General features: G+C 46.0%; 50 protein-coding genes and 2 pseudogenes. 31 read left to right on the forward strand and 21 right to left on the reverse strand.

Annotated elements, in window-relative coordinates; translation table 11 throughout:
• Both QUB25_RS07570 and galT read left to right on the forward strand, forming a co-directional pair.
• On the forward strand, positions 1-1,149 hold a 1,149-nt coding region (locus QUB25_RS07570), incomplete at its 5' end, for a WD40 repeat domain-containing protein (protein WP_333182591.1).
• Positions 1,150-1,395: 246 nt separating this feature from the next.
• Positions 1,396-2,418 (forward strand): galactose-1-phosphate uridylyltransferase, encoded by a 1,023-nt coding sequence (gene galT / locus QUB25_RS07575; protein WP_333182592.1) that lies wholly within the window; start codon positions 1,396-1,398, stop codon positions 2,416-2,418.
• A gap of 253 nt (positions 2,419-2,671) precedes the next feature.
• On the opposite strand, the gene QUB25_RS07580 is transcribed toward galT, so the two are convergent.
• Both QUB25_RS07580 and QUB25_RS07585 read right to left on the reverse strand, forming a co-directional pair.
• Positions 2,672-2,956 (reverse strand): hypothetical protein, encoded by a 285-nt coding sequence (locus QUB25_RS07580; protein WP_333041379.1) that lies wholly within the window; start codon positions 2,954-2,956, stop codon positions 2,672-2,674.
• A gap of 156 nt (positions 2,957-3,112) precedes the next feature.
• On the reverse strand, positions 3,113-4,090 hold the full coding sequence (locus QUB25_RS07585; RefSeq protein WP_333182593.1) for an acetamidase/formamidase family protein: 978 nt from the start codon (positions 4,088-4,090) through the stop codon (positions 3,113-3,115).
• Positions 4,091-4,386: 296 nt separating this feature from the next.
• Between QUB25_RS07585 and QUB25_RS07590 the strand changes: the two genes are divergently transcribed.
• The 3 genes and pseudogenes from QUB25_RS07590 to QUB25_RS07595 all read left to right on the forward strand — a co-directional run.
• Positions 4,387-6,183 carry a metallophosphoesterase family protein gene (locus QUB25_RS07590; RefSeq protein ID WP_333182594.1) on the forward strand — a complete coding sequence of 599 codons (1,797 nt, stop codon included), beginning with the start codon at positions 4,387-4,389 and terminating at the stop codon, positions 6,181-6,183.
• Positions 6,184-6,437: 254 nt separating this feature from the next.
• Positions 6,438-6,611, forward strand: coding sequence for a transposase family protein (locus QUB25_RS29750; RefSeq protein WP_445251936.1), 174 nt, complete (start codon positions 6,438-6,440; stop codon positions 6,609-6,611).
• A gap of 76 nt (positions 6,612-6,687) precedes the next feature.
• Positions 6,688-6,886 (forward strand): annotated as a pseudogene (locus tag QUB25_RS07595) (IS4-like element ISAva3 family transposase); the annotation flags it as partial.
• Here QUB25_RS07595 and QUB25_RS07600 read toward each other — a convergent pair.
• The 4 genes from QUB25_RS07600 to QUB25_RS07615 all read right to left on the reverse strand — a co-directional run bounded on the left by QUB25_RS07600 (position 6,852) and on the right by QUB25_RS07615 (position 10,056).
• The gene (locus QUB25_RS07600) at positions 6,852-7,049 is read right to left on the reverse strand and encodes a hypothetical protein (RefSeq protein ID WP_333182693.1); all 198 of its coding nucleotides are present in this window, start codon (positions 7,047-7,049) and stop codon (positions 6,852-6,854) included. The pseudogene QUB25_RS07595 and the gene QUB25_RS07600 overlap by 35 nt on opposite strands.
• 123 nt (positions 7,050-7,172) lie before the next feature.
• A complete protein-coding gene (locus QUB25_RS07605; protein WP_333182595.1) occupies positions 7,173-7,475 on the reverse strand; it encodes a hypothetical protein in 303 nt (100 codons plus the stop codon).
• Positions 7,476-7,744: 269 nt separating this feature from the next.
• Positions 7,745-9,481: a sulfatase-like hydrolase/transferase gene (locus QUB25_RS07610; protein WP_333182596.1), complete on the reverse strand. Its 1,737-nt coding sequence runs from the start codon at positions 9,479-9,481 to the stop codon at positions 7,745-7,747.
• Between the two features lie 98 nt (positions 9,482-9,579).
• The gene (locus QUB25_RS07615; protein ID WP_333182597.1) at positions 9,580-10,056 is read right to left on the reverse strand and encodes a peptidoglycan-binding protein; all 477 of its coding nucleotides are present in this window, start codon (positions 10,054-10,056) and stop codon (positions 9,580-9,582) included.
• 230 nt (positions 10,057-10,286) lie between these two features.
• Between QUB25_RS07615 and QUB25_RS07620 the strand changes: the two genes are divergently transcribed.
• Together QUB25_RS07620 and QUB25_RS07625 are read left to right on the forward strand one after the other, a co-directional pair.
• Positions 10,287-10,955 (forward strand): response regulator transcription factor, encoded by a 669-nt coding sequence (locus tag QUB25_RS07620; protein WP_333081645.1) that lies wholly within the window; start codon positions 10,287-10,289, stop codon positions 10,953-10,955.
• 7 nt (positions 10,956-10,962) lie between these two features.
• On the forward strand, positions 10,963-12,279 hold the full coding sequence (locus QUB25_RS07625; protein WP_333182598.1) for a hypothetical protein: 1,317 nt from the start codon (positions 10,963-10,965) through the stop codon (positions 12,277-12,279).
• Between the two features lie 84 nt (positions 12,280-12,363).
• On the opposite strand, the gene QUB25_RS07630 is transcribed toward QUB25_RS07625, so the two are convergent.
• Entirely contained in the window at positions 12,364-13,569 is a 1,206-nt protein-coding gene (locus tag QUB25_RS07630; protein WP_333182599.1) for a DUF4336 domain-containing protein, read from the reverse strand.
• 183 nt (positions 13,570-13,752) lie between these two features.
• Positions 13,753-14,574 (reverse strand): Uma2 family endonuclease, encoded by an 822-nt coding sequence (locus tag QUB25_RS07635; RefSeq protein WP_333182600.1) that lies wholly within the window; start codon positions 14,572-14,574, stop codon positions 13,753-13,755.
• Between the two features lie 119 nt (positions 14,575-14,693).
• On the opposite strand from QUB25_RS07635, the gene leuB reads away from it, so the two are divergent.
• Entirely contained in the window at positions 14,694-15,779 is a 1,086-nt protein-coding gene (leuB, locus tag QUB25_RS07640) for a 3-isopropylmalate dehydrogenase (protein ID WP_333182601.1), read from the forward strand.
• 154 nt (positions 15,780-15,933) lie between these two features.
• Here leuB and QUB25_RS07645 read toward each other — a convergent pair whose 3' ends face one another.
• A complete protein-coding gene (locus QUB25_RS07645; protein ID WP_333182602.1) occupies positions 15,934-17,412 on the reverse strand; it encodes a bifunctional orotidine-5'-phosphate decarboxylase/orotate phosphoribosyltransferase in 1,479 nt (492 codons plus the stop codon).
• A gap of 239 nt (positions 17,413-17,651) precedes the next feature.
• Here QUB25_RS07645 and QUB25_RS07650 point away from each other — a divergent pair, with 239 nt between their 5' ends.
• Positions 17,652-17,864 carry a pentapeptide repeat-containing protein gene (locus tag QUB25_RS07650; RefSeq protein WP_333182603.1) on the forward strand — a complete coding sequence of 71 codons (213 nt, stop codon included), beginning with the start codon at positions 17,652-17,654 and terminating at the stop codon, positions 17,862-17,864.
• Positions 17,865-17,961: 97 nt separating this feature from the next.
• Positions 17,962-18,672 carry a DUF547 domain-containing protein gene (locus QUB25_RS07655; RefSeq protein WP_333182604.1) on the forward strand — a complete coding sequence of 237 codons (711 nt, stop codon included), beginning with the start codon at positions 17,962-17,964 and terminating at the stop codon, positions 18,670-18,672.
• A gap of 881 nt (positions 18,673-19,553) precedes the next feature.
• On the opposite strand, the gene QUB25_RS07660 is transcribed toward QUB25_RS07655, so the two are convergent.
• Entirely contained in the window at positions 19,554-20,168 is a 615-nt protein-coding gene (locus QUB25_RS07660; protein ID WP_333182605.1) for a Uma2 family endonuclease, read from the reverse strand.
• Between the two features lie 191 nt (positions 20,169-20,359).
• Here QUB25_RS07660 and QUB25_RS07665 point away from each other — a divergent pair, with 191 nt between their 5' ends.
• The 3 genes from QUB25_RS07665 (at position 20,360) to QUB25_RS07675 (ending at position 23,916) form a co-directional block, all read left to right on the forward strand.
• Complete coding sequence (locus tag QUB25_RS07665; RefSeq protein ID WP_333182606.1) at positions 20,360-21,760, forward strand: DUF2157 domain-containing protein; 1,401 nt, start codon at positions 20,360-20,362, stop codon at positions 21,758-21,760.
• A gap of 98 nt (positions 21,761-21,858) precedes the next feature.
• The gene (locus tag QUB25_RS07670) at positions 21,859-22,557 is read left to right on the forward strand and encodes a GDYXXLXY domain-containing protein (RefSeq protein ID WP_333182607.1); all 699 of its coding nucleotides are present in this window, start codon (positions 21,859-21,861) and stop codon (positions 22,555-22,557) included.
• Positions 22,558-22,794: 237 nt separating this feature from the next.
• Entirely contained in the window at positions 22,795-23,916 is a 1,122-nt protein-coding gene (locus QUB25_RS07675) for a hypothetical protein (RefSeq protein ID WP_333182608.1), read from the forward strand.
• A gap of 358 nt (positions 23,917-24,274) precedes the next feature.
• Here the strand turns inward: QUB25_RS07675 and QUB25_RS07680 are convergent, their stop codons facing one another.
• On the reverse strand, positions 24,275-24,607 hold the full coding sequence (locus tag QUB25_RS07680) for a class I SAM-dependent methyltransferase (protein WP_333182609.1): 333 nt from the start codon (positions 24,605-24,607) through the stop codon (positions 24,275-24,277).
• Between the two features lie 254 nt (positions 24,608-24,861).
• Here QUB25_RS07680 and hemH point away from each other — a divergent pair, with 254 nt between their 5' ends.
• Positions 24,862-26,025, forward strand: coding sequence for a ferrochelatase (gene hemH, locus QUB25_RS07685; protein ID WP_333182610.1), 1,164 nt, complete (start codon positions 24,862-24,864; stop codon positions 26,023-26,025).
• Positions 26,026-26,219: 194 nt separating this feature from the next.
• Here hemH and QUB25_RS07690 read toward each other — a convergent pair whose 3' ends face one another.
• Positions 26,220-26,831, reverse strand: coding sequence for a DUF4126 domain-containing protein (locus QUB25_RS07690; protein WP_333182611.1), 612 nt, complete (start codon positions 26,829-26,831; stop codon positions 26,220-26,222).
• Between the two features lie 306 nt (positions 26,832-27,137).
• Between QUB25_RS07690 and QUB25_RS07695 the strand changes: the two genes are divergently transcribed.
• On the forward strand, positions 27,138-28,424 hold the full coding sequence (locus QUB25_RS07695) for a Glu/Leu/Phe/Val dehydrogenase (protein WP_333182612.1): 1,287 nt from the start codon (positions 27,138-27,140) through the stop codon (positions 28,422-28,424).
• Positions 28,425-28,609: 185 nt separating this feature from the next.
• On the opposite strand, the pseudogene QUB25_RS07700 reads toward QUB25_RS07695, so the two are convergent.
• Positions 28,610-28,774 (reverse strand): annotated as a pseudogene (locus tag QUB25_RS07700) (ImmA/IrrE family metallo-endopeptidase); the annotation flags it as partial.
• A 1,374-nt stretch (positions 28,775-30,148) separates the two neighbouring features.
• Here QUB25_RS07700 and QUB25_RS07705 point away from each other — a divergent pair.
• Positions 30,149-31,226, forward strand: a protein-coding gene (locus tag QUB25_RS07705) for an IS630 family transposase (RefSeq protein ID WP_333182613.1) whose coding sequence is annotated in 2 segments (ribosomal slippage) — positions 30,149-31,096 and positions 31,098-31,226 — 1,077 coding nt in all. Because the reading frame shifts where the segments join, the coding sequence is not laid out codon by codon here.
• Positions 31,227-31,364: 138 nt separating this feature from the next.
• Here the strand turns inward: QUB25_RS07705 and QUB25_RS07710 are convergent.
• Positions 31,365-31,805, reverse strand: coding sequence for an FxLYD domain-containing protein (locus QUB25_RS07710; RefSeq protein WP_333182614.1), 441 nt, complete (start codon positions 31,803-31,805; stop codon positions 31,365-31,367).
• 217 nt (positions 31,806-32,022) lie between these two features.
• Here QUB25_RS07710 and QUB25_RS07715 point away from each other — a divergent pair, with 217 nt between their 5' ends.
• The 4 genes from QUB25_RS07715 to QUB25_RS07730 all read left to right on the forward strand — a co-directional run bounded on the left by QUB25_RS07715 (position 32,023) and on the right by QUB25_RS07730 (position 35,190).
• Positions 32,023-32,154 carry a hypothetical protein gene (locus tag QUB25_RS07715; protein WP_333182615.1) on the forward strand — a complete coding sequence of 44 codons (132 nt, stop codon included), beginning with the start codon at positions 32,023-32,025 and terminating at the stop codon, positions 32,152-32,154.
• A gap of 35 nt (positions 32,155-32,189) precedes the next feature.
• Positions 32,190-32,300: a hypothetical protein gene (locus QUB25_RS07720; RefSeq protein ID WP_333182616.1), complete on the forward strand. Its 111-nt coding sequence runs from the start codon at positions 32,190-32,192 to the stop codon at positions 32,298-32,300.
• A gap of 429 nt (positions 32,301-32,729) precedes the next feature.
• A complete protein-coding gene (locus QUB25_RS07725) occupies positions 32,730-34,415 on the forward strand; it encodes a PQQ-dependent sugar dehydrogenase (protein WP_333182617.1) in 1,686 nt (561 codons plus the stop codon).
• Positions 34,384-35,190 carry a hypothetical protein gene (locus QUB25_RS07730; protein ID WP_333182618.1) on the forward strand — a complete coding sequence of 269 codons (807 nt, stop codon included), beginning with the start codon at positions 34,384-34,386 and terminating at the stop codon, positions 35,188-35,190. The genes QUB25_RS07725 and QUB25_RS07730 overlap by 32 nt, the downstream gene beginning before the upstream one ends.
• A 105-nt stretch (positions 35,191-35,295) precedes the next feature.
• Here the strand turns inward: QUB25_RS07730 and QUB25_RS07735 are convergent, their stop codons facing one another.
• Together QUB25_RS07735 and QUB25_RS07740 are read right to left on the reverse strand one after the other, a co-directional pair.
• Positions 35,296-37,005, reverse strand: coding sequence for an ABC transporter ATP-binding protein/permease (locus QUB25_RS07735; protein ID WP_333182619.1), 1,710 nt, complete (start codon positions 37,003-37,005; stop codon positions 35,296-35,298).
• A gap of 615 nt (positions 37,006-37,620) precedes the next feature.
• Complete coding sequence (locus QUB25_RS07740) at positions 37,621-39,324, reverse strand: NAD(P)/FAD-dependent oxidoreductase (protein ID WP_333182620.1); 1,704 nt, start codon at positions 39,322-39,324, stop codon at positions 37,621-37,623.
• A gap of 93 nt (positions 39,325-39,417) precedes the next feature.
• On the opposite strand from QUB25_RS07740, the gene QUB25_RS07745 reads away from it, so the two are divergent.
• Positions 39,418-40,332: a PPC domain-containing protein gene (locus tag QUB25_RS07745; RefSeq protein WP_333182621.1), complete on the forward strand. Its 915-nt coding sequence runs from the start codon at positions 39,418-39,420 to the stop codon at positions 40,330-40,332.
• Between the two features lie 183 nt (positions 40,333-40,515).
• On the opposite strand, the gene QUB25_RS07750 is transcribed toward QUB25_RS07745, so the two are convergent.
• Together QUB25_RS07750 and ribD are read right to left on the reverse strand one after the other, a co-directional pair.
• Positions 40,516-41,127: a hypothetical protein gene (locus QUB25_RS07750; RefSeq protein ID WP_333182622.1), complete on the reverse strand. Its 612-nt coding sequence runs from the start codon at positions 41,125-41,127 to the stop codon at positions 40,516-40,518.
• Positions 41,128-41,179: 52 nt separating this feature from the next.
• The gene (gene ribD, locus QUB25_RS07755; protein WP_333039336.1) at positions 41,180-42,355 is read right to left on the reverse strand and encodes a bifunctional diaminohydroxyphosphoribosylaminopyrimidine deaminase/5-amino-6-(5-phosphoribosylamino)uracil reductase RibD; all 1,176 of its coding nucleotides are present in this window, start codon (positions 42,353-42,355) and stop codon (positions 41,180-41,182) included.
• Positions 42,356-42,548: 193 nt separating this feature from the next.
• Between ribD and QUB25_RS07760 the strand changes: the two genes are divergently transcribed.
• Both QUB25_RS07760 and QUB25_RS07765 read left to right on the forward strand, forming a co-directional pair.
• On the forward strand, positions 42,549-43,409 hold the full coding sequence (locus tag QUB25_RS07760) for an FAD-binding domain-containing protein (RefSeq protein WP_333182623.1): 861 nt from the start codon (positions 42,549-42,551) through the stop codon (positions 43,407-43,409).
• 101 nt (positions 43,410-43,510) lie between these two features.
• Positions 43,511-43,924 carry a hypothetical protein gene (locus QUB25_RS07765; protein ID WP_333039342.1) on the forward strand — a complete coding sequence of 138 codons (414 nt, stop codon included), beginning with the start codon at positions 43,511-43,513 and terminating at the stop codon, positions 43,922-43,924.
• Positions 43,925-44,004: 80 nt separating this feature from the next.
• On the opposite strand, the gene QUB25_RS07770 is transcribed toward QUB25_RS07765, so the two are convergent.
• Entirely contained in the window at positions 44,005-44,544 is a 540-nt protein-coding gene (locus tag QUB25_RS07770; protein ID WP_333039344.1) for a cyclic nucleotide-binding domain-containing protein, read from the reverse strand.
• A gap of 148 nt (positions 44,545-44,692) precedes the next feature.
• Here QUB25_RS07770 and QUB25_RS07775 point away from each other — a divergent pair, with 148 nt between their 5' ends.
• From QUB25_RS07775 to QUB25_RS07805, 7 genes are all read left to right on the forward strand, one after another.
• Positions 44,693-44,989: a hypothetical protein gene (locus tag QUB25_RS07775; protein ID WP_333182624.1), complete on the forward strand. Its 297-nt coding sequence runs from the start codon at positions 44,693-44,695 to the stop codon at positions 44,987-44,989.
• 213 nt (positions 44,990-45,202) lie between these two features.
• Positions 45,203-46,312 carry a hypothetical protein gene (locus QUB25_RS07780; protein ID WP_333060329.1) on the forward strand — a complete coding sequence of 370 codons (1,110 nt, stop codon included), beginning with the start codon at positions 45,203-45,205 and terminating at the stop codon, positions 46,310-46,312.
• A 232-nt stretch (positions 46,313-46,544) separates the two neighbouring features.
• Positions 46,545-46,820, forward strand: coding sequence for a hypothetical protein (locus tag QUB25_RS07785; RefSeq protein ID WP_333182625.1), 276 nt, complete (start codon positions 46,545-46,547; stop codon positions 46,818-46,820).
• Positions 46,813-47,154 carry a type II toxin-antitoxin system PemK/MazF family toxin gene (locus tag QUB25_RS07790; RefSeq protein WP_333182626.1) on the forward strand — a complete coding sequence of 114 codons (342 nt, stop codon included), beginning with the start codon at positions 46,813-46,815 and terminating at the stop codon, positions 47,152-47,154. The genes QUB25_RS07785 and QUB25_RS07790 overlap by 8 nt, the downstream gene beginning before the upstream one ends.
• A 64-nt stretch (positions 47,155-47,218) precedes the next feature.
• Positions 47,219-50,338 (forward strand): AAA family ATPase, encoded by a 3,120-nt coding sequence (locus tag QUB25_RS07795; protein ID WP_333182627.1) that lies wholly within the window; start codon positions 47,219-47,221, stop codon positions 50,336-50,338.
• 377 nt (positions 50,339-50,715) lie between these two features.
• Positions 50,716-54,024, forward strand: a complete 3,309-nt coding sequence (locus QUB25_RS07800) for a PAS domain S-box protein (RefSeq protein ID WP_333182628.1) — start codon at positions 50,716-50,718, stop codon at positions 54,022-54,024.
• A gap of 159 nt (positions 54,025-54,183) precedes the next feature.
• Positions 54,184-56,058: an adenylate/guanylate cyclase domain-containing protein gene (locus QUB25_RS07805; protein ID WP_333060324.1), complete on the forward strand. Its 1,875-nt coding sequence runs from the start codon at positions 54,184-54,186 to the stop codon at positions 56,056-56,058.
• Position 56,059: 1 nt separating this feature from the next.
• Here the strand turns inward: QUB25_RS07805 and QUB25_RS07810 are convergent, their stop codons facing one another.
• Complete coding sequence (locus QUB25_RS07810; RefSeq protein WP_333182694.1) at positions 56,060-56,215, reverse strand: hypothetical protein; 156 nt, start codon at positions 56,213-56,215, stop codon at positions 56,060-56,062.
• On the opposite strand from QUB25_RS07810, the gene QUB25_RS07815 reads away from it, so the two are divergent.
• Entirely contained in the window at positions 56,179-56,781 is a 603-nt protein-coding gene (locus QUB25_RS07815; protein ID WP_333060323.1) for a Uma2 family endonuclease, read from the forward strand. The genes QUB25_RS07810 and QUB25_RS07815 overlap by 37 nt on opposite strands.
• Before the next feature lie 9 nt (positions 56,782-56,790).
• Here QUB25_RS07815 and QUB25_RS07820 read toward each other — a convergent pair whose 3' ends face one another.
• Complete coding sequence (locus tag QUB25_RS07820) at positions 56,791-57,558, reverse strand: YebC/PmpR family DNA-binding transcriptional regulator (protein ID WP_333182629.1); 768 nt, start codon at positions 57,556-57,558, stop codon at positions 56,791-56,793.
• Positions 57,559-57,671: the final 113 nt, after the last annotated feature.

Genomic DNA, 57,671 nt, shown 5'->3' on the forward strand with positions numbered 1-57,671 from the left:
TTTAGCCCCACAGGAGATGCGATCGCTACTGCCTCATATGACGGCACCGCCAAATTGTGGGACTTGCAGGGCAACAAATTGGTAACTTTCACCGGACATGATGACTGGGTATGGAGTGTCAGTTTTAGCCCCACAGGGGATGCGATCGCTACTGCCTCATATGACGGCACCGCCAAATTGTGGGACTTGCAGGGTAACTGCTTGGTAACATTCACCGGACATAACAACTTGGTAAAAAGTGTGAGTTTTAGCCCCACAGGAGATGCGATCGCTACTGCCTCATATGACGGCACCGCCAAATTGTGGGACTTGCAGGGCAACAACTTGGTAACTTTCACCGGACATAATAACTCGGTAACAAGTGTCAGTTTTAGCCCCATAGGAGATGCGATCGCTACTGCCTCACAAGACAAAACTGCCAAATTGTGGGACTTGCACGGCAAGTGGTTGAAAACTTTCGCCGCACATAATCACTCGGTTAATAGTGTTAGTTTTAGCCCCACAGCAGATACGATCGCTACTGCCTCATCTGACAAAACTGCCAAATTGTGGGACTTGCAGGGCAACTGCAAGGTAACATTCACCGGACATAATGACTGGGTAAGAAGTGTCAGTTTTAGCCCCACAGGAGAGGCGATCGCTACTGCCTCATCTGACAAAACTGCCAAATTGTGGGACTTGCAAGGCAACTGCAAGGTAACATTCACCGGACATAATGACTCGGTATGGAGTATCAGTTTTAGCCCCACAGGAGAGGCGATCGCTACTGCCTCAGATGATGGCACCGCCAAATTGTGGGACTTGCAAGGCAACTGCTTGGTAACATTTACCGGACATAATAAATCGGTAACAAGTGTCAGTTTTAGCCCCACAGGAGATACGATCGCCACTGCCTCATATAACGGCACCGCCAAATTGTGGGACTTGCAGGGGAATTTACTTGCAGACTTTAGCGGCTATAAAGGCAATTTGCTCAAAGGTGAAGTAGATTTTGTGGAGTTAACAAGTCCGATTTATAGTGTTTGTTTTAGTCGGGACGGGAAGTCTTTAATAACAGGTTCGGATGATGGAAAGGTGCGGTTTTGGCTGATCGACAGTTTGGATGACTTGTTGGCGACGGGGAGGAAATGGCTTGGTGAGCAATTTTAACGGCTGATGCACGCGGATGATTTGAATTTAGCAACGATTTTACGATTCTTTTTCACTTGTTCAAACTGCTATTAGCTTTACCCACTTTCGACACCAGAATTATTAAATAATTCTGGTATCTAGCAAACTACAAGACGGAAATTTAAAAGTCAAGATTTATTAAGATTTTACAGAAAAGCGATGACAAATCACAAATCATGTATCTAAAATAAGAGACAATTTGACCCGGAAACTGAAGGTAAGAAAATGTCTGAACTTAGACAAAATCTAATTACCAGAGATTGGGTAATCATCGCCACCGAACGGGCGACAAGACCGGATCAATTCGCTAACAAAAAAAAGTGGGCTGCCGCAGTGCCACCGCACCGCGCCGATTGCCCCTTTTGCGTGGGAAATGAGGAAGACGGAACCTTAGAAACTTGCCGTTTGGGCGATCGCACTGGCTGGAAAGTCAGGGCAATTTATAACAAATATCCCGCCCTCTCCCCGACAGCAGAATGGATGAGGATATCATCGGGAATTCACCGCACGATGGCGGGAATCGGCGTTCACGAGGTAATTGTCGAACACCCGCGGCACGATTTGACGACAGCTTTGTTGAGTGTTGAAGAAGTTGCAAACATACTTTTAGTATACCGCCAGCGCTATGTAGAAATTAGAAAAAATCCCCACATTGAAACAATTATTATCTTCAAAAATCACGGGGAAACTGCTGGAACTTCTCTCGAACACCCCCACTCGCAGATAGCAGCGACGCCTGTTGTACCCAGCCAATTTCGCAGTCGCATCGACGAAGCTATTAGATATTTTGATGACACGGGAGAATGTTTGTTTTGCCGGACTTTGGAAGATGAATTAGCGGCGAAGGAAAGAGTAATTTGTGAGAGTGAACATTTTGTGGCTTTTATCCCTTACGCTGCACTTTCACCGTTTCACACTTGGATTTTTCCGCGCCGCCATTCCTCTTCGTTTGATGAGATTACTGATGCGGAACTTACGGATCTTGCTTATACTTTGAAAACTGTACTGGCTAAGTTTTATTATGGATTGAACAATCCCGATTACAACTATAATATTCGATCGGTGCCGATCGCCCAACGGGCAACAAAATACTTTCACTGGTATATCGCAATTATTCCCAGAGTCACCAAGCAAGCTGGGTTTGAGTTGGGCAGCGGGATGTTTATCAATACTGCTTTGCCGGAAGAAAGTGCGGCGTTTTTGCGATCGATCGAATTTCCTAGCGACAGTAATTTCCCCCCCATCTAAAGTATCCTACATCACAACAGTCAAATTTACTTCAAATTGGGGTGGAAATGCACGCAGGCAGTCTGAATTGCCAGTCTGTCTTGGGGGAGGAAAGTGATATTATTTGAGATTTGATATTTGAGATTAAAAAATTGGGGATAACGAACGATCTAAGGGTTTAGATCACCCGGCTACAGTTGCATTCTTTTGTGAAAGTGGTATCATTTACGAGCTCAACTTATGAAAGTACAAATACTTAGACCTTGTACCAAACTCACAATAAACTTTCGACATACTGCCAGCCGTCGTCGCTAAAAGTAGCTCTCAACATATCTCTAATTTTGGCATCGATCGATAATATCCCCTCGCCCGACTCACCATTCTCGCCGATTTCGCAACTGTCTTCAGACATATGTTCTTGGATGTGGGCCAGAGTATGGGCGAAATTAGCCAGAAAATAATGTTCGTGCACCCACGCTGTCGGATCTGGTATTTCTGCACTCCCAAAAGCTCGATCGACTAAATCTTTTTTGGCAACATCGTCAGTCTGGTTTTTCATGTTGAGTTCGATTTAGGTAGAACTGGTAACTTATCCTATTTTAAGCTTAATTGTCAACAGCAGGGCGATCCCGATCGACCACAGCAGTGACAAATTTGTGTCATTTGTGCGATCGCGATCCTAATTTTTTTGGCGATCGCGTGTTATCATTTTACCTCAAACTCGGTGGTCAATAATGTTCACATCGAGCAGAATACACTTGGGAATCATTCCGTGAACTCCTTTTTGGGGATTGTTGACAGCCTGCGTAATCCGAAAATTTACCGCGATGGAACACAAAACATAAGCCTCTTCTTCTTTGAAACCTGCAAACTTTTGCAACCAATAAACCGTCTGTTTGACCGCCACCTCAAACGCTTCATCTAATGTTCTACCGAATCCCATAATTACAATATGAGTGGGCGTTTCTGCAAACGGAAACATCAAAATAAAATCCTTGCGTAAGATGATTTGAATAGTCCCGTTCATCGAAGTTTCTATAGCAGTACCGTCAACTTCACCGTCTCCTTGTGCCGAATGTCCGTCGCCGATGGACAGTAAACCGCCGCGCAGAAAAACAGGTAAAAATAACCGCGTTCCTGCTTGGAGTTCCTGATTGTCCATATTGCCGCCGTAGCGCTCTGGAGGAATAGAAGAACGGTTGATTTCGGCATTGGCGACGCCGATAATTCCAAAAAAAGGACGCAGGGGAATCCCAAGGCGGCTACCTGGGGGAAATTCCGCAGTTTTTTGCTGTAAATCTAGCGGAATAAACCGCAATTTAGGTTCGGAAAAATAGTCAGGTAATGCTCCCCATCCGGCACGAATTGCATTAAATCCTACTGGCCAACTTGGGTAAACATCCTCAATGTGAATTTCTAAAACGTCTCCCGGTTCGGCATTGTTAACATAAATCGGGCCTGTCAGCAAGTGGGGCCCGGGGCCAACTTTGCGGTGGGGAGGCAAATTCTGACAAATATCTAAAAATTCCGGCGTCAGAAATTCGGGCGGGGCCTTGTCAGCAACATAATATCCTGAATAGGTTTCGATATCTATGCGATCGCCCGAATCGACGATTAAAGCAGGTTCAATATTTGGAGAGAAACCGCCCAAGTGTACGGTGTTGCAGTTAGCTTTGAGGAGGTGGCGAGTCATGGGATTTTAGATTTTAGATTTTAGATTGAAGGAAGGGTGTTAAGAATGTTATATCGCAAGTCTCAAGCATTTTTGATAAAGATTTTTTTTTAATGAACCGCAGAGGGCGCAGAGGGCGCAGAGAAAGAGAATGGAGAGATAAGAAGATATCAAAAAAGGGTTGAGGTTTCTTATGTCTGAGATATTATACTAATTTCTTAACTTTTTGATAACCTTGGTAGTTTAAAATTTCGAGTCGAGAATCTAAAATCAATTGCTGTTTTTTCTGCTTACTAATGACTTATGGCTAATGAATTATGTTGACACCATTGCCAGATCAATTAGAAAATTCTAGAGATTTGCCCCGCAATCCCTGGTTTGTTGCCGTCCTCTTTCTGATTGTCCTATTGCTAGGTTTCATTATGCAATCTTACCTCAACCAACCTCAGCTTTTAACCGATCCGTTTCTGCAACTCCCAACAGCAAACTCGGTGCGAGTTGTCTGGTTTACCGAGTTTGCCGGTACTCGCAACACGGTTGCTTACGGCGAAAATTTGAGTTTAATTGCGGCTGCAAATACTACCAAGCTAAGCCGCACTCGCGAAGACAAAGACTCTCACATTTCCGAGGAAATCAAACAAAGCATAATTGACAGCAATCCAATTGTCCGCGACATCTGGCGGCACGAAGCAGAAGTCCCCAACTTAAGGCCCGGTGTTCGCATTCCTTATCGAGTCACTAGCGAAAGGAAAGACGGCGCATCTGTCAGCAGCAAAGTTTTCACTCTTTCTCCGACACCAGCAGCAGGAATTGCACTCAAAATTCTCCTCACTTCCGACCATCAATTGATGCCTATGACAGCAGCAAATCTCCAGAAAGTAGCCGAAACAATTGGGAGAGTTGACGCGGTTTTTATGGCAGGGGATTTAATTAATATACCCGATCGCGCTTCTGAATGGTTTGACGACTACCAAGGCCGCGCCTTCTTTCCCGCGCTGCAAGGTCGCGCATTTTCCGAACTCGACAAAAACGGCATCAAAACCGTTTACAGCGGCGGCGAACTGATCCAACACGCGCCTTTATTTCCCGCCATTGGCAATCACGAAATCATGGGTAGGTATTCAAATAGCAGCACACTCTACGAGCAGTTTCACGATCCTTTTCCCCGCGCCGCTGCCGAGAAAATATACGCTCAACGTGCTGCATCTTTGAATCCCAATAATGACCCTTCAGTGCGCGAAATATGGCTGAAAAACAATACTTTTAATAGCGATACCTATGACGAAATTTTTAATTTAAATGGTAACAAAAAATACTATGCGGTGACTTTTGGGGACGTGCGGTTAGTCACTTTGTATGTTACGAATATCTGGCGGACTCCGAATTTAGATCCGGGTGCCAGAGGCAGGTATCGCGAACGGGACGAAGATTTTAATAATCCCGAAAAGTGGGGATACGGACAGCATATTTTTGAGCCGATTGTCAAGGGCAGCGCTCAATATACTTGGCTGCAACAAGAGTTAAAGAGTGCGGAATTCCAGCAGGCAAAATATAAAATTGTGATGTTTCACCACCCGCCGCATTCTCTAGGCGACAATATTGTACCTGCTTATACTGACCCAGTGCAAATAGTCGATCGCGCTGAGAATGGCGAGATTAAAATGGTGCGTTACGAGTATCCGAAACAGCAAGATTATCTGATTCGAGATGTAGTGCCACTGCTAGAAACAGCGGGGGTGCAGTTGGTATTTTACGGACATTCCCACTTGTGGAATCGATTTGTCAGTTCCAGCGGAATGCACTTTTTGGAGACTTCTAATGTTGGCAACAGTTACGGTGCTTTTGCGGGGGAAAAGCGCCGATTTGTGCCGCCGGCATATCGGGAAGATTACAGCGCAATTGGAGATCCAAACGGATTGGAACCTGTGGTGCCGACTGTTGCGCCTTTGTTGGCAGAAGACGGGCGGCCGCTGCCGTATATTGATAGCAACGATATTACGGCTTTTACTATTTTTGATACGGGGGAGGGTACGGTTAGCAGTTACTATTTTGATACGCGGAAACCGGAATCGGAAGTGGTGAAGTTTGATGAGTTTAAGTTAAGAAATTCGTAAATTGATTTAGTAGGGACAGGGCAGTGTTCAAAGCGTCTCAACTTAAGACTAAAACCCTCTATTTCTCTCGTTTATATCCAAGTCTCGATCCCCCTGAATCCCTCTTAAGAAGGGGGACTTTGAAGACTCCAGTCCCCCCCTTGTTAAGGAGGGTTAGGCAGGGTGGATTAATTGTCACAGGATAAAGGTATCGTAGAAGAGGCGATCGGGTATTTGGAACTTGTAAGGCTATCAAGTCATGGAGTGCATCAACAATGAATTTAATTGAAGCAATTAAATCTGTTCCCGACCATCGACAACCGAGAGGAATCAGACATCCTTTATGGCTGATACTAACAATAATTTTATTAGGCAGTTGTACGGGATATTGGGGCTATAAGCCCTTGGTTGATTTTACCACAAATCATCGAGCCACCCAGAAGTGTTGAAAGTGAATAAATAAGTAATAAAAATTGCCCAAAATCTGTTAAAATTGGGCTAAAAATGAAAAAATATCTATTAATAATGATTGTAAATCACTTTCCCAAGATTGTTAAATATCTCCTCAAAGGGCTAGCAAAAAATAATTATCCAGTTTTGAATAGCCGCCTTTTTGTCGAGTGTTATTTAGCTTATGTCCTGGATAATAGCTTAACTCGTCAAGCGCGATTTGTTTAAACGAATAAACCCTACAGGATTTGAGGTTGATATTTCAACATTTTCCCTCTACTCGCCTTGAGTTTTTCTATTTCTTGTTCTAGCTCTAAAATTCTGGAGTTTAGTTTAATTGTGACGCTCGCCTGAAAGACAATGATTTCCACCAGTTGTTCCGGAGCCAACCGTATCAGGATTTCACGGTCTAGTTCAAGAGGGAGGTTTTTTTGCATTATTGTAATATTCCGCCGAGAATGTCACACTTGTCAATACCCTCTGACCTGAATCCTTACACCGAATGTCTATGAGCCAATCTACGCAATTCAACAGAGAATGGCTGTTAAAGGCATCTTAAATTAGTGGGATTTGTCAGCAGAAAGAGCAGCCTGAACATCTTGATAAACAGAGCGTAAATGCTGGAGTAACTCTTGTTGGGACAACTCATGAATCTGAAGCTCTCTGATCAAGAACGCCAGCCTTTGTAAGGCACCATTGTGAATTTCTGCCTCCAGCAGGTCTATTAACTGTTGCTGTGTTAGCAGTTGTTGTTCCAAACAACGCATTCGTCGCCACCAACAAAGTCCATGATAGACAACGCACGCAATTAATCCCGCTGTACCAAACATAATTAGGCTGGACACAAGAGTTATCTTATCCATTAGTCTTCCTCCTTCCCTGCTTCATCAAAAAAAAGGTGAAGTCTAACCAGACTTCACCTGGCTTAAATTAGGAATTGCTAAGTCAGCCTTATTAACTTTTCCGGAGTGCTTCTTCTAGAACTGACTAGGTATTATACCTAACAATTCCATCAGCGCTTAAAGCCAAAATTGATGGGGTTTAACAGTGGCTTCGGAATCAGGCATGGGGTTTTTATACCGCACCGCCGATTTCAGGTACCCCAAAAATTTTCGCTCTATGTGGCGCGAAGCTACAAATTAGCAATTGCAGCATTTAACGCCAGAAGTTGTTCATCTGTTTTATCCAGCCTGCTTCTTGTCCGGGTTGTCTGGTCGGCGAAGGACAAATAGTCTTTTAAGGCTTGTTGTTGCACGGCTTGCAGTTCGGGTGTAGGTAGAGGTTTACGCAATTCATTGGGAATAGCGTCGTTAAAGAGATGGCTCACCAGTTGAGAGTACAATCTAAGTTCAGAGTTCCTGACGTTATCTAATTCCTGCTTTCCTCTAGCTGTACTGTAGTTGTAAAGTTCTGCTTCCATACCTTTGGTTTGAATATCGATGGTGCCAGAACGCCAGAAGTTATAAGCTCCTAGTTTCGCTTTGTCTGTGCGATATCCAATCACATGATTTGGAGCATCGCCGGCGAGTAGCAAAGCGCCCAACAAATCTAAGATCAGTTCATCTGTCGTATGAAGAATGTAAGGGCGACCGGACGCATTTGGTTGGCGCAGGATTTGGGCAATATCCAAGCGCGTCTTTAAATGTGAAAATGCCCGTTGGGTACGCCATCTATTATCTCCACTAGCGAGGGTAAGTAACAAGGGAACAACATCTACGCTAGAGCAAAGTTGTGTCCGTTCTGTTCCTGGGGTGGAAACCCACTGTTTAGTTGGGTCTTTGATGTAAAGAGGAACGTTAATTGATTCTTCATAAACACCAGCACTTTTACCGCGCAACCCGTGAGAACCGCCATACTCGCCGTGGTCTGAGGTAAACACGACGATCGTATTTTGGGCAAATGGGGATTTTTCTAACATATCAAGTGCTTTCCCGATTTCAGCGTCCACAAATTGTTGGAATAGTAGGTATGAATCCAACAGTTTCAGCCAGGGTTCTCCGAATTTTGGCGGTAAGTAGCCAGCCCCTAAGTTTCCTGCTCGGCGGAATGCTTCTTGCAAGCGGGGCTTTTTCGCTAAGCCGATGGGGTTTTCAAAGTTGGGAATTCTATCTTTGAAGACACTTGGCGGGTTGCTTTCTGCGGGTATGTCCTTCGTCCCTTGGGGGTACCAAGAAATGTCATGGGGGTTGATTAAGCTGATGGTCGTACACCAAGGAGTATTTTTGGCATTGTTGGAATTGAGCCACTCGGCGAACTGTGCGGTGGCTTGAATCCCTTGAGGAGGCGTACCGCCTTTGACAATATAAGGGTCTACTTCTAAACCTTCTCCGGGATTACCATTGGGGGAAGGATAAGTTCCTCCACTAAATCCGTAGGGTTCCAGGGAATTTCCGGTGGATAAATGCCATTTACCGAACCACCACGTACTGTAACCAAAGTTGTCTCGCAATAGTTTTCCCCAGGTAGGAAAGCCAGGATTAAGACTTGGCGCTGGCGCTGGAAAGAGTATGCTACTACTCTCACCACCCTCATTCAAATGCGTATCCATCACAAATGTTTGCTGGGAGTATAAACCTGTCACCAATGTGCCGCGAGCCGCCGTGCAGGCTGTTGCTGCTGTATAGTACCGCGTGAAGTTGACTGAACTCTTTCGCAATTTCGCGATCGCGGGTAGATATTTGTCGAGAGTGGCTTGTGCTGGAAACCATTGGGGAGTGCGTAGTTGGTCTACGACAATCACAAGGATATTGGGCTTTTTATATCCCGATGTTTGTGCAATTGCCGGAGTGTCTGATTTATTCAGAAGCTGAGATCCAAGTAGCGCAGCTCCTGTCAAACCTGTTGCTGATAGAAATGTTCGTCTTTTCATCTTCTTGATTTAATTTTACAAAACATAAGAATTTTGTCCGGTGAAGTCTAATCAGACTTTACCCTGGCTAGGCATTAGTAATTGCTTTGTCAGCCGTGTTAGCTTTTTAAGAGCGCGTCTTCTAGAATTGTCCAGGTATTATTGCCAACAATGCCATCAGCACTTAAATAGAAATCGGATTGAAATTGTTTCACTCGCGTCGCGGTTGTATTGCCAAAGTTGCCATCTACAGCAATCGTTGTTGTCCCTGATTTCCCTTGTCTTTTGGCTTGATTGAGCCGCGCCTGTAGATATTTCACTTCCGAAGGATTGTTGCTAGAGCTTTGGCTCAAGGTGGAGTGCTGCTTCTGGGAATAAGGGACAATGGCGTCGAGGTAACTCCAAGTTGGTGACGCAACTATGCCATCAACTTTTAGGCAGCAATCGGCTTGAAATTTCTTGACGTATTCTTCAGTAATATCGCCGAAGTAGCCATCAACACTAATAGAGCTGTGGTAGAAAAGATTGAGTTGTTCTTGCAGGTATTTAACGTCACTATTGTTGCTACCTTTGCTTAAGGTGTTGTAAGCTTTCATCGTTTTATTTCCTGAAATCGATGTGTGTTTTCTTTGATGATTCCAGTATCGAAAAACTAGGCAGGCAAAAGCATTGGTAGTTTCAGACAAGTTGAGTTGGTATTTTCGGTCATCAGCATGGCACTTTTCGGTAATGAGCTGATAGGGCCTCGCCTTTCCAGGATTAATTGCTAGCGGCTGGAAGCGTCTCTCGCGGGCGTAAGATCGAATTGTTGCGTCAGGTATAGGTAATGTCCCATAACTCCACCCAAGAACAGCAAGTAGAGATTCTGATTGTTGATGACCATCGCCTGCTTCTCAATGGAACGATTAGTCTGGTTGGCGATCGCTTTCCTAGGGCACAAATCCGCTCTTGCCAAACCGTCCAGGACGCTCTAACCGAAGTGAGAAAGCATTTGCCTGACCTGGCGATCGTGGATTTGTCCCTTCCAGAGATATCAGGAACGGCTGCCAATGTTGAGCAGGGATTGGGGTTGCTCAAGGTCTTGATGCAGGATTATCCCCAGCTAAACCTGATGGTGCAAAGCAGTAACGTCAAGGCATTGGTTCGCATCATACCGGAAATTGACAATCATCAGGGAGGATTTACGATCGCAGACAAAAGCGTGCCAATAGATACCTTCCTGACCCGGATGGAGTGGGCTATGCAAGGGTTAACCCATACCAAAGACCTGCAAACCGACTTGGAAGTGAAACCCGAATGGTTGGAGGTAATGCGACTCGCTTTTGAGGAGGGACTTCAGGATAAAGCGATCGCCCAAACTATGCACAAGTCCGAACGGATGATTCGCCACTATTGGTCTAAGATTCAGGATGCACTGTCAATCTACCCGGAAGAAGGTAAAAATATGCGGGCACAAACCCAAATTCGTGCCCGTAAAATTGGATTAATTGATTAAACAAGCAATGTCTACGGTTAATGAGCCATACAATATTTTAATTTTAAAGCGCCGAGTCGTGCTGGCCATGTTGAGTTTGGCGACGATTGGCGCAACTATTGCTACATTTCTGCACCGACTGCAACCACACCCTCGTACCATTTATCTAATTACACCTCCGTTGTTGGCGATCGCCTGCCTGCTTTTACTGATTCGTCTCTACAAAAAACCAGAGAGCTTGCAACAAGTGATAAATCTGGCTTTATTAGCAGGGGTACTGTTCGTAGTGGTTCCCAGTTGGTTATATACCCTACAAGCGATCGTCTCATCGGACACCACCCTCGTAGGTAGTCTGCCCCCCGTAACACCAGCGTTGTTCGTGTTGACACTGGTGATGCTGATCGCCCTGCGTCGCCGCCAGCAATTGGTTATTGCAACTCTCATCGCTTGGATTGCGATCGCTGCCCCAATTCTCACCTATTTGCTGCTGCACCCGTCAGAACTTCGCACTTCGCGAGGATTGGATTTATTCATTTCCCTCGGCCCAACAATGGGGATACAAATTCTCCTCATTCTGTTTTATAACCGCGTCCAAGATATCGTCGAGGGCTTATATACCGAGCGTCTCCATTACTATGCTCAAATTGTCGAGCGACAGGCGATTCGTCAGCAGGCAATGGAACAAGCATTCACGCAAATCCACAATGGCCCTTTGCAAACCTTAGCTCTCCTCCTGCGGGATATGCAGCAAGAACAGATGCCATCTCAACAATTGTTCCAACGCTTGCATAGCCTGAATGCAGAGATCCGGGCAGTGGGGCGCAGTCTCACCGATGAAGCGGATTCAGAGCAACACTCCGCAGCCGTTTTAACCAGCCTAGAACCCCCTAATTCCGAACAAATTCTCCGTCTGGGGGAAGGCACTTGTATCGATCTCAACCGCCCCCTGCATAATTTATTGTATGAAGTTTATGCCATTACTTTGAAGCGCAATTTGCCTTATTTCCAGACCATTCAAGTCAAAGTGCGGAATTTCGCCCCCATCGAGCAAACTAACCTCACCTTGGAGAGAAAGCGGGATTTCTGTTTGTGGTTAGAGGAAGCTTTATGTAACGTGGGGAAACACGCTCTTGGAACAACTCGAATTGTCGTGACGGGAGAACATCAGCAGGGGCAATATGTTCTCAAGGTGCAAGACAATGGCCCTGGACTTAAACCCGAACAAGGACAACAGGGAACAAAACACTCTCAAATTTTGGCTCAACGATTGGGGGGACAGTTTCGACGAGAATCTTTGCCCAAGGGAGGGGTGATGTGCGAACTTTCTTGGTTAGTGAAGCCATAGCTATTGTTGAATTGGATTGGGTTTTACTTCTGGCCCAAGTTAGGGGAGACTGTCCTGTTCTTAACAATGGGGCAAGATGTAAGATTAAACCTTCTCTTTCGCAGGCGGAACCAAACCGGTTTTATTCAAACCCGCATCAATCTGCCTGAGCAATTTAAAATCGTCTTCGGGTAAGGAATTAACAGGCGAGTGTTTTTCCAGAAACGAGAATGCTTGCCTAAATTCACGCGGCCGGGAGTCGATCGCACTATCGAAATGACAAGGTACAATCTTTTGAAAGTCCCAACTCGCCACTTTATCCACCCAATCGAGAGTTTCCCTCGGGGCGCGGTTGAGAATCAATGTCTGCAAAATCGGCGCTACAAACAACCGCCCTCCTCCCCGCAAAGCCTCAAACGATCGCACCCAATCTGTTTTCCACTTGAACGGATACAACCCGAAATAAGCTTTCCTAGAGCGTTCTGGCGCGAGGCGCGCGCTGGCAAATACCTCCGACCACGGCGGCACTTCCAGCACGCTGGGGCTAAAATACATGGCAAATAAGGCGATTCTCTGCCACCCTTTGCGCCGATTTTCGTGGGTGTCTGCCACTGTGTCCGAGGCGCTGTCTTTGGCGTGAAACAGCAGCGGGTACGAGTCGAGTTGGACGATCGCCGGCGGATTTTCGGGAATGGAAACCACGGAATCTGTTAACATCAGCGTGCGCGATCGCCTGTGAAATAACGCAACTTCAGCAAATCTGCCCAAACCGAGGTCGAGGGGGCCGAGAATTGCCCAGTCAAATTGATCGGCTAACGGCGTGTTGCTGCTGTCAAAGGGCAGTACAGACGTGCGTTTCGCCGGCAAACCCAGCCAACTCAGCGGCAAATTCACCGGGAAACTCCACTGCTGCGGGGCCACAAACACCTGCGCTTCGGGAAAACACCTCGCAAAGGGGCCGACAAAAACTTTGTGCTCGATGCCGGAAACCGTTGTCAGCAGGATGTACTTCACCTCGCCGTGCTCTGCTACTAACTCTTTTACCAAGCGGATGCACTCAGGAGTCGGTGCAACGGGGGCGTAGACGAGAAGGCCTTCGGGTTCTAGTTTAATTACTGTCATCCGAATCGGGACGACAACGTAAAAAATGCCTTGTAGCTGGTCAAAAGTCCAGATTGTGTCCTTGACTATTTCTTTGCGGATGGTGCGCCGCTTGCTGTAGGGATAGAGGGGGACGACCGGCCAAAAGGCCCAAGAATAGTCCCGAGAATCAATCTGTGCTGATGTTGGTATGCCTTCGCCCTCTGCCACTGGTGCGACTCCTTGCCGATTTTTTTGTACGTGCGTGCGATCGAACTGTTTTTATTTTATTTCACTCCTGTTGCGCGGATTCGAGGAGTTGAAAAGGGGTTATGGGCGATTCCCTAGGGGATAGCTGCGCTTCACGGGCTTTTGGAACACTCAAGCAAGAATTACGCCTGGGTGCGAGAACTATTAAACCAATTGTTCAGGATCGATGCCTAGTTCCCGCAACCGCGTCGCTAGTCTTTCCTCTCGCTGTTGAGATTCTGTCAGTTGCTGTTGAGATGCTATGAGTTGCTGTTGAGATTCTATCAATTGCCGTTCCGCCGCCGTTGCTCTTTCACCCGGACTCAAAATCAACCCTCCTTGGGCCGTAAACCACCGCAACCACAACCGATTCATACTCTTATAACTGCCTTGCCACCAACCTAAACTCAACTGCAATTCAGGAATAAATAACCGCCCATCAATTAATTCTGCAGGTTCATAGTGACCTCCTACAAGATGAAAAGCTTGCAATTCATCCGTGTAGCGACTGAACACAAAATAGTAAGGAATCCGCAAAATTTGTTCATAAACTTGCCACTTAGTCGGCGGTTCCCCAGCTTGCTTAACAGTCCGCCCTAAATCTTCATCTTCAGTTCCCGGCGATAGCAATTCCACCACCACAAACGGATTTACCCGTTCTTGCCAAACTACATAACTCAAACGCATATCGCGCCCTTGATAAAGCCTTGGCACACCCACCGCAGCAAACCAATCCGGGCGTTTATGCCAGCGCGGTTGTGTTGCATCGTAATACAAATTTAGGTCACTCGCTGTAAAGACTTGTTCCGCATCCCATCCCGGCGGCAAAAACGTGAATTCCAAGAGTTGCGGCTGATCTAAATGAAATGTATCTGGCAAACCGGGCTCCTTTGGGTCTTCGCTAGGTAAATCATACATTGTTGGCAAACTCTGCCGGGGGTCTAAAGGCGGTTCAGCTTGAGCAGGCGGGTAAGTCGGGAATGTCATAATGAATTCTGAGGTTGCTTATCCTGATATGATTATAGCCTTGTGAGAATGTCTGGCATTTCCAAAGAATTCCCATTAACTCTCAATCTCAAATCTCAAATCAAAACTCCTAAATCGATATGACTCAAAACTACCGCATCACTCTTTTACCAGGAGACGGCATCGGCCCTGAAATTATCGCTGTGGCGGTAGATGTCCTGAAACTTGTCGGCCAACAATTGGACATCGGCTTTGAATTTCAAGAAGCTTTAATGGGCGGCGCTGCTATTGACGCAACAGGCAATCCGCTACCCGAAGAAACACTGGAAAAATGCCGCAACTGCGATGCAGTATTGTTAGCAGCAATTGGCGGTTACAAGTGGGATAATTTGCCCCGCGAACAGCGCCCGGAAACTGGATTATTAGGACTGCGCGCCGGATTGGGATTGTTTGCAAATTTGCGTCCGGCGACTATTTTACCGCAATTGGTTGATGCTTCTAGTTTGAAACGGGAAGTTGTTGAAGGCGTGGATATTATGGTCATCCGCGAACTCACAGGCGGCATTTATTTCGGTAAGCCGAAAGGTATTTTTGAGACGGAAACAGGCGAAAAACGCGGTGTCAATACGATGGCTTACACCGAGTCGGAAATTGACAGAATCGGGCGAGTGGCTTTTGAGACGGCCAGGAAGCGCGGGAAAAGGCTGTGTTCCGTTGATAAAGCGAATGTTTTGGATGTTTCGCAACTGTGGCGCGATCGTATTATTGCCCTTTCTTCAGAATACCCTGATGTCGAACTTTCTCACCTCTACGTTGACAACGCAGCCATGCAGTTAATTCGCTGGCCGAAACAGTTCGATACAATTGTCACAGGTAATTTATTCGGCGACATTCTTTCCGATGCGGCGGCGATGCTAACTGGTAGTATTGGGATGCTGCCTTCTGCTAGTTTGGGAGCAAGCGGGCCGGGAGTTTTTGAACCCGTGCACGGTTCCGCACCCGACATCGCCGGACAAGATAAAGCAAATCCCATCGCCCAAGTTTTGAGTGCGGCAATGATGCTACGTTACGCCTTAAATCAGCCGGAAGCTGCTAATAAAATTGAGCAAGCAGTGGTCGAAGTTTTGGATCGAGGTTATCGCACTGGTGATATCATGTCGGAAGGCATGAAACTCGTCGGCTGTCGGGCAATGGGCAAGGCTTTAATTGAAGTTTTGCAAGGTTGATCTATTTACCTTTACTCGTTCCCAGGCTCTGCCTGGTAACGCATTTCAGGAGGCTCTGCCTCCATTAAAACAAAGCAAACAAGACATCAAGTTGGAGGCAGAGCCTCCGGATATTAATTACCAGGCAGAGCCTGGTAACTAGATTTTTTTTACTTTAATGTTCCGCTTTCAAAAGATGGAATTGCTCGGTATCGATGCGATTTGCTTGATACAAAGTTTGAGCAATTTCCGAAAGCGCTAACACAGAATGTGCGCGATAACCGTTGGCTTTCATCTTATCTTTAACTCCCTGTTCGTGGTCGATTAATACCACGATATCTTCCACATTCAACCCAGCCGATTTTAACTTGCCTGCGCCTTCCATCACGCTTTTGCCACTAATCAAAATATCATCGACTACCACAATCGTTTCTCCTGCCTGAAAATGCCCCTCAATTAATTTGCCCGCACCGTAAGTTTTCACCTCCTTGCGCGGGAAAATCATCGGGCGTTCCATCCGCAATGCTAAACCGGTTGCTGTGGGTAAAGAACCGTAGGGAATTCCCGCAATGCGATCGAATTTTAAATCCTTGAGAATGTCTGCATAAGCGCTGACAATTTGATGGAAAATTTGCGGAATAGAAATTATTTTCCGCAAGTCGATGTAATATGGAAATACGGCCCCCGATGCTTGTACGTGGTCGCCAAAAACTACGCAGCCAATGTCATAAAGTTGCAAGATTAAATCGCGGTGAGGTTCCGGTTGCAAAAAACAAACATCGGGCAGCCACAGTTCGCAAGTGGGGCTACCTTCGATCGCCTTTAGCCTCTGTTGATTAATATTATCCCGCAATTTCTCAATTTCTCGGCGCGGCTCTTTCTGCGCTAATAAACTCGGGGGGACTGGCAGCAATAAACCTTCACCATTCTTGCTTAAACCGGCCGCCAGCAGTTGTGCGAGGTCGTTTCCTTCTGCGAGGTCAATTTCTTCGGCGATGTCTCCTTCGACTAAAATTAGGCGTTCAGGAGCAGCTTGGCGGATGCGCGCTAACATATCCGGCATTAGTCCTACTTCTAAACCGAGTTTTTCGGGAGTTCCCCAAGTTTGAGAGAGTCGGACTAATTGCAAGTACAAAGGGTTTTCTGGCGTCGGGTATTCTTGCACAGCCTCCGCTGAGGGGTTGGCGGTGGCACAGAGTACAAAAACAGTTTTTCCGGCGTATAACAAAAAAGGCGCTACTTGGTCGAATCCGGCATAGGGACTTAAGGTAATAGCGTCAACTCGCCAGTCTTGAAATACAATTTTGGCAAACACTGTGCTGGTATTTAAATCGCAGTGTTTGGCATCTAAAATTACTGGCAGGTGAGGGGGAATAATGTTTAAAATTTCTTGCAGCAATGCCCAACCGGGAATACCTAGAGATTGGTAAAAACCGAGGGTGATTTTGCAGGCACAAATTAAATCGGCTGTTTGGTCGATCGCACTTTTTAGCTTTGCCAACAAATCAGTTACAAAACTTTGAGTTTCCTCCCCAGTCATCGAAACCAGCGGGGCCAAGGTTTCCGGGTCTGGATCGAGGGCTAAATACAGCAAACTTTGATTTTTTTCAACAGCCGCTAACAGTTTATCGAAAAAGTCGGTGCGATCCGTCATAGTGTGTTAGGAAGGTAAGGGGAAATTAAAAAATTGCAGATCAAAGTGGGATTGGTGTTGTGCCGGAAGAAACCGATCCCCGTTGAAATTGAAATTAAGAATCTTCTAAGATTGTAGAATGTAAAGAGCAGGAAATTTGTAACTTTGCGAGCAGTTTCATGGGGAATGATTTTCGGGTTGGCTACACCGGTGATTGCACCTAAGCCCCAGCAAGTCAATTAGTTGCGGTAAACTAACCAGTGTCCGGGCGGCGATTTGATCGGCATTCCCTGCCGCACGCGAGTTTAGCAAATGCCAATTTGCAAGGGGCAGATTTGAGAGAAGCAAATTTTAGAGAAGCTAATTTATCGGGGGCAAATTTGAGCGGGGCTTGTTTGTGGCAAGCTAATTTACAAGGTGCTAATTTGACTCAAGTTAATTTAACCAGAGTTCGTTTAACGGGGTTAATTTAAAAAATACTACCGTTGCAGGTGTTATTTCGGTTGAGGGTAGTATTAAATAGAAGCAGAAGTTAAAGCAATGCCCGCCTTATCATAGGGATAGTAATAAATGATCGCTTCGATAGACTTTAGGATTTGGGACGAGTTGCTGCAACGCTACGTTGACGATTTCGGCCGCGTCAATTATCGGGGCTGGAAAGCTGAGGGGGCGGATGTTTTGAGGGCGTGGCTGGAAAGTTTGGCGGATTTGGATTTGGCGGATTGTACTGATGCGGATGCGCGGCTGGCGTTGTGGCTGAATGCGTACAATGCGATCGCAATTTCTCAAGTTCTGGAAGTATATCCGATCGCGTCGATCCGTCCCAAAGTTTTGGGAATTCCTAACTGGCTGAGTTTTTTGGATTTTTTCACTCGTTCAAATACGATTATTGGCGGCAAAAAGTACAGTCTCAATCAAATCGAACACGCAATTTTGCGGCCGGAATTTGCGGAACCGCGCATCCATTTTGCATTAGTTTGCGCTTCAGTCGGATGCCCGCTGCTGCGCCGCGGGGCTTATTTCCCGGAGTCGGTACGGACTCAACTAGAAGCGGATGCGAGCCGTTTTATTCACAATCCTGATAAGGTGCGATATGATGCCGAGAAAAAGACGCTTTATTTGAGCAAGATTTTTAAGTGGTACGAGGAGGATTTTGTAAAGGCGGCGGGTTCGGTGGCTGAGTATGTGGGCGGTTATTTGGGGCCGGAGGCGGCTGTCGGCGATGGATGGGCGATCGTTTTTTTGCCCTATGACTGGAATTTGAATCGGGTTGAAGGATAAAATTTGCGCCTATGGGTAGGTGTTTTTTTGAGGGGGTAATTTCTTTCGGCTGTATCAGTTGCGTAGTATGGGTTTAAGGCTCTTTATGAAAACTCCGACCCAAATGCTGTATTGCTTGCTGTGAAAGGTTTTGAGGTTTGTTGAAAATTTTGCCTCTTAACAGGTCGGTATTGAAATGGTACTTTTAGTACAGACGCAAACGAACCTTGAAAACTAAATACAGTAAGAGTTTCAGAAACCTACTGTGGCAATAAACCTAAATCCCTATCAGGGATTGAAACGCGGAAACAGAATGCGCTTAAACTAATTAGCACTGCGTTGCAATTAACCTAACTCCCTATCAGGGATTGAAACTTTGGAATATCCGAGGCTGCTGTCTCTCGGTGGTTTAAGTTGCAATTAGCCTAACTCCCTATCAGGGATTGAAACAATTTGCCCAGTAAATTTGATACGTCGTACTGTTGTTGCAATCAACCTAAATCCCTATCAGGGATTGAAACCTGAGCGACAAACCCTATTTTATTTGCCAAGTTTTCTGTTGCAATCAACCTAAATCCCTATCAGGGATTGAAACCTTCATGAACATATTAATAAGTTCATCAAGCGTGAGTTGTGTTGCAATCAACCTAAATCCCTATCAGGGATTGAAACTTATGAAGTAGTTGTGTATGTACAACCGTTCAATTATGTTGCAATCAACCTAAATCCCTATCAGGGATTGAAAATCTATATAATTAAAACAAGGAATGCGCGCGCGTGTTGCAGTCAACCTAAATCCCTATCAGGGATGAAAACATAGCCTTAATCAAGTTGAGGGTGGAGATTTTCACTAATCGGTAGGTGGTTAGATGAATGCTAACCAATTAGCTATTGATCCGCCCTTAAACCTCTCCACTCAAAATCTGTTGAACCGTCAAACTTAGCTGTGGAAACATCGGAGATACGATCGCCCCTCCATCCCGAAATACCCCAACCTCAACATATTGCCCATCCTCAAGCCGCAAAACCGTCACAACTTGTTCAATTGGATCGATAACCCAATACTCTGCAATGCCCCGCGCTGCGTACTGAGCTCGTTTGCGTTGGCGAAGCCCTCGAAGAGGATCGTAATCCCGATCGCTGCCCACTCTACCCCGACTGACTACCTCCACAACAAACCGAGGAGGCAACATATCGAAAGTGATAGTTAGCCTGTTTGCTGTCAGCGGAATGTGTTCAGGTTCCAGAATTATCAAATCGGGGTAGCGGTTGGCGGCATCTCCCGATCGCAAAACGGCAACTTGAACCTCGCAATTATGTGTTTTAATCAGTCTAAGTGGCACTAGCCCGCTGCTAGCCAGATAGAAAAATAGATAGTTAGCAATGAAATTATTAGGTTCAGATTCTGGCGGCAAAGCGATCAACTCCCCATCAATTAACTCATAGCGTTGATCCGTATCATTTGAGTAATTAAGGTACTCGTCAAAAGTTAATTTTTTAGATTGAGCTTGTACCATAAAATTACCTTCCTTAATTTATTCGTCCCTTGCTGCTGAGAGTTTGTTTGTATAGAAACGGTTTCAACCGCCGAAGGATCTCAATCAAATCTGCTGTGCAAGTTCAGCAGGTGTCCCAGCCTCCATCGACAATCAACCCACAAGTGACATATTAAAAACTATCACAGTTCAAATCCTCTGGAATATAAACAATGATTTCAGATAAATTTCGACGGGAGTTGCGCGAACAAGCCAAACTCTGGCAAGCAGAAGGACTCATCGATACTTCATTCTACCAACAACTTTCGGAACGCTACCAATTCAACACACTCGAAACTGCCTCCCGCAACCGCTTCCTCAGCATTCTCATCAGTCTCGGCGGCATTCTCCTCGGTATAGGAGTCATCACCTTTGTAGCCGCAAACTGGCAAGTTTGGTCGCGAGAAGTGAGAGTTGGGCTGCTGCTAAGTCTTTTCGTAGCAGTCAATGCGGCGGGTTTCTATCTGTGGCGCATTCCCCCATCCCGAAGCAAAAACTCCAATCTCAATTTGCCCCTAACAATAGGGCGAAACAAACTCCTAGGTGAAGGATTGTTGCTGTTAGGAGCTCTGATTTTAGGAGCAAATATGGCTTTGATGGCACAAATGTTTCACATTGGCGGTTCTTCCTACGGACTTTACCTCACTTGGGGAATCGGCGTGCTCGCAATGGCTTACAGTTTACGGTTGACTTCGTTGGGCGTTTTGTCCGCACTTTTAGTCGGTTTAGGCTATTGGCTTGCCGTGTTAGATTGGTCTTCCAAAGTCGAGTTTTCTTGGCTAGAAGTTTTGGTGCGGCAAATGCCGATCGCAGCCAGTATAATGTTTGTGCCGCTGGCTTATTGGTGTCGATCGCGTGCTATTTTTGCCATAAGTGCGATCGCGATAATTTTTTCCCTACAAGTTTCTATCGTCCAAGGGTTAAATCCAACCTGGGGTGCAGCAATTTTTTGCGCCCTACCGCCCGCTTTGCTGTGGGGATACGACGATGCAATGTGGCCGAAGGTAAACAGCAGGCTGTTTCAACCTACCGCCCGCAGTTTAGCACTGCTGTTTCTCGCCGGTGTATTTTATGTTCTTTGTTTCTACGGGTTTTGGCAAGATTCGCCGACTCCTGCGCCAACTGAGCTCGATTGGGTTTTGCTGGCAAATGTGGCTGTTTTGGGCGGTTTCACAGTGTTTGAGTGGCTGCGTTTGGGACGTTTGGAACTGCGGCGACCAAAACAAAAAGCAGTGGATTTGACTACAAGTGCGATCGGCATTTTCATCCTCGCCAGCGCCTTAATACCGCTTTTTCACCTCAATTTTACTCCCATTCCTCCATTAGCGACCTTTCTGTTCAATGTTTTATCATTTCTGCTTGCTGTCGGCTTAATCCGAGAAGGTTTAGCATTAGGAAACCGCAAGACTTTTTGGGGAGGCATGGTATTAATCACCCTGCAAATTCTCAGCCGAGTATTTGAATATAACACAGGATTGTTGCTCAAATCTTTTGTCTTTGTTTTGTGCGGAATTGGCGTAATTGCTGCGGGTTTGTGGTTCGAGCGCCACTTCGCAAAAATCCCCGATGAATAGAAATTATTCATCTCTCTCTTCTCTAACTCAGCGCCCTCTGCGTTCTCTGCGGTTTGATCGTTCCGAAACAACCGTAAACAATATAACCCATACCTAATATGAACACAAACAACATTGACTTATTAGTTGAAAATCCAGATACAACAAATGCGTTTCAGCTTCCCCCGGAAGCAAAACGCCTTCCCGCGTGGCGGCTGTGGGTTCCTTTACTCTTGCAAATCGGACTAATTGCCGCCGTACCCGCCACCGCCGTTTACACTTTTATTACTGGCAAAACAGTTGTCCTGCAAACAGCACCAGTAGACCCTTACGACTTTTTGCGCGGATATTACCAAGTGTTGAGCTATGATATTTCCGATCGCACAAATCTCCAAAAACTCCCCGGCTGGAAAGATTTACCTGCCGAAAAAACACCTTGTCCGCCCGGAGTTGCTTGTCCACAAAATACGCAAAATGTCAAGCCACAAACCAGTTTTTATGTAATCTTAGAAGCGCCAAAAACCGCGACTAATCCCGGCCGGCCCCAAGCTTGGAAACCCGTCCGCGTGAGTCTAGAAAATCCCACCAATTTGCCCGCCAATCAAATCGCAATTAAGGGCAAATATAACGGTTGGCAGATGGAATACGGCTTAGAAACTTATTATATGCCAGAGGATGAAAGGGAAAAAGTCAATCAGGAGATTAGCGAAGCTCAAAGGAAGCAGCGACAATCTTTTTTGGTAGAAGTAAAGGTTGACAAAACAGGCCATGCTGTGCCTGTGAGTTTGTGGGTGCGCGATCGCAATTATCGATTTTAGCCAAAAAGGGCAAAAGGTCGATCGGTCTTTTGGTCTTGTTTTGAGTATTTTGGCTGAGGGATGGGGCGGAGGTTGGGCGATTCCCTACCGCAACGGGCTCGCAGGCGCGATCGGGATAGCTTCGCTCGCGCAGACATTTCAATTGCCGATAACCCAAGAGAATCTATTAAGATATATAAGACTTGTGCAAATCTTGCCAATTCAAGGGCGCAAGTCATGACTCTACTGGAGCTTCTCATGTTAGCCGAGCTAATCTCTGCCAGACGAATACTCAAGACCAAACTCCTCGACTTCTTAGGACTTCCCGAAAATTGCCAAGACCAAACCGATCATCTCGTCAACCGAATTGTATCCCTGCTAGAAGCAAATCCAGCCGAACAAGAAAGATTTTGGGAGACATTCAAAAGTGAATTAGCCGTCGATCCCGTTGAATTAGAAGCAATACTCAAGTGTTCGCCAGCAGAACGCCAGCAGTGGATTGAACAAGACAAACTCCCTATTTTAGAATACCGCTCTTTCCGCAAATCAGGAATCCATTTAGAATATCCCGTTCACGACAGAAGATTCATCTTAAGTCTAACGCCAACCGATATTAATAATTGGCGCAAAGAACCCAAAGGGCTGATTAAAAATAATCACCAAATACCCACCCCAATCAATACAGAAAAGCCAGAAGAAAACGAACAATCGCGATTAGCTTTTAGTTCAGCTTGGGAAAAAATCATTGCCGACTGGAAAGAACAAGGTTCGGCGGAAATTTCAGCAACCTTCCAGCTAGCTTACTGGACAGTTTGGGCGTCGCGCTGGGCCAAAGAAAATCAGCTCAACAGCTTTAAAGCAATTAAATATAAGGAAGTCTACGAAACTCACCAGCAGGAATGGTACCAGCGAAAAAATCAAGCAGTCAAGTTACTGATTGAAATGCCTTACGCCATGCTTTACTTCTACCGTCCGGCGGATGCTGACAAATTATATCTCGAACTGTGCGACGACCACCAGGAAATGATGAAAGATGGCTACTATTGGGACAAGTGGGATTTTTTCTATCAGAACCGCAAATTGGTAAATAAGTGCCGCGAATGCGTGTACTCAGAAACCAAAGATTATTACTCGCTTTACTATCTCGAAATCAAAAGCGACAAGTTTCCCGATTTTAGTTTTTCTTTCCACACGCCGTACCCAATCGGCAGAAAATTTTTGCCGCATCCAGAAACGCTGCCTTATGTAGACCACGTAGAGCAGGACGGCATTTTTCGCTTTGGCCGCCCGCTGCTGGAACAAGAGAAAGCTATTCACACAGAAAAGGATGTATTGCTCAAGTTTGAGGCGGCTTTGGCAGAAGCAAAAAAGTTTGTTTAGTTATGAGTCATGAGTCATTAGTAGACTTATTGCCGAGTTTTTTTAGTGATAGGTAAACCGCATATAAACCCAGATAAACGCGATGCTTGTCCCGATTGTTTACAAGAAAAGGCAATTGTGTCTACCAATGATTGTTGACAAATAATATCAAATTTGTTACGCTCGTAATTGTTCAAATATCTCTTCTATTTATCTGCGTGAATCAGCGTCAATTCATTGTCATCTGCAGTGAATACATTTTCTTTTTTTTCCCGCAGATGAGGGCAGATAAAAACAGATTAACGCAGATTAATTAGATCAATTCCGGTTGCACCCTCGGTGATTGTTGACGGTTGACTGGATTTGACGCCCGACGATGCTACCGGATTTGATATGACTTTTGAACTTGGATTACTTGAGTGCTGCCGCCAGCATAAAGTTTGGGTGGTTGAGTTTCTTCGGAATTGTACGATCGCAATCCCACCTCTGCCAACAAACTCCCCAATTCAGTTTCAGTCTCAAACAACCACAAAAATACAGCCAACCCTCGCCTAAATACGGGATTTGTATGCCGATGAAAATCTACCAAAATGAATAGACCACCGGGCTTGATCACGCGGTATACTTCCTGAAAGATTTGTCGCAATTGCGCCCGTTGCATTTCGTGCATCGCAACGCTGCTGTGTACTTCGGTCAAACTGACAGTCGGCAAAAGCTTCTAAATAATAATTGGCTGATGGTACATTTTTCCTTGCCCGTTGTGACCCAAACGAGGATGGCCGCCTACGCTCAAAGCAGCCAGACGCGCGATCGCAATCCTAGAGACACTGATACCGATAACTTAAATCTCTAAAAATTGTTGCCATAGTCAAAATTATGTATACCTTGCTATCGACTTAAGATATTATTAAGTTATATGATAAAGATAAGTAACAGAACTGAGACGATGGGAGAGCTGTAACCGCTATGGGTCGTGTGGGAGTATTGCTATTAAACTTGGGCGGGCCAGATCAAATCGAGGATGTCCGTCCTTTCCTGTTCAACTTGTTTGCTGACCCGGAAATCATTCGCATTCCGTTTCCGTGGATGCAAAAACCGCTCGCCTGGTTGATTTCGACCCTGCGCTTTCAAAAATCCCAGGAAAACTACCGCCAAATCGGGGGCGGCTCTCCTTTGCGGCGAATTACCGAGGAACAAGCCCTAGCCCTGCAAGAACTCTTGCAAGAAAAGGGACAGGATGCTCGAGTATACGTGGGGATGCGCTACTGGCATCCTTTTACCGAAGAGGCGATCGCCAAAATTAAGCGCGATCGCATTGAACATTTGACAATCTTGCCGCTGTATCCTCAATTTTCCATCAGCACCAGCGGTTCTAGCTTCCGGCAGCTAGAAGAAATGTGGGGCAAAGATCCTGCCCTCAAGGATATACAATATACCGCGATTCCTTCTTGGTATCAGCGGCCTGGTTACATTCAGGCAATGTCGGAACTGATAGCCCAACAACTAGACCACAATCCGAATCCCGATCGAGTTCACATCTTTTTCAGCGCCCACGGCGTCCCCCTCAGCTACGTAGAAGAGGCTGGAGACCCCTATCAGCGCGAGATTGAAGATTGCACTCGTCTGATTATGGAACATTTGAATCGATTGAACGAACACACTCTAGCTTATCAAAGTCGGGTTGGCCCAGTGGAATGGCTCAAGCCTTACACCGAAGACGCCATTACCGAATTGGCAGAGAATGGAGTCCAAGATTTGTTGGTAGTTCCAATTAGTTTTGTTTCCGAACACATCGAGACTCTGCAAGAAATTGACATGGAGTATCGAGAATTAGCAGAAGAATCGGGGATTAAAAATTTCTACCGAGTGCCCGCCCTGAATACTCATCCGGTGTTTATTGAAGCCTTGGCCGATTTAGTCATCGAGTCGATCGAATCTCCCAGCGTTAAATTCTCTGATGTTATACGCCCTTCCAAGATAGTGAAAATGTACCCTCAAGAGCAGTGGGAGTGGGGTTTGACCACGGGGGCGGAAGTCTGGAACGGTCGTGTGGCGATGATTGGTTTTGTGGCACTATTGCTGGAGTTAATTACGGGTCAGGGCCCGCTACACTCGATCGGATTGCTTTAAATTGCCAGTTGACAGTTGACAGTTGACTGTTGACTGTTGACTGTTGTTACACATGACTAATGATATCCAATCCGTTGGGATCGGAATTATTCATCTCTCTCTTCTCTTCCTCAGCGCCCTCTGCGGTCTCTGCGGTTAAATCATTCCGAAACAACCGTAAACGATATGACTAATCACCAATAACTAATCACTAATTAATCAGGATCGCGCTTGCCGCGGCGGGGATTTCCCCTATCGCCCGGTGTTCCCTGACTTTTGTACCAGCGATACCACTCTTTAGAACTGCGAATTGCCAGCCACAGCAGCATCATCGCCACTAACCCTCCCTGCCGTGGTGCGTCAAAGGCAAACAAAACCAAGGAAATGCACAGAACATCTTGGAGGAAAATCACCCAAATCGGCAAACCCCGCAGCCGGTAAAACCATCCTGCTTGTACCAGTTGCAGCACTAAAGCCAACAAACCTCCGACAATACCAATTATCCACAGCATCCAAGGGTGAGCAATAATTTCGTCGATCGAACTTACTTGAGCGATCGAAATTCCCATAATTGCTCCTACAATAGGGCTGAAAATAATTTGCACAATTTGCAGTACGCGCTGTCCTACAAAGGTTTTAGAAGCAAATAACTCTAACAGCGACCAACTCACCAAGATGGTGATAGCCACCTGGGGGGGAACCCCCGACAATAGAGGTATTTCCGACCAAAGTTTGTCAATCCGCAACAAACCAATTAACAGCAGGGGCAGGGCAATTCTCATACCCCCTGCCGCAGACCCAGAGAGTGCGGCTAGGAGTCCAACCATAATAATAATTCAGTTTCTAACGTCAGCTACAGCCTCGATCTATTTCAGAATTTAATTCCCCTGATGGCTGCCAGTGATTTGAGCGATCGAACTCAAATTGCGGCTTGAGCTTAAATATCACCCTCTATTGTAAGTGTATCTGCTTAATCGCTGCTTGGCACTGCGATATTGTCGAGCGACACAAGGCAGTTTGTGAAGAGTTGACCCTTGACAGTTGACAGCATTCAACCAGGATTGTGATTAAATTAGCTTAAGCACTCGAAGCCTTCTTCTCTCTGACAACAGTCAACACTCAACTAACTTCTTATGTCTGAATCATTATTTGCCGATGCCAGCCGCCGATTAGAACGAGCCTTAAAATATGTGTCCCTTTCTGAGGATACGATCGAAAGGCTGAAACACCCCAAATCCAGTTTAATTGTATCGATTCCCGTGCGGATGGATGACGGTTCCCTGCGAATTTTTCAAGGTTATCGGGTGCGCTACGACAATACCAGAGGCCCGTCTAAAGGAGGAGTGCGCTATCATCCGGGAGTATCCCTTGATGAAGTGCAATCCTTAGCATTTTGGATGACTTTTAAATGTGCAGTTTTGAACTTGCCTTTTGGAGGAGCCAAGGGCGGAATTACTCTCAATCCCAAGGAATTGTCCAAACTGGAATTGGAACGGTTGAGCCGGGGCTATGTGGATGCGATCGCAGATTTCATCGGCCCCGATGTCGATATTCCCGCGCCGGATGTGTACACCAATCCCATGATTATGGGTTGGATGATGGATCAGTACAATATTATTAAGCGTCAGCTTTCTCCAGCGGTGGTGACTGGAAAACCAGTGACAATTGGCGGCAGTTTGGGCAGAGATACGGCAACAGCAATGGGTGCTTTTTTTGTAGTAGAAACTATCTTACCCAAATTTGAGCTAAATCCTCAAGATACGACTGTAGCAGTACAAGGTTTTGGCAATGCAGGTGCCGAAATAGCTGAACTGCTGTGGAAAGCAGGTTACAAAGTTGTTGCTGTCAGCGATTCCCAAGGGGGAATTTATGCTAAACAAGGGCTGGATATCCCCAGTATTCGAGGCTTTAAAGACTCTAACAAAGGTATCAAAGCCCTTTACTGCGAAGGTTCTGTTTGCAATATTATCGAACACGAAATCTTGACTAATGAGCAACTTTTAGCATTAGATGTAGACGTGCTGGTTCCAGCCGCTTTGGAGAATCAAATAACAGAAGCCAATGTTAATGATGTTAAGGCTAAGTTTATTTTTGAAGTAGCTAACGGGCCGATTGATTCTGCTGCTGACTTGATTTTAGAAGCGAGGGGAATTCAGGTAATCCCTGATATTTTAGTCAATGCCGGAGGCGTAACGGTTAGTTATTTTGAGTGGGTGCAAAACCGCAGCGGACTTTATTGGACGCTGGAGGAGGTCAATCAGCGGTTGAAGCATAAAATGGTCGAAGAAACTGAGGCAATTTGGAAAAAATCTCAGGAATTTTCAATTTCCATGAGAACTGCGGCTTACGTGTACGGGTTAAATCGACTCGGAGAAGCGATGAATGCGAAGGGAACGCGGGATTATTATGTGAACGGTTGAGAAAAGTGCGGTAAGATTGCCCGATCGGACAATCTTACCGCAGTTATTCGAGAAAAGCGCACTCTACGAACCGACTTCGCCAAACTTAGCTTTGAATTATTGGCGAATTTTAGGCATCCACGCAAGCTAGTGGCTATACGATCTCGCTTTTTGAGTAGGGCAAGAGAAAGGGCGATCATCCTTTTCTAAAACAATTTTTGCTGCCCATTAAGTCCAGAATTACCTAAATATATCTGCTTATAACCCTTGGGAATGTTAATCCAGCCCAAATCTTGCAGGCGATTTGTCAAATTTGATATTGTTATGCCAAGTTCATCAGCCATTGCATAGAGGTGAGGCCAGTTTTGTAAACAGGGTAAGCGCATCTCAAAGGCTATTGACAAGCGGGTTGAGAGGCATCATCATGGGGGAATAAACAAGCAGCGAGAATAGTCAGCATATAGTTATTATCCATAGCGGCGCGATTGGATTTTTGGCGATTACTACGTTGGCAAGATTGCTCCAGATTTAAAGCATTAAGAGCAATTCGTCGCAGCAAGGCTAAGTTTTGTGGCCCATGACCAGAGGAGCATAACACTTATGCGATGAGTACAAATACTCAAAAATACCCTACCCTCATTAGTCCATAATTAAATATGTTTACCACTCTCGCAAAATTATGAATCCAGAGAAACAAAGAAAGCTGCAAGAATATACCAGAGCAATTGCTGAGATTTTATATACAGAAGCTGAATCAGAACAACAGTTCACGCTCTAAAGTATAGAAAAAACTATTCAGACACAGCTTCAGCAGTATGTCAGTCCCGAAATTGCCGCTTTTTTTTAAGCAATCAACAGGAACAACTTCCGGCAGAACCAGAAAACTTACCAGTACATTAGGGATACTAAAAATCAGTGAAAAACAAGCTAAAATACTCGGAGTTAAGCCCTGCACAAGAATTAGTCCACATTTGGAACAATGTTGTCTGAGATTAAGTGCCAATATGTCCTACGAGCAAACGGCAGTAGATTTAGAATACATCACCGGTGTCCAAACCAATGCCATGTCACAACGCCCGATTAGTCCATCGGCAAGAGTTTCAGTTGCCGATAGTCACAGAACTCATTGAAGAATTATGTGTAGATGGAGGAAAAGTTAGATTAAGAACTGCACAGGGACTAGAATGTATCTACAAAGACTATAAAGCAATGCACACCAACAGCGGATTAATCGCGGTTTATCAAGATAACATTGGGCTGATTAATTGGGTCAACAGTCAACCCATCGCTAAGATTGTAACCTGTCGCTTGAGATGGACATGATGGAATTTGGAATATTATCGCTTTAGTCGCCCCAAATCGACAACGCCGAGAAATCCTTGACTGGTATCATCTGATTGAAAATCTGAATAAGGTTGGCGGTTCACAACGAACAATCAATGAAGCCCAAGCTTATTTATGGATGGGACAGGTAGAAAAAGCGAAACAACTTTTTGCAAATCTGGCAAAAAAAACCGCACATAATTTCTGCGTATATCTCAACAAACACGCCTGCACGCATCGTTAATTACCACTATTATCAGTCAAATAAGAGTAACTGCTCACCGCAACTGCGTTGCGGTATCGCCAATGATGGGTCATATAGCGATCGCAAATGATTTGTAAATCACAAATCATGTATAATAATGAGGACGTAAATCTCAGTAGGAGTTGAAATGTCCCAAAAGAAATCGGCATAAAAATTTGTGGAGCATGAAGTCCAAGCTTTATTGGAACTCGAAAATTTTATTGCCAGCAATCCCGACCCAAGAGAACTTAAAAGAGCTGCTTCTATCCGCATGTTAATTGAAGGGGTCCGCCGCGAAACTATTCAAAAGATATTGGGAGTATCATCTCCATTTATCAGTAAGTGGAAAATCAATTATGCGTTGCAGGGAATTGAAGGGTTGCGCTTAAATCATCACGGTTCGCGGGGACAACTTAAGCCAGAAGAACGAGCGGAAGTCATCCAATGGTTAACCAATAAAAACCAGTGGGATTTATCCGAATTATCAAATCATATAGCCGAGCGGTATCAGATTCAATTTCAATCAAAAGCTAGCTACTATCAACTCTTTAAATCAGCGGGAATTAGCTGGAAAAAATCTCAAAAAAAGAATCCAAAGCGTGATGAAGAACTCGTCAAAAAAAAGCACCAAGAAATTTGTGAGATTCTGGAAGAACACCGCTCGGCTATAGAGTCGAGAAAGCTTGTGGTGTATTTGATTGATGAGTGTCATCTCCTGTGGGGAGATGTCTGTGGCTATCTTTGGGGAAGGCGCAACGAGAGAATAGAAATACCCCTGCTGAATGAGAGAAAAAAACAAACTTATTATGGAGCCGTAAATTATTTAACAAAACAGTTTGTTCTGCGAGAATATGCAACGGCAAATTCTGAGAAGACAATCGCTTTCTTAAAAGACTTACAATATTTAAATCCCGAAGCCAGACATTTGATTATTTGGGAGGGAGCGAGCTATCATAAATATAAAGAAATGAAAGCTTACCTAGAAGAAATTAATCAAGGTAAGGAGCGGGATGAATGGCCTTTAACTTGTGTCCTGTTTGCTACCAATGCTCCGGAGCAGAATCCAGTCGAAGATATTTGGCTTCATGCCAAGACTTGGGTGAGAAAATTTGGGAAGCGGCTCTGTTATGAATGCCTTGGTAAAATGGTTTTTCAATTTTACTATACAGTCACAAAGCTTTGACTTTCTCAAGTTACACAAATTTGGTATTTTTGAACCAACACTCAATGGAACTGCTGCTCGATCAAACCCTTAATTCATTTACGAATGATTTGCGATCGCTATATAGGGGATATTTGGTATTTTATTCATGAGTATAACGCCAGTTTATCTATCAATTAAAACCCTTAATTTTCCTTGCTATGCAGGACTACCTAAAATCTAAAATCTAAAATCATTCTTGACCATCGGCATGAGTAGCCTGTACTTTAGCCCCCGCGACAACTTCGCCCCGAAAGGCGGCTGACTGTCCGGGCGCAAGAGTAACTGGTTCAGCGTAGATAAATCCGTTATCAATTAAATTGCCTGATTCGTCCAAAACTTCATAATTGACTTTGACATTTTTGATTATTTTGCAGCCTTGATTAAGCACTTGACCGCTGAAAAAATTGCCGTCATAATTAGTCGCCGCAATAGACACTTTTGCAGCGAGGTTGGAACCCGGAATACAAGTTTGGGAATTTCCCGATGCTGGCTGTTTCTCGCATAACTTGCCTAAGTCTACTGTTTTGCCGTCGGGGGTTTTCATGTAGCAAAACGGCTCGTCAATTTCGGAGTTTTGGGCAATTGTATGTGTAGAGTATGTAATCAAAGGGCGAGCTGATATTGGGGACATTAGCAAAATCGATAAAGCTACTGTTAAATGTAAATAAATCATGCTTTTTTCGGCAATTTATGAAATTATTCTACAATGTAATGCAGCTAAAATTTAGGCTAGCATATCTATATGTATGGCGCGTCGCGCTCACGCTGCATTGTGCTATGATAAGACATCAAACTTTAGAAAGTAAAGTAAAGTCATTGTCGTTACTCAAGATAACCCACCACAAAAAATGTTAGAACTGATCGTGGTGTTCTTGAGCAGGAAAGGATGGCACTTGACCCCATCCCACGTTCTCAAAATTGTAGCGACTGCCGGCAAGCGGGCCGAGGTTGAGGGGAAAGTTTCGCCGCACACTGGCTAAGGCATTCTCCCGCCAGTCATGCATTGAATAGGGGCGTGCCCATCCACTTGGTGCAAGCAACATTGGGACACAGATCAATTGAGACGACGGGTCGCTATCTTCACGCGAACCCTACTGAGAGTAGCGGGTTGCATCTGCTGGTGTAGGACTAGGGCAAAGGATAACCTAAGTGTAGACCCAGCTAATTCCCTAACTGGGATGGCAAAAAGGGGTGTAATCAGGATAAGCGCTTAGTGCTACACAGCCTTGAAATGCTTGATTTGACGTAAATTGCACAGCTAATTTTTACAAAATTAATCAATTCTGTAACACCTGAGATCTGGCAATTTCTGGCTAGTATCACTATTTTTTCTCTATCCTGATTAAACTCCTAGGATTGCTGAGATGTTTTGGGAAAGTGGACTTCAAGAAGAACGGAGTATGACTCTAGCGTTTCGTAGGGATTTGCTCAAATTGTACAACAAAATCCGGTTATGAGAGACACCCTACAGATTGACCAAATTCTCTTGGTGTAAAGGCTGCATAGACTGAATCAATTGGCTCTAAAAAATAATTACTCTGACAAATTTTACTATATGAAAAAATTGAGCATTATCAATAAATCTACCTTTCCTTATTGGATTTGTAGTGTTTTTTTTGCGGTGTTAGCATTTGCCAGTATTTCCTCAGCTCAGATTACCAAAAATCTTATTCCCGAACTGGTTGAAAAGTCGAAACTCTCTGTCGGGTTGGAAGAGGTTCTAAAGATTCCTGATAGCGGAAGTGACAAAGATGAAAACAAGGCAGCTCGATTGAACCTGCTGATTCCCCCAGGTGACGGTAGCGGACGCTTATTTGTTAATGATATGCGCGGCAAGCTCTATGTCATTGTTGACCGTACTGCCGCTGTTTACATGGATGTTAAAAGTCTAGTGGGTAAAGGGTTTCATGACCAATCCGGACAACAAGGCTTTTCCTATTTTGTCTTTCATCCCGAATTTGCTAAAAATGGAATTTTTTATACTGTAACTAGCGAAAATAAAGATACTGGAACGCCTGATTTCCCAGTTGCTCAACTAATTTTTAACAACAAAGGCGAGAGGATAGCAAGTTCTCACCATGACGTGATTCGCGAGTGGAAGCCTAAAAATCCTTCCGCTAATACGTTTTCTGGAACAATGCGCGAAATCCTTCGCATCGAAGAACCCTACCCCGATCACAATACGGGACAATTAGCCTTTAATCCTAATGCTAAACCCGGTGATGCTGATTATGGAATGCTTTACATCGCGGTAGCTGATGGTGGGAGCAATGGTTTTCCTGTGAGCGATACAGATCCCCTGGATAATGGGCAGGATTTGGGCACACCACTAGGAAAAATGCTACGCATCAATCCCTTTGGAAATAATAGCGCCAATGGTAAATATGGTATTCCTGCTGACAATCCGTTTGTGGACGATGGCGACCCGAAGACACTAGGTGAAATCTGGGCATATGGATTGCGGAATCCTCATCGTTTTAGCTGGGATACTGGGGGCGAGGGCAAGATGTTGATAGTCGATACGGGCCAGGCTTTTATTGAAGAAGTAAATCTCGGCAAGAAAGGAGCCAATTACGGCTGGGGGGAGCGTGAAGGAACTTGGGTTGTGGATGAAAACAACGAAAATGTCCTTTATGAATTACCTAAGAACGATCGCGATTTTAATTACACCTACCCTGTTGCCCAATACTACCATAAAATACCGATTGGAGTGACTGAGTTTTATGGAATTGCGATCGCAGGAGGTTTTGTTTACCGGGGAAACGCCATTCCTGAATTATTAGGTCAGTATATTTTTGCGGACTTCGGCAGTGACGCACGGTTTTTCCACGTTCCTGTGGATGAACTTGTTGAGGGCAAACAGGCAACGATTAGAGAACTCAGGCTCTTTGATGGCAAAAAAGAACGCTCGTTTCTGGAAATGGTTGGTAAAAAACGAACCGATGTCCGATTTGGGATAGACGAAGCAGGAGAACTCTATGTAACATCCAAACAAGACGGGAAAGTTAGAAAAATTGTCGCCTCACCGGAGTCTCGCAATTATCAAAACAAAGTGCAGTCGCAAGTGTCCACTGCTGTCGGCACGATTACGCGCACACTCTATGATGGGCGCACCGCGTTTCGCCTGAGCGATGGTTGCACGCTCAGCCGTTGTCGTGCCGGAAATTGGGCGACTCATGCGTTATGGATTTGTGGGAGGTTCCAACTGGTTGTGGAATTCATCTCAAAAAAGCTACGGTAAAAATGAATGGAAAAACTGGGGCGGCGATAAAACTTGGTCTGCACCCCAACTGTGGTGGCCTGCGATCGCACAGCGTAATTGGCCTCCCGATCCAGCTTGGGATGGTAATTCCCACAGGGCAAAGATTCTGCCAAATAACCACTTACAGATGACCAGTGAAGTAGCAAAAGGCTTCAGTGCGCGAGTGGTGCGCGAGTTCTGGTTTGAACAAAATGGGGATTTTGCGATCGCACAAACCGTAGAGAAAGTGAAGGGAGAACCGTTGCTTCTATCGATTTGGAACGTTACCCAAATTGAACCTCCGGATGCCATGTTTGTGCCACTCAACTTCCAAAGCGTATATAAGAATAATTTTCATTGGCTCGTCCCTCCGAAGAATGAGTCACCGATTGTGCAAATTACGCCGACATTATTACAGCTACGTCCCTCTGTTGGTGTCTCTGCTAAAAAAATCTATAAGGTTGGTGCTGATATCCCCGTCGTTGCGGTAGCAACTGTCAAAGATGGCGTAGCCATGATGGAAAAAGCAACTTGTCAGGATGGGGAATACCCCGATGTGGCAGTAGGCGGTGCTGGATTTCCTGTAGAAGTGTATAACAATGGCGATGCTAAAGAAAATTACGCAGAACTAGAACTGCTTTCTCCACTACATCTTTTCAAACAGGGCGATCGCTATCAGTATACTGTGCGTTGGAGTCTTCATCAACTGCTTTCAAGTGATGTCAATGCTATGGCAACACGCGACGCTATTGAAAAACTCCTAAAAGGGAAGTGATGGACGGGTACGGTAAAAAGTTACTCTGTTCTACCCGATCGCACGCCTGGAATTTTGAGGCGGATACGGTAAAGACCATTACTTGCAGTTCGGCAATTGCATTTTTCAAGCAAACTCGGCGAGATCGGGGCTGTAATCTTTAGCCGATATCAGATGCCAATTGGTATTACCAACTAGCCTTAAGACCTGCTCGTGATACTGTACCAAAGTCGGACGGTGACCGACACTGATAAAGGCAGTTCCTGTTTCTTTGAGCAACTGATAGAGCCGTCTCTCGTTAGCCACATCCAATGCACTCGTTGATTCATCCAAAATAGCGTAGCGAGGTTTAGTCAGCAGTAGGCGTGCAAATGCTAACCGTTGTTGTTCTCCTAGTGACAAAACATCAGCCCATTCCAATTCCACATCAAATCCACCTACCCGTTCTGGCAAATGGGAAAGATTGACTTGTTCGAGTACTTCGTGCAGTTGTTCATCAGTAACTTGACCGCTGGTGTTGGGATATAGCAATTGGCTGCGTAAGTCCCCTAGGAGCATATAAGGCCGTTGGGGCAAAAACAGCGTTTCCTCCGGTTTAGGACGGACAATGCAACCCGTACCCCCATTCCACAATCCTGCGATCGCTCGCATTAACGAACTCTTGCCAGCGCCAGAAGGTCCAACAATCAAGACGCTTTCACCCGGCCCCACCTTGAAAGATAAATCTCTAACTAAGATTCGCTCATAGTTAGGCGTCTCTAAGGTAACCCGTTGGAGGGCTAGATAGTGCTCTTCCACAACATCAATCGTTGCCATGCCGGCTCGAGGTGCTGCCATTTGCTCGGACAGAACCCGATCAAATGTTCCTAAACGATTAATCTGAGTGGTAAAGTTAGTTAGCATATCAAAATGCTCGGCAATAAAGCCCAGGGCACTTAAAATAGACACAAACGCTCCAGAAGCTTGCGTTACCTGCCCAAAATCTATCTGACCCGCAAAGTATCGAGGAGCTAAAAAAACTATAGGTAAATTTGTAAATATCATCCCGGTTCCTTGGGTAAACAAACCAAGGTTACGCTGCAAGACAATCAGGTTATTAAAATTATTCAAGACCTCATTAAATCGCTGTGATACTGCACTAAATTCACGCTCTTCACCTCGGTAAAATGCAATGGATTCACTGTGGTCTCGAAGATGAACCAAACTATAGCGAAAATTTGCTTCTCGTTGTAACTGATTGAACTTTAATCTACTTAATCTCTTACCTATAAAGATAGTGAAAACAGTTCTAAAAGCAGCCAGGATAAATACAACTAAAGTCAGTGCCTTGTCAATTGTAAAGAGAACGCCGAGAAAAGAAATTATTGTGACAACTTGGTTGAATAATAATCCCCAAATATCAATATTTTGCTTAACAAACAAATTAACGTCTTCAGCTAAACGCTGATCTGGATTATCAACCTTATCATTGAACTTAATTTTGTAGAAACCTTGATTGCTAAAATATTTCTTCAGTAAGTGATTCGTTAGCCACTTTCGCCAGTAGAGTTGCAGTACATTTTGCGAATATAAGAAGAAAACCATAATGGGCGTGAATATGGCAAACAGACCCAATAGCATCAGCCACATCTTATAGAAGTCTGAAACATTCTTTCCCGTGACTGCATTCATCAAGTCCCGCATAATATAGCTCTGGACTATGCCCACAGCATTGAAACCTAGCATTAATAACATTATGAGGGCGAACAACCCCCTAGCTCCCCATTTTTCTCTGGAAAAGAAGTAGGGGTTTGCGATCGACCAAAACTGCTTTATCGACTGCTTCAATTGATTCATCTTTTCTGATGGGTAGGAAAAATTGTGCTTTGGTGGAAACTACCTGTAGCGGATGGGGCAATTCTCATCGTTCTTGTCCATCAGCGACACCTGCTATGGGTGATGCTCCCGTGGTACTTCCCTAATGATGCTCGGATAACTTCATAATTTCTATCTTAAGGTAGATGACACATCTTAAACATCAGTAATTTTACTGAGTTAACGGAACTTACCCCGTGTGCGGGGTAAGTTCCGTCTGAAACCATTGCGAGGTGAGACTTGCCCGGAGCCTCCAAGTCTTTTACATGACTACAATCTCTTACAACCCTTATGTGGCTGGGTTTTTGCTTAAATTCATCTATAGAACAATACTCTCGCCCTAAATATTGAGAAAATCTTAAATACATGACTACGGTTTGTCGGCATTCAAGCCGCTAAAACCGAGACGCGACAAAGAATACAGCCCCCAGAACTACCCCCGCAGGGGGTAAGTTCCGATTTAAAATCAGTAAAATGGCTTTAAGCTGTTGGGCATCTAAATTGTATTTTTGGGCGGGCTAGAAGCCCACCCCACAAAAATTAGATGCACGGGCTAGGAGCAACGGCAAACAAGCATTAAATACGCACCTGGCGAGATTATCTAATACTCGGCTTTCTATTGCCAAGATTCTGCGCTCCGGGAACTTTCCGGCTGGGACGGCGATTGTTCAAATTACTCGCAGTTCGAGCATTCAAAGCATCAGCAGAAGGTATCAAACCCAAGTCTTGCAAAATTTCAACAGCCGCCCTTTGTCCAGTTTCGCAACCGCCTTCCATGTAACCTTGATTTTCCAGCGAAGTGTGTTCCCCGGCAAAATATAAATTGCCAACTCGTTCGCCTTCAACCCCGTACATTTGCGTCCACTGTCCGACTAAATAGCAGGAATAAGAACCTTTAGAAAAGCGTTCTCCCGGCCAATAAGCTCGCACAGCTTTGCCCGATCGCAAATTTCTCACTCCGGGAAAAACTCTTTCAAATTGGTTCAAAAATCTTTGTGCTTGGTCTTCGGGAGTTCCCGCACCGATCGACAAACCCTGCTTTCCTCCTGTAAAATTAGTAACTAAACCGTTAGGAGTAGGAACAAAAGGCGTAGCTTCCCAGGTATTCTGGAATCCTAAATCGCTATAAACAGAAGCAGTCGATCGATAAGGTTCCCGCCAAATTCGGCTGCGGTAGCCGGTAATTAACTTAGAATTAGTACCGTAACCCAACTGCTCGATCGCCCTGCGCTTTGGTTGGGGCAAAGGTACGTTAATTCTAACGTCTCGCAGAGTGCTGAACGGCAAAGTTAACAAAACTCGCTCGTAAGTGCGCTCGAAGGCGCTTTGTCCCGATCGCAAATTTACCCGATAGCGGCCATCGGGCAAAAGAGTAATCGCTTCCAAAACCGTCCCCGCCTCGATCGAACCAGACAATTGACCCGCCAAACGGTTGATAATTTGACTATTACCGCCGTCAATTTGATAACGCTCATCGCTGTTGCCGTACAATTCAAAACTGCCCGGTTCAGAACCGATTAAAAACAGCAGATTTAACGCCGACTGTTCTTCAGGATCTCGACCGTATTCCGTCGTGTAAGCAATGCGGAGTAGCTGCCGGACAATCGTGCTAGTCTCAGCTTGGTCTACATATTCAGCGATCGAAAGATTGTCCAATCTTTCCGCTGCTTCTGTAAAATCTTGATAGCTAATTTCATCGCCAACCGCCTCCAAATCAGCAGTAATTTTACTCGCTAGCGGCGCAAAATCTGCGATTATTTGCTCAAGAGAAAAGCGGCGCCCTTGAAAGAAAAAAGTATCCTTCACCAGTCCACTCTGCACTTGGGCTAAGTCGATCGCCCGCAAACCCAATTCCGTCGCCAGCGAGATTAAATTAGTGTGGCCGGTGTCAATAAATTCTCCCCCCAAATCCGCCGGAATCAGCGTTCCAGCCACCTTGGGAATAGTGCGAATCCGCCCCCCTACGCGGTTAGTTGCCTCGATTATATCGGCGCGCACGCCCGCTTGGCGCAAGCGATAAGCAGCCGTCAAACCCGCAATCCCCGCACCCACAACCAAAATCGGCGATCGTCCGCCCTGTTGAGCAAAAGCTCCCCCTCCCTCCCTGGTAAAAGTCGCAGCAGCGACAGCCCCCGCAGCAGCTAAACCTCCGTGCAGCAAGCGGCGCCGAGATATGGGAGAATTGGGAATGCCAGCGCTCAGCATCCCCAGCAGTTCATCAGCCGGAATGCCCGTTTCCCTTGATTTCTGAGCAATACTCGCAGCGCGGCGCAGCATTGCCATCAGTCCAGATTTAGCCATAATTAAGACATCCTCACAAAACAAAACTTTGATGTAAACTGGATTCTCGATCGTGCAATTTCCAGACTAAAGTCCAGAGAGATTTTTTTAATAATGCTAACCCTCAGAACACTGTTCGACAGCAAATTTTATCTCGAAAACAACCCAGATGTGGCCGTAGCAGTTGCCAGAGGCACGGTATCGAGTCCCTTCGATCACTACCGAAAAATTGGCAAATTTGAAAATCGCGACCCGAATGCCCTGTTCGACGCCAGCTATTATTTAGACACCAATACAGATGTAGCGGTATCAGCCAAACTCAATGGCTTTTCAGCAGCCGATCACTTTATTAGATTCGGTCAATTTGAACGACGCAACCCCAACCCTTTCTTCGATGTTGGTTTCTATTTAGCAAGCAACCCAGATGTTCAGACAGCAGTCCAAACAAATCAATTTACCCCTTTTGAACACTACTTCAAAGCCGGTCAATTAGAAAACCGCAAAGCCAGCGTTTTCTTCGATCCCAGCTTTTATCTAGAAAAATATCCGCTGGTAGCAGCAGCAGTCAATAGTGGCGCAGTTAAAAGTGCGATCGACCATTACATTCAATTCGGTCAACAAGAAGGACTGTTGAGCAATCTCCCCGATCCCGCCGACAATTTGAACGCAGCAAAAAGCCTGGGCATTCTCACAGAAATTAAAACTGCGAGCGATTTTGTGGGAGCTGCTGAACCAGCCGACATTTACAGTTTCATCCTCAATACTCCTAGCCTTTTCAGTGTAACTGTAGACGGTTTGAGTGCAGATGTTGATGTTGAATTAATTCAAGATCTCAACGGCAACGGCGCAGTTGGATTAGATGATCTTATTGCTTCGTCTAACAATTTAGGCACGGCTTCAGAAACAATTGTCAGCAATGGGGCTTTACCTGCGGGGACTTATTTTGTCCGCGTTTCTCAATTTCAAGGCGATACAAATTATGACTTGAGATTGCTAGCCGCTCCCTCAGTAATACCGCCCCAATTTTAAATCAAAATAACGTATATAGCAAGCCTAAATTACCCAAACCAACCCAGACTTCTCCTCACTTCTCCTCTCTTCCTTCGCGGTCTTTGCGCCTTCGCGGTTCGTAAAAAAACATCGGGTTTACAAATGATTTAGACTTGCTATAAAACAGGTTGCAAAAAGGGCGAGCGCCAATTTGCCCAGGTTTCACTTATTAGTTGCTGGCCCGCTGGGAGAAGGCAAAGATTGAACAGGTGTCGGAGGCCAATTAGAGCGACTTCTGGTGAGAGTAGTAGACACCAAAGCATAGCCCAAAACAGCAGGAAGCACGATCGCACTCAGAAACACGATCCCCGCAGCCCAAGTCATCGCATTCGAGATCGGGCCGTAATGAGTGCGGTAAGGGTCAAACGTTGGTAAATTATGCCTCGGGGCGTCCCGCAGCGCGATCGGACGTTTGAACCGCACCCGCCTGTCGTCGAGTTTTTCGAGCAAAATCCAGCCAGCTTCCGCCTCTTCCCCGCACAGCTTGTGAAAAATCGCCGGATTGCGGAACAAATCGTTGCTAGCCCGCACAATCTTGTACTCCCAAACCGTCAAATCAACAGAATTGGGATCAGATTTAAGATTGCCCTTGGAGCGCGCATTTTCAGGTGCATTAAAATTATCCTCTTGAGATTCGTACCGAGTCAAAACTTCCTCCTCCTCATCGCATTTTTGCCCCGCATCTAATTGCTCGTGGCTCACCAAAAGACCCACAAGCGCAGCCTCCAAGCCGAGACTGCCAATCATCAAACTCCAAATCAGAATTTCAACCATAAAAGGAGTTAAAAGTTAAAAATCAAAAACTCAAAAGACTCGCTTTTAACTTTCAATCTTTAATTTTTAAATAGCCTTCCACCACACAATCTGCACCCACTGTGCGCCAAGAAACTCGCTCTAAAGTCAAAGCATCAGTCATTGCGGAAAAGCCCAAATCTCCTACAGGAGTTGGAGCACCTTGACCACCGACAATTTTAGGAGCAATAAAAGCCATAATTTTTTGAACGGCACCCTCAGCAATTGCCTGAGCGGCTAAAGTGCCACCGCACTCCCAGAGTACAGAAAGAAAAGATCGATCGTACAAATAAGCCATAACATTTGTCGGTGTCAGAGGCGAGAGTTCCACAACTTCCACCCCTTTGGCAATCAAAAATTCCTGAAATTCCGGGTTAACCCCAGGCTCAGTCAGCACCAAAGTAGCCGCCACAGAGGTTTCCCACAACCAAGCCGACTTCGGCAAATCCAAAGTGCGGCTCATCACCACCCGCAAGGGATTATTCCTATCAGGCTTGTGACTCGTCAGTAGGGGATTGTCTAGACGCACCGTATTTCCCCCAACAATCACAGCATCGCAGCCGACGCGCACCCGGTGTACCTCGCTCCGAGCCTCCTCGCCTGTCACCCAAGCGCTGTGGCCGCTACTGGTAGCAATTTTACCGTCCAAAGTCATTGCATATTTCAAAATGCCAAAAGGCCGGCGGTACAAAATCCGGTGCACAAAAGCCTCGTTGAGTTTCTGGCAAGCTTCCCCTTCCACTCCCGCCACCACTTCAATGCCAGCCTCTCGCAACCGAGCTAGCCCTGTTCCAGCTACCAAAGGATTCGGATCGACCATGCCAGCCACTACTTTTGCCACCTTGGCCTTAACTAAAGCTTCAGAACAGGGGGGAGTCCGGCCGTAGTGGTTGCATGGTTCCAGGTTCACGTAGACGGTCGCTCCTGCGGCGAGTTCCCCCGCTTCCCGGAGCGCAAAAACTTCGGCGTGAGGTTGACCGGCACCGGGATGAAACCCTTCGCCGACAATCTTGCCGTCTCGGACAATTACAGAACCGACAAGGGGGTTGGGTGCGGTTTTGCCCAGAGCACGGCGAGCCAATTCTATGCAGCGGCGCATCATGGCTCGATCGAACTCTTGAACTTCGCTGTTTTCCAGTTGTTTTGTACCTTGCTGCTGTCCGTTAGCTAAGCTGGCGATCGCTTTAGCGTCCGCCGGAAAAGTTTCCATGAGATTTTGGTATGATATCTATCCCTGAGTGTACTGACTTTGATGCTAATTTTGGCTGCGAACCGACGATCAATTGCTGCTGGGGCAAACTGTACGTTACCAGGATCAAGCGGGCAATTTAGGGCGATCGACCCCGCAGGCCCGAACAAATAGCTTTAACATTAAGAAACAATAGCAGGTGCTTGAGAAAAGAATGAGTCAGGACATGGAGCGGGAATTTGCCAGCCGCGACGAATTAATAGCCTACGTGCGTCAACAGTTCCCCGAAGCCGCCGCCCGGGACAGCAGCGTACCCCCGATCCTAGGCGGGCGCAAAGCAGCCGAGACAGCCCTGCAACAAATTGACCCCGGCAAGTACGCCTCAACCCGCAATTTCCTCAACGGTGCGGTAACGCGCTTGTCGCCCTATTTGCGCTACGGCGTTTTGAGTCTTGCCGAAGTCCGGGATGCCGTGCTGGAGAAGGTGCGGCATCCAGAAGAGGCAGTGAAACTTGTCAACGAGTTGGGTTGGCGGGATTATTGGCAGCGACTGTACGTCGAATTGGGCAACGGGATTTGGCAAGACCGGGAACCCTACAAAACTGGTTACACTGCTAAAGATTACAGCGAAACTCTGCCACAGGATGTCGTCGAAGGCACGACTGGTTTGGTTTGCATCGACAGTTTCAGTCGCCAGTTGCGAGAAACTGGTTATTTGCACAATCACCAGCGGATGTGGACTGCCGCTTATCTCGTACACTGGCGTCACGTGCGCTGGCAAGCCGGAGCTCGCTGGTTTTTGCAACATTTGCTAGATGGAGATCCGGCGAGCAATAATCTTTCTTGGCAGTGGGTAGCAAGCACTTTTAGTCACAAACCTTATTTTTTTAATCGGGAAAATTTGGAGCGTTACACTAAGGCGGTTTATTGTCGCGATTGTCCTTTTTATGGGCAATGCGATTTTGAGGGAAGTTACGAATATTTGGAAGGGCAGTTGTTTCCTCATGGAGAAAAGGTCGATCGTAGCGGCGGTTCTAAAAGTTGGCAAGGCTCTAAAAAAGGTCGCACAACTTAAAAATTCATTGGTTGACTGTTGTCTGTTGACGGTTAACTGTTGTAATTAGTTACCAAATACCTATTCCCAATTCCCCATTCCCAATTCCCCATTCCCAATTTATGAACAATCCGATTATTTGGCTGCACGGTGACTGCTTGAGTCCTGAAGGCCCGGCATTTAAAGCGCATCCAGAGGCACCGGCAATCTGGGTTTGGGATGATGCGCTGATTGATGAATGGCAGTTAAGTCTCAAACGAATGGTGTTTATTTACGAATGTTTGCTGGAGTTGCCGGTAGTTATTCGGCGGGGCGATGTGGCTGCGGAAATTATCGCTTTTGCGATCGAATCCGGCGCGAATCAAGTGGTGACTGCGGAAAGTCCCAGTCCTCGGTTTCAGGATATTTGCCGGGAAATTAAGCGCTCGCACCCAGTAGAAGTTTTGCCACCGGAAGCCTTTGTCCGCTACGATGGTTATATTGATTTGAAGCGTTTTTCTCGCTATTGGCGCGTCGCTGAAAAATATGTTTTCTAATGGGAAATTGGGATTGGGAAAGGGTAACTAGAAATTGGTGTTAAATCCATTAAATCCTGTACACTGCTCGTTGCCGAACTTCAACTCCCCTTCAAACGCTCCAACAGCCATTGAAATCTCGATTCAGCCAAATCTGGATTTTCGACATTTTGCGGGATGGCGTCCTCGTCGTCGGGCTCTTGATATATTAAACCATCACTATCATCGCCAAAGCGTTTGACTGTACCCCGCAGTCTCGACGACAGAAATTTGGTAATCGCCCGATAAAACCGCAGGGAAAAAAGCACGTCTTGCTCTAGTTTTTCAGTTAGCAGCCGCCGGGGAATTGACAGGATGAGGCACTCTTCAATTGCCGTGACGCTAGCAGAAGGAAGCCTCCCGTCTACAAAAGACATTTCGCCTAACACTTCGCCGGAAATAATTTTTCCAATTTCTTTGCCGCCTAAAGATGATACAGCAACGCTCAAAGTTCCCTCCAGAACTATGTACAGGGCGTCTAAGGGCTTCCCTTCGGTGATCAGAGTTGTGCCGGGGAGGACTTGGGTGCGGGTGCCGTTGGCGAGCATCCAATCGATGTCGCGATCGCTCAATTCGCCTAAAATGACTAGAACTTTGCTCATAAAGTCAGGTTGAGATCAGATAATTTGTATTTTTTTACTTGTTTAGTTGCGTGCTGTTGTTAGATGGTCAGACCCTGAGCGAAAGCGAAGGCTAAACTTTACAAATAGAACACTAAATTTTACACAATTTTCATAATATTCAGTAATTTTGACACGATCGACCCACAAATATTTCTCGGATCGGTGGTATTATTCTACATTAATTGTCAGGGACTGTGCAGCAGCCGATCGCGTTGTATTAACTGCACTTGCTGTGGACGGCGGGGCTGCCAAAACTGTTTTGAAAGCTTGTTGTCTTTTGGTTTCGAGCTGGTGCGCCCTCAAAAACCGGGTTTTTCCGGCGTGGCTGCCAGTGCAGCGCCCCCAAGTACAGTCTTGTAGAATGCAAGCGAGGCGCGCGATCGACCCCTCAATTAAACAGGAGCAAGGGTGCAATCATCCCTAGGATTGATTTTTTGCTGATCGATCTGTAAATTAAAATTAGCCTCTAAACCAACCGTCCGTTCTTGAATCTAATCAGCTTGAGAGTTGACTATTCAACGGTAAAATGCCAATCTAGGAACAACACAACTCATATTTGTGTCTTTTTTTAGCAAAGCTCTCGACGGTCGCCCTCAAACACTTACACTTTTAACACACCCTTCATTGAGGAGTTTCTATGAATAGTCTATTTTCCAAGTCTACTTTTGCGTTAATAAATCTTGCAGCTTTAGCTGTTTGTTGCAGTACCATGTCAGCGAAAGCTGAAACTGGCAACTTGCCCGATGTCGCTACAACTGCAACAATAGCCGCTCAAAATATTGACCAAATTTCTGAGCCGACGGCAACTTCCGCAGTTAAACCCGACGCAGAAACAACGGCTAGTAATAAAAAAATTGATTCTATCAGTTGGAGCGAACTAACAGAAGCAGCAGAGCCAGCAGCCTCCGAACCGGACGCCAACTTGCAAGTATCTATTGCTGAACCCGAAAAATCGGAAGCAGCAACATCTGAAATTGCTGAGATAGAAACAGCGCCAAATACATCCATTGCTGCTGAGACTGAAAATTCGGAAGAAACCGCTAAAATTGCTGATAATGGTGTCAAAGTGCAGTCAACAGTCGAGACTGCCAAAAAGAGCGAGCGACCTACCTCAATTGTTGCCGAGAGCAATAATCTTGAAGTAACAGCAACGAAGGAAGAAAAAGAAGTCCAAACAGCACAAGAATTGTTGAGCAATCCTGTCAGCACTTCCGCCTCAGCTTTGACAAACCAACCGAAGGTTGCTGAAAAACCTGCAACTGTCTCCGAAGCAACTGAAAAAGTGGCTCAGGGAACTCAAATCCGACCAGGCCGAGCTACCCGTTCTGGGCCCAGCTACATCGGCATTGGCGGCAATGTAGGTTTTGGCGGAGATTCAGCCTTAGGCGACGGTTCATTTGCGATTATTAGCAAAATCGGTTTGACGAACAATTTGTCGGTGAGACCGACTGTTTTGTTGCGCGACAACTTAACTCTTCTAGTTCCCGTTACCTTCGATTTTGTATCTCAAGAGACCGTCGAAGTCAGCGAGGATTTTGTGATTAGTGCTGCTCCCTATGCAGGTGCTGGCGTGATAGTTACTACCGGGGATGACGGTAATTTTGGCTTCCTGATTTCGGGGGGTGTAGATGTGCCGCTGACGACAAATTTAACAGCAACAGCGGGATTGAATATTGGTTTTGTTGACGGAGCTGACGTGGGATTGTTAGTCGGTGTCGGCTATACGTTCCCGAATCTTGTTAGGTAGTGTTGCTGTTTGAGCAAACGCAGGACAAATAAATATGTGCGGGGTTGGCTGTAGGAATACAGTCAACCCTTTTTGATGATGGAAAATCTGTTAATGCGATCCATGTAGGGTGGGCCATCAGCACAGACCGGTAATGTAGGGTGCGTCATCAACACAAAGCGGCGATATTGATTTTTGTGAAAGATATAATGATGGTGCGATCGCACTTTCTCACCCACCACCCGAAAAAACCGTGACCAAAACAGAAATCTTAGCAGCACTCAAAAATCTGACAGTAGAAGAACGCCTAGAAATCATCGAAGCAGCTTCGCGGATGATGCGCGAAGAAATAGAAGAAAAAGCCCAGCGCAAAGTTGAGAGAAAGCGGAGACTCAGAGCCGCAGCAGAAGCAGCGGTTCCTTTGTATGAACCAGGAGGGCCGCTGCACGATTTGTGGTCGCCCGACAGCGAACCGTATTTCGATTCCGAGGAAGAATACCTGAGCGCAGGGGTAGAAACTAATGCGTAAGGGAGAAATTTGGGTTGTCAGACTAGATCCAACGGTGGGAGATGAAATTGGCAAAACTAGACCTGTTGTGGTTGTCAGCGATGATGAAGTGGGAAATTTGCGGCTCAAAGTAATTGTTCCAGTTACAGCATGGAACGATCTTTTTTCCCCACTTGATTGGATGGTGCAGCTCGAACCGACATCAGAAAATGGCTTGGCGAAACTCTCCGCCGCCGATACTTTTCAAGTCCGTTCCGTCTCGCAACAAAGATTTGTCCGACAACTCGGAACCCTGTCCGAGACAATTATGGAAGAAATTGCAGAAGCACTGACAATTGTTCTGGATCTGGATTGAATAACTAGGCAACAGCGTACAAATAGTGTTATTTATAGATAGATTGTATGGCGCGATGGCCTAAATGATTCCTATACAACTTACACTCAAAAATTTTCTCAGCTATCGCGAAGCTGCTTTAGACTTTCGCGGCCTGCACACCGCTTGCATTTGCGGGCCTAACGGTGCTGGCAAATCCTCCCTCTTAGAAGCCCTATCCTGGGCACTTTGGGGCTGTTGCCGCAGCGATACGGAAGACGATATCATCCATATCGGCGAAACAGATGTGCGCGTTGATTTCACTTTCTCTACCGGCGGCCAAATCTACCGGGTGATTCGGAACCGCCGGCGCGGACAATCGGGAAGTTTGGAATTTCAAGTCAGCTTGAATTCTGCCGACAGTGAGGAAAAACTTAATTTTCGCACGCTCACAGACAAAGGTCTGAGAACAACTCAGCAAAAAATCCTCGAACACATCAAACTAGATTACGATACCTTCATCAACTCGGCGTATTTGCGGCAGGGGCGAGCTGATGAATTTATGCTCAAAAAGCCGATCGAACGCAAACAAGTTTTAGCCAACCTGCTCAAACTCGACTCCTACGATACTTTATCCGACCAAGCCAAGGATACCTCCAAACAATTTAAAGCTCAAGTCGAAGTGCTCAAACAGAGTTTGCTAACCGTACAAGAGCAACTGCAACAAAAAGAGAATCTCGCCTCCGAACAAACTCAATTGCAGCAAGCAACCGATTTGCTTCAGCAGCAGCAGCAAGCCGACACAACCGAGTTACAGCAACTGCAACTCCAGCACCACAACCGTCAAACTTGGCAAAAACTCCTCGCCGGCCACCAGCAACAGCACTACAATATCACTCAAGAATGCCGCCGCTTGCAGCAAGAACTCAGCGCAGCTAAACAGCAGCAAAATGAGCTGCAAGCCCTGCTAGGGCAAGAAAATGAAATAACAGAAGGCATCGCGTATTTCCACAGCTTGCAAGCGACAGAAGAGACTCTGGCTGGGAAATTCAAAGCCAACCAACAAGCCCAAAATCAGCGTCAGCAATTGCAAGAACAGCAACGGCAAGAACTGAGCTTTTTGCAAAGCAAAATTCAGCAGTTGCAAGCTCAATTAGAGGTTTTAGAACAAGATGAAAAAGATGTTCTGGAAATTCTCAAACAGCAGCCGGAGGTTGACAAAGGACTCGCACAGTTGCAAGCAGTTCGATCGCGCCTCAACGAACTAGAGCAACTGCAATTGCAAGTTTCGCCGCTGCTACAACAGCAGCAGCAAAAGCAACAAAAGCTCGATCGCGCCCGCGCCGGTTTAACCGCCCGGTTAGAGGAAATCAACCGACAGGTGCAAGTTCAGCAGCAGCAGCGACAACCGCAATTACAGCAGGAAATCTCGGCGATCGCCAATCAAATTTTGCAGTTGGAAAACAAGCGAGTTTATCAGCAGCGAGTCCGCGAAAAAGGTCAAGAAAGGCACGACTTTCTAGGAAACCTGCAAGCCAAAAGCCGCGACTATCAAACCAGACTCGCCGAGATCGACCAAAAACTGCAACTGCTGCGGAAACATGAAGGAGAAAAAACCGCAGGCGAAGGTAAAGCCTCGAATTTTGCGGAAAACGAGCCATCGAATTCGCCTTTAATGGTGCGAGATACAAATTTTGGCAATTGTCCTTTGTGCGATCGACCTTTAGACGAACACTACTGGAATTTGGTAGTCACAAAACACCACACCCAACAGCAGGAAATCTGGAACCAACTGTGGGTTGTGCGCGAACAGTTGGCCGTCTCCGAGCGCGAAATTCAAGTCCTCAGACATGAATACCGCGAACTAGAAGAGGAATTAGCGCCCTACCAAGAATTACGGGAACGCCGCAGCCATTTGCAAGCACAATTAGATAGCCTGAGCCAAGATGAAAACCGACTGCAAAGTATGCGTCAAGACGCGGCAGAAATAGAGCGGTTGCTACGCACCGGCGAGTATGCAGCCGATGATTTGGGCGAACTCCAGCAAATCGAACAGCAACTGCAACAGCTCAATTATAGCGATCGCAGCCACTCCCTCGCCCGCAGTGATGAAAAGCGCTTGCGGTGGGCGGAAATTAAGCAAGCTCAAATCAAAGATGCTCAGCAGAAACTGAATAAAATTAATGCCCGTCGCCCGGATTTGCAAACTCAATTAGCCACGGTACAGCAACAGTTAGAACAGCAAAAAAATAGCTCGGAAATACAGCAGCAAATTCTGTCTTTAGATAGATACATTGCGGAAGTTGGCTATAATTTGGAGCAGCACGAACACGTCCGCAGCGAAATGCGCCGATCGCAGTTTTGGATCGCCCGCGCCGAAAAACTGCGCTCCGCAACTGTGCAGTACCCGCAAGTGCAGCAGCGGGTTAATGAAATAGCAAATTCAATCGCCGTGCGCGATCGAGATTTGCAAGCTGTCAGCGCTCAAACTGCCGCGATGAACCAGCAGTTGCAAGAACATCCCGATCCCACAGCCCGCATAAGTGCGATCGAACAGCAAATCAGTCGCCGCCGCCAGCAGCTAGATCAACATTTGGGAAGTCTCGGACGCCTCCAGCAGCAGCAGCAAAATCTGGAAAATCTGCAAGTTCAGCTAGTAGCTCAAAAAGAGCAAATGCAAGTTGCAAAACGCCAGCAGCGAGTTTATCAAGAGTTGGGTCAAGCCTTTGGTAAAAACGGCATTCAAGCTTTAATGATTGAAAATGTTTTGCCTCAACTTGAAGCTGAAACAAATCAGATATTGTCGAGATTGAGCGCGAATCAATTGCACGTTCAATTTATTACTCAGCGGGCTGCTGCTTCTAAAAAAGCAACTAAATTGATTGACACTTTAGACATTTTAATTGCTGATGCTCGCGGTACTCGCGCCTACGAAACTTACTCTGGCGGTGAAGCTTTTCGGATTAATTTTGCGATTCGGCTGGCCCTGGCGAGACTGCTGTCTCAGCGGGCGGGTACGGCTTTGCAAATGTTGATTATTGATGAGGGGTTCGGGACTCAGGATGCTGAAGGGTGCGATCGGCTGATTGCTGCAATTAATGCGATCGCCTCCGACTTCGCCTGCATCCTCACCGTTACCCATATGCCCCACCTGAAAGAAGCTTTTCAAGCCAGGATTGAAGTAAGCAAAACCGCTCAGGGTTCTTCCCTCAGCTTGTCAATTTAAAAGGGTTGACGGGCCCGATAGAAGGAAAAGAAGAAAAAAAGTTGAAAATATCAGTATTTTCACCTTCTGTTTTCTTGCCGCATTCGGTATTTTCACCTTCGGTTTTCTGGATAAGTACCGAATTCCTTCGGTGGTACTACTTTTAAACCAGGAGGCAACTGTATGCCCGTGCCCCAAACCATAATGGAATCAGTCATTGCCAATCTAAAATCTAAAATCTAAAATGGTATTAGTCGTCTCCCCCGTCCGCTTTTTTGGGCTGCTGACTTTGTTAAAAAAGCTAAATTGAAAATAAAATTATACAATAAGAATGGCTCAAGCTATTTATAAATTTTTATTGTTCTGTCCCCTCCCTGGGAATTTGGATATTGCCACAGATGACAACAGACTCTTTCAACCTGTCTCTCCTACAGCGGGCGATCGCAGCATCGAGTAACAGCATCCTAATCGCCGATGCTCGCAAGCCTGACACACCTATTATCTACTGCAATCCTGCTTTTGAGAAACTGACCGGTTACAGTACCGAAGAAGTTATTGGACGCAACTGCCGATTTTTGCAGGGCCCCGATACCGATCAGACCCAATTAAATAAACTCCGCCGCAGCTTGGAAGCGGGAACGGAAATTCAGGTAGTTCTCAAAAATTATCGCAAAGACAAAACTCCTTTTTGGAACGAATTAATGGTTTCCCCCATCCTAGACAATCAGGGAAAATTAACTCATTTTATCGGAGTTCAGAACGATATTAGCAAAAGAGTAGCAGCCGAAACAGCCAGGGAAGAAAGCGAAGAAAGATTGCGGGCGATCGCCACGGTGACTCCCGTTCCAATGTCAATTACGCGCCTAGAAGATAGCGTAATTTTGTATGCAAATCCTGCCCTCGGAGAAACTTTAGGTTTGAGTCCAGAACAACTTATAGGACGCAAAAAAAATGAACTTTATGCTAATATCAAAGACCGCAGTCAATTGATAGAATTAGTAAAACAAAACGGCTTGGCCGACCGCGAAGAAATCTGCCTCAAGAAAGCAAATGGCAGTTTTTTTTGGGTAAAAATGTCGATGCGAGCGATTAATTTTAATGGCGAAGCCGCAATTTTATCGGCATTTTACGATATTACCGATCGCGTAGAAGCAGAAACAGCGCTACGGCAAAGCGAAGCGAGGTTTCAAAAACTCGTTGCCAACGTTCCGGGAATGATTTATCAATTTCAGTTAGCAGCAGACGGCACTATGTCATTCCCCTACGTGAGTTCCGGCTGCCGCGAACTCTGGGAATTAGAACCAGATGTACTCCAAAACTCAGCTATTCCCGCGATCGAAATGATTCATCCAGACGATGCGCCAAGCTTCCAGGAATCTGTTGCTATCTCAGCTAAAACTTTAGAGCCTTGGCGGTGGGAAGGCAGATTTGTTTTTCCGGGCGATCGGATTAAGTGGGTTAGCGGGGCTTCCCGGCCAGAACCGGGCGAAAAAGGTGACATTATTTGGGACGGGTTGTTGATTGACATTAGCGATCGCAAACTTGCAGAATCAGCACTGCAGCAAAGCGAAGCCAGATTCCAAAAAATGGCCGCCAACGTGCCGGGAATGATTTATCAATACTTGCTGCATCCCGACGGTTCCGATGAATTCATTTATGTCAGTTCAGGCTGTTGGGAACTCTACGAATTAGATCCAGAAAAAGTTCAACAAAACTCGGATTTAGTGTGGTCAACGGTGCATCCAGAAGACCTAAAAGTTCTGTTAGAATCTCTCGCCATTTCCGGCCAAACTTTAAAACCGTGGATATATGAATGGCGGATCGTAACCGCATCTGGAAAACTGAAATGGATTCGCGGTATTGCCCGGCCCGAACTGCAACCGGGGGGCAATATACTGTGGGAAGGGGTGACAATCGACATCAGCGATCGCAAGCTAGCAGAAATGGCCCTCAGCGAATCAAAAATGGCCCTGCAACAAGCCAATCAAGAACTTGAAAAGCGCGTCCTCGAACGCACGGAAGCCTTGGAAACCTCCAAAAAAATGCTCTGGTCGGTAATCAATAACATCCCTCAGTTAATCGCCTGGAAAGATCGAGATTTAGTTTACTTGGGAGGCAACAAAAACTTTGCCAAAGTCGCAGGTTTCAATCACCCGAGTGAAATCGCCGGTCTCACCGACTTCGATATGCCTTGGAAGCCGGAAGAAACAGAATTTTTTCGAGCCTGCGACCGCCGCATCATGGCAACTAACACCCCAGAATATCACATCATAGAATCCAAAATGCAAGCCGACGGCACCCAGTGCTGTCTGGATACAAATAAAATACCTTTACACGACAATTCCGGCAATGTAGTCGGCATTTTGTCTACGTTTGAAGACATCACCGATAGGCTTTCCCTAGCAGCTAAAGTTCGGGCCAGCGAGGAACTATTTCGCACAATTTTTGAAGATGCACCCATCGCTATCTACTTAGCTAATTTAGATGATAACAAGTTAGTGCGAGTTAATAAAACTTACTACGAAATGCTGGGATATACCGCCGAAGAATTGCTGAGCAAAACATTTATAGAACTTGGGCATCCCGACGATTATCCAAAAAATATCCAAGTTGCTGATTCTCTTGAGCGGGGAGAAATTACTCACTATCAAATCGAACTCCGCCAGATTACCGCTACAGGTAAAATTGTTTGGGTAAATGTGACAGCTACTTTGATTCGAGACGGCGAAGGAAAACCTATTTACAACTTAGGGATGATTGAAAATATAACGAACCGCAAAATTTCCGCCGCCGCACTCCAAGCTTCCGAATCTCAATTAAGAAAACAAGCCGCCCAATTGCAAGAAGCCTACGAACAACTACAAAACGCTCAAATCCAATTAGTTCAATCCGAAAAGATGTCGAGTCTCGGTCAGATGGTGGCTGGCATCGCCCACGAAATCAACAATCCCGCAACTTTTATTAACGGCAATATTTCTCATACATACAACTATTTTCATGATTTAATAGAACTCTTAAGTCTCTACCAGGAATGCTACCCGTCCCCAGTGCCTCAGATTGCTGAAAAAGTTAAGGATTTAGAGTTAGATTTTCTGAAGGAAGATTTGCCAAAAATGCTAAATTCCATGAGAGTAGGAGTAGAAAGAATCAGTAATATTGTGTTATCGCTGCGGAACTTTTCGCGACTGGATGAAGCAGAAATGAAGTTGGTAGACGTTCATGAAGGAATTGACAGTACACTGTTAATATTGCAGCACAGATTTCATCAGGCAAGTATAAAGAGCGGGATTGAAATTATTAAAGAATATGGAAAAATATCCAATATTTACTGTTGTGCGGGTCAGTTAAACCAGGTATTTCTCAATATTATCAGCAATGCGATCGATGCTCTAGAAAACCAACCGGAACCTCGGACGATCGTGATTCGCACCCTCATGAAAAAAGCTGGGTTGAAAAGCCACAGTAAAAACCAGCTCAGTGACTGCGATCGCATTGTAATTTGCATCGCCGACAGTGGCCCGGGAATGAGCGAAGAGGTTCGCAAGCGGCTATTTGACCCGTTCTTCACCACCAAGCCCGTAGGGGCTGGAACCGGCTTAGGATTATCCATCAGCCATCAGATTGTGGTAGAAAAACATAAGGGAAGCCTGCGTTGCATCTCAGCGCCCGGACAGGGAGCGGAATTTTGGATTGAAATCCCCTGCTGAGCGATCGTCCATTAATCTAAAAGTTTAAATATCTAACTTTTAATTCCCAATTGCCGTCGGTGCTTGAGTTATCAGGGTTTTGAATTAACCGCACTCAGAGGCCGGAACAAATCGCACTTAGCGGTGTGCTAATCTGCTGCCCTTATTCGCTAGGCAATTATGCTGAAAAAACTACCTTTATCCTGGTCTCGCTACATTCCAGCCGGGTTGACGCTGGCTTTGGGTGTCGGACTGTCGGTTTTGACATTCGCCTTGGTTTGGGACTGGGAAGACAAGCGCCGCGACTACGAAATGCACCGCCGCATTGACGATATTTCGATCGGCATCGAACGCCAGGTCAACTCCGACTTAGATACTGTTCTCGCCCTCAGCGACTACATGAAAGCCTTCAGCGCCGTCGAGCGTTCCTCTTTTGCTCGGTTTGTCGCCCGTCCCCTATCCGTCCACCCCAGCCTGCAACTCCTGGCTTGGGCCCCCCGCGTTCCCAATTCCGAGCGGCGCAACTACGAAACCAAAGCTAGAACCGAAACAGAGCCCAGCTTCGAGATTACAGAGCGCGGCCCGCGAGGAGAACTCCGCAAGGCCCTCCAGCGTTCAGAATACTTCCCGGCTTTCTACGTCGAACCACCAGCCGGAAACGAGACAGTATTAGGCTTTGACCTCGCCTCCCACCCAGAAATCCGCCTCGCGCTCGATCGAGGGCGCGATACAGGAGAAATGATTGTCACCAACTACATCGGCTTAACTCAGGGCAATTCCCCGGAACAGGGTCTTTTGGCTATAGTTCCGATTTACGAAAACAGCAGTAAACCGACTACCCTGGAATCCCGTCGCCAACTGCTACAAGGATTTGTTCTGGGCGTATTTCGAGGCAAAGATATTTTCCAAACCTCTTTAAAAGGACGCAATACCGACTACCTAAATATTTATCTCGTTAGCGAGGCTCCAGACAAGCAAGAAGCAGGGTCGCTGTTACCGCAAACGGGGAACCCGGTTCTCAAAAATCTCCTTGCTGAGAGGCGAATTCAGCAATTTGCGGTGCAGTTCCAATCCGCCAGCCAACAAGTGCTTCCAGCATCAGCCACTGCGAAACCCTCTCTCCTGCAAAACTGCCCGATTCTTGACAATCCAGGCCCGAACTATACAGCTTGCAGAAGGCGGCTGAAAATTAGCGGCCGCCAGTGGTCTATGTACGTGTCGGCAACGCCGGAAATTCGCAGGCTTCGCAAGCACTGGCGCTCTTGGGGAACTCTGACGATGGGGATGCTGTGGACTCTGATTCCGGTGACATATATGCTGACATCTTTGAGTCGCACCGCGCAAATCGAAAAGCTAGCCGGAGAAAGAATTCGCCAAGCTGAACAGTTGCAGGCTGCTTACCTACAGTTGGAACTCGAACAAGCTAAATCCGAGCAACTGCTGCTAAACGTTTTGCCGGCAGCGATCGCCCTGCGTTTGAAGGACAATGAACACAATATCGCCGAAAGTTTTGCGGAAGTAACTGTGATGTTTGCGGACATTGTGGGGTTTACAGAGCTTTCGTCGAGAATTTCAGCGACGGCAGTGGTGGAAGTGCTCAACGATATTTTTTCGGCTTTTGACCACTTGGCCGATCGCCACGGTTTGGAGAAAATTAAGACTATTGGTGACGCTTACATGGTTGTCGGCGGTTTGCCTACGGCCAGAGAGGATCACGCCGAGGCGGTTGCGAACATGGCGATCGATATGCTGCACGAAATTAGGCTCCTGAGTTTAGAACATTCGGAACCTTTCAGCATTCGGATCGGGATTAGCAGTGGCCCTGTCGTTGCCGGCGTGATCGGCTTAAAAAAGTTTATTTACGACCTCTGGGGCGACACAGTAAACATTGCTTCGCGCATGGAATCCCACGGGATTACTGGCTGCATTCAAGTCACCGCCGAAACCTACGAGTTATTAAAAGATAAATATACTTTTCAGAAGCGTGGCGCTATTCAAGTTAAGGGCAAAGGATACATGGTTACTTATTTGCTGACTGGGAAAAAAGATTATTGACCTAACCCAAAAACGGATACAAGCCTCCGAATCCGCGATCGACTAAGACTTGCGATCGCCAAGCTAAAATAGTGTAAGCTCCAGCTATTCTATCACCCCTGCACCAACTGAGGAAAAACCATGACGACGCTGCTAATTCAAACCGAAAGCGTCCCACTGACGGTCAATTTCCCTGCGCTCCAATCGATGACTGTTGAACAGTTTTATGAATTCTGTCTAGTTAATCGCGATTTGAGAATTGAGCGTACAGCCAGTGGGGAAGTTATCATTATGTCACCCGCTTTTTCAGATACAGGGAATCGAAACGGTAAGATTGCCCTACAATTGGGGAACTGGGCAGAACAAGATGGCACAGGTGAAACGTTTGACTCCAGTGCAGGCTTTACCTTGCCGAATGGAGCAACCCGCTCCCCCGATGCCTCATGGATTAAACTAGAGCGCTGGAATGCCTTAACTGAAGAACAAAAAGCCTCATTCGCACCGATTTGTCCAGACTTTGTGATTGAATTGCGGTCTGCTAGTGACACTCTCAAGGGATTGCAAAACAAGATGCAAGAATATATTGACAATGGTGTATCGCTCGGCTTTTTGCTCGATCGCAAAAATAGAAAAGTCTACATCTACCGTCCCGCTCGCGAACCTGAAATCTTAGATAATCCTGAAACAGTCAGCGCAGATCCAGAGTTACCGGGATTTGTCTTGCGGATGGCAAAAATCTGGTGATTTAGAGCGTTACACCATACTCAAAGACATCAATTCATCTGTCATTTCAAAATTAGCCGTCACACTTTGCACGTCGTCCAAATCTTCCAGTGCATCCATTAACTTAAGGAGCGAGCGAGCTTTTTCAGGAGTATCTATTTCCACTGTATTGCTGGGAATCCAGCGAGTTTCCGACTGCAAAACTACAAATTTTTTTTGTTTCAAAACATCAGCCAACTGTTCCAAATTAGCCACACTTGTAAATACCTCTGCACCTTCAGTATCCTCATCAATTAATATCAAATCATAAGATTCCGCAGCCGCCTCTAGCGACGCTTCAAACAATTGTTCCTCATCAATCGGGCCGCGTACCGTACAAACTCCTTTGTGGTCAAACATCCAGCCCACACAACCAGTTTCGCCCAGGTTGCCGCCATTTTTAGTAAAAGCTTCTCGCAAGTCAGCCGCTGTGCGGTTGCGATTGTCTGTCAGCGCTTCAATTAGAATAGCAACCCCGCCAACGCCGTAACCTTCGTAGCGAATAGCTTCTAAATCCGAACTCCCCCCCGCCAAGCCGGCACCTTTGGCGATCGCCCTTTCTATGTTTTCATTAGGAATACTCGCCGCCTTCGCTTTTTCTATAGCCGTCCGCAGTTGAAAATTCCCAGCGGGATCGGGAACTCCGCTGCGGGCCGCGACAATAATTTCGCGAGATATTCGAGCAAAAACTTTGCCTTTAACGGCATCAACTCTAGCTTTTTGGCGTTTAATATTCGCCCACTTACTGTGTCCAGCCATACCTATTTAAGATTTTCGATTTAAAATGTGCGATCGAGATCAAACAATAACACCTAGATTCCGACAAATCAGATTAACTTAGGGTACACCTCGGCGCACCTTACACACATAGC

The organism is Microcoleus sp. B3-D7 (assembly GCF_036705305.1).
In the GTDB taxonomy this organism is placed as follows: domain Bacteria; phylum Cyanobacteriota; class Cyanobacteriia; order Cyanobacteriales; family Microcoleaceae; genus Microcoleus.

Bases quoted from the DNA above. Each gene is read 5' to 3' on its own strand.
- galT (WP_333182592.1), top strand. From the start codon at position 1,396: ATGTCTGAACTTAGACAAAATCTAATTACCAGAGATTGGGTAATCATC.
- QUB25_RS07580 (WP_333041379.1), bottom strand. From the start codon at position 2,956: ATGAAAAACCAGACTGACGATGTTGCCAAAAAAGATTTAGTCGATCGA.
- QUB25_RS07585 (WP_333182593.1), bottom strand. From the start codon at position 4,090: ATGACTCGCCACCTCCTCAAAGCTAACTGCAACACCGTACACTTGGGC.
- QUB25_RS07590 (WP_333182594.1), top strand. From the start codon at position 4,387: ATGTTGACACCATTGCCAGATCAATTAGAAAATTCTAGAGATTTGCCC.
- QUB25_RS29750 (WP_445251936.1), top strand. From the start codon at position 6,438: ATGAATTTAATTGAAGCAATTAAATCTGTTCCCGACCATCGACAACCG.
- QUB25_RS07600 (WP_333182693.1), bottom strand. From the start codon at position 7,049: ATGCAAAAAAACCTCCCTCTTGAACTAGACCGTGAAATCCTGATACGG.
- QUB25_RS07605 (WP_333182595.1), bottom strand. From the start codon at position 7,475: ATGGATAAGATAACTCTTGTGTCCAGCCTAATTATGTTTGGTACAGCG.
- QUB25_RS07610 (WP_333182596.1), bottom strand. From the start codon at position 9,481: ATGAAAAGACGAACATTTCTATCAGCAACAGGTTTGACAGGAGCTGCG.
- QUB25_RS07615 (WP_333182597.1), bottom strand. From the start codon at position 10,056: ATGAAAGCTTACAACACCTTAAGCAAAGGTAGCAACAATAGTGACGTT.
- QUB25_RS07620 (WP_333081645.1), top strand. From the start codon at position 10,287: ATGTCCCATAACTCCACCCAAGAACAGCAAGTAGAGATTCTGATTGTT.
- QUB25_RS07625 (WP_333182598.1), top strand. From the start codon at position 10,963: ATGTCTACGGTTAATGAGCCATACAATATTTTAATTTTAAAGCGCCGA.
- QUB25_RS07635 (WP_333182600.1), bottom strand. From the start codon at position 14,574: ATGACATTCCCGACTTACCCGCCTGCTCAAGCTGAACCGCCTTTAGAC.
- leuB (WP_333182601.1), top strand. From the start codon at position 14,694: ATGACTCAAAACTACCGCATCACTCTTTTACCAGGAGACGGCATCGGC.
- QUB25_RS07645 (WP_333182602.1), bottom strand. From the start codon at position 17,412: ATGACGGATCGCACCGACTTTTTCGATAAACTGTTAGCGGCTGTTGAA.
- QUB25_RS07655 (WP_333182604.1), top strand. From the start codon at position 17,962: ATGATCGCTTCGATAGACTTTAGGATTTGGGACGAGTTGCTGCAACGC.
- QUB25_RS07660 (WP_333182605.1), bottom strand. From the start codon at position 20,168: ATGGTACAAGCTCAATCTAAAAAATTAACTTTTGACGAGTACCTTAAT.
- QUB25_RS07665 (WP_333182606.1), top strand. From the start codon at position 20,360: ATGATTTCAGATAAATTTCGACGGGAGTTGCGCGAACAAGCCAAACTC.
- QUB25_RS07670 (WP_333182607.1), top strand. From the start codon at position 21,859: ATGAACACAAACAACATTGACTTATTAGTTGAAAATCCAGATACAACA.
- QUB25_RS07675 (WP_333182608.1), top strand. From the start codon at position 22,795: ATGTTAGCCGAGCTAATCTCTGCCAGACGAATACTCAAGACCAAACTC.
- hemH (WP_333182610.1), top strand. From the start codon at position 24,862: ATGGGTCGTGTGGGAGTATTGCTATTAAACTTGGGCGGGCCAGATCAA.
- QUB25_RS07690 (WP_333182611.1), bottom strand. From the start codon at position 26,831: ATGGTTGGACTCCTAGCCGCACTCTCTGGGTCTGCGGCAGGGGGTATG.
- QUB25_RS07695 (WP_333182612.1), top strand. From the start codon at position 27,138: ATGTCTGAATCATTATTTGCCGATGCCAGCCGCCGATTAGAACGAGCC.
- QUB25_RS07710 (WP_333182614.1), bottom strand. From the start codon at position 31,805: ATGTCCCCAATATCAGCTCGCCCTTTGATTACATACTCTACACATACA.
- QUB25_RS07715 (WP_333182615.1), top strand. From the start codon at position 32,023: ATGTTAGAACTGATCGTGGTGTTCTTGAGCAGGAAAGGATGGCACTTG.
- QUB25_RS07725 (WP_333182617.1), top strand. From the start codon at position 32,730: ATGAAAAAATTGAGCATTATCAATAAATCTACCTTTCCTTATTGGATT.
- QUB25_RS07735 (WP_333182619.1), bottom strand. From the start codon at position 37,005: ATGAATCAATTGAAGCAGTCGATAAAGCAGTTTTGGTCGATCGCAAAC.
- QUB25_RS07740 (WP_333182620.1), bottom strand. From the start codon at position 39,324: ATGGCTAAATCTGGACTGATGGCAATGCTGCGCCGCGCTGCGAGTATT.
- QUB25_RS07745 (WP_333182621.1), top strand. From the start codon at position 39,418: ATGCTAACCCTCAGAACACTGTTCGACAGCAAATTTTATCTCGAAAAC.
- QUB25_RS07750 (WP_333182622.1), bottom strand. From the start codon at position 41,127: ATGGTTGAAATTCTGATTTGGAGTTTGATGATTGGCAGTCTCGGCTTG.
- ribD (WP_333039336.1), bottom strand. From the start codon at position 42,355: ATGGAAACTTTTCCGGCGGACGCTAAAGCGATCGCCAGCTTAGCTAAC.
- QUB25_RS07760 (WP_333182623.1), top strand. From the start codon at position 42,549: ATGAGTCAGGACATGGAGCGGGAATTTGCCAGCCGCGACGAATTAATA.
- QUB25_RS07765 (WP_333039342.1), top strand. From the start codon at position 43,511: ATGAACAATCCGATTATTTGGCTGCACGGTGACTGCTTGAGTCCTGAA.
- QUB25_RS07770 (WP_333039344.1), bottom strand. From the start codon at position 44,544: ATGAGCAAAGTTCTAGTCATTTTAGGCGAATTGAGCGATCGCGACATC.
- QUB25_RS07780 (WP_333060329.1), top strand. From the start codon at position 45,203: ATGAATAGTCTATTTTCCAAGTCTACTTTTGCGTTAATAAATCTTGCA.
- QUB25_RS07790 (WP_333182626.1), top strand. From the start codon at position 46,813: ATGCGTAAGGGAGAAATTTGGGTTGTCAGACTAGATCCAACGGTGGGA.
- QUB25_RS07795 (WP_333182627.1), top strand. From the start codon at position 47,219: ATGATTCCTATACAACTTACACTCAAAAATTTTCTCAGCTATCGCGAA.
- QUB25_RS07800 (WP_333182628.1), top strand. From the start codon at position 50,716: ATGACAACAGACTCTTTCAACCTGTCTCTCCTACAGCGGGCGATCGCA.
- QUB25_RS07805 (WP_333060324.1), top strand. From the start codon at position 54,184: ATGCTGAAAAAACTACCTTTATCCTGGTCTCGCTACATTCCAGCCGGG.
- QUB25_RS07815 (WP_333060323.1), top strand. From the start codon at position 56,179: ATGACGACGCTGCTAATTCAAACCGAAAGCGTCCCACTGACGGTCAAT.
- QUB25_RS07820 (WP_333182629.1), bottom strand. From the start codon at position 57,558: ATGGCTGGACACAGTAAGTGGGCGAATATTAAACGCCAAAAAGCTAGA.